Origin of the sequence: uncultured Marinobacter sp. (assembly GCF_947259545.1) — a bacterium.
GTDB lineage: Bacteria > Pseudomonadota > Gammaproteobacteria > Pseudomonadales > Oleiphilaceae > Marinobacter.
The window spans coordinates 572,203-629,873 of the sequence record NZ_CAMYMK010000008.1 but is presented as its reverse complement, the minus strand read 5'-3'; the positions used below and the strand labels follow the sequence as shown (position 1 = coordinate 629,873).

Here is a 57,671-nt window from a genome sequence, read left to right as displayed (position 1 = left end):
TCGTTTTCAGCCTCTTGTATTTTCTACTAATTTTTTTCTCGCACACTTATGTAATAGAGCAGCTTTCGAACGAGTCCAGAAAACATCGCCTTGACAAGGAGGTGGAGAGTTTTCAAACCATCATTGAAAACGAAGTTCCGACGCCCGACGAGATTGGCAGCATGATTGATCGATTCCAATTGCTACTGGAGCACGCCCTCGTCGTCGAAATGAAAGATGGAAGCATCATTGCCAGTAGCAACATAGATCAAACAACGTTGCGCATGGTTTCAAGAAAGCCGGCGGGCTTTGTAGAAATATCCCAAGGTGCAGATGGCCTTCTTGGATTGAAACGAGGTGTCGGAATTGATAGTCCGCTTTCGTCAGTCACCATCCTGGAAATGGAAAGCGGACTAGCTGAGCGATCCAGTGGGGCTCACCTGACCTTGCTGGCTGCCTCCGCATTATTACTTTTTGTTCTCTTGGCTCTGGTAGGCACCACTACTTACCTCGCTTTGAAACCGATCGAACACATCAAGGAAGACATGAGGAGACTGCAATCTGGCAAACAACCTCGTTTGAATCCTGACGCACCAGAGGAGTTCAGTCCGCTGATCAAACAGTTCAATAACCTACTTGAACTAGCAAGTCGTCGCCTTGACCGCCATCGCCGCCTCAATTCCGATCTTTCTCACATGGTCAAGACCTCGATCTCTGCCAATCTCGCAATCTTGTCAGACACTGGTTCATTACCTCCGTCCCGCGACGACATAGAGTTCATGACCTCCAACCTAAAGGATCTAAGCCGGTCCTTGAACTACCGCATGAGCAAGGCAGATATCTCCGGCAGGCAGATGGGGCAAACATGTTTGCCGATTGAAATAGCGAACAACGTCATTTCTGTCATGGAAAAAATCTTTCCCGATAAGAGTTTCCGTATTAATACATCCTTGCCGAATAACTTCAGTTGGCCCATGGAGCGTCAGGACCTATCAGAGTTATTCGGTAACCTGCTCGAAAACGGCGGGAAGTGGAGTCAGGCTGAGATTGACGTTTCAATAAGCCAGACCGATTCCGGGCTAACGATAGAAGTTGCAGACGACGGCCCTGGGATTACTCCAGAAGCGGCCTCAAAAGTGATGGATAGAGGTTCCCGGCTTGACGAAACCGTTTCTGGATTTGGATTGGGACTGTCCATCGTGTCCGAAATACTAGAAGACAATTTCGGACGGATGAACATTGGCCCCTCAGAAACAGGGGGCGCCAGGATTACAGTTGTGCTTCCTTTCCCAGAGTAGAGCACAACCATAATTCCTCCGCCCCGCTATGACGGAGGGATTACCCTCCCCTGCTGGCGATCAAAACTGTGTATTTCCACCTCTCTTCTACCGTTGCATATCATCGAGTTTAGCCCTTGAGAAGCGCGTGAATAGAGCCGGTAAAACAAAAAGCGTTAGGAAAGTCGCAGTCACGAGACCACCTACAATCACGCTGGCCAGTGGCTTCTGGATTTCCGCACCCACGCCCGTCGACAATAGCATCGGTATCAAACCGAGTGCCGAGGTTATTGCTGTCATCAAGACAGGGCGCAAACGGGAGACGGCACCTTCAAACACCGCGGCATCCACGCTTAACCCATCCTGTATTCGCTGATTGATGCTTTCGACCATAACGACCCCGTTAAGCACCGCCACACCGAACAGCGTGATAAATCCAACGGAACTGGGCACTGAAAGATACTGACCGGAGATCCAGAGTGAAAAGACGCCACCAATAACGGCAAGCGGCACGTTGACCAGAATCAACAATGCTTGACCGACCGAACTGAAAGCAAAGTACAGCAACAGCGCGATCAGGCCCAGAGATACAGGAACCACAATGGTCAATCGCTTCTGAGCTCGCTGCTGGTTTTCAAACTGACCACCAATATCAACCGAGTAGCCGGGGGGAAGGTTCACTTCTGACGCGATGGTATCCTGAATATCGGCAACCACACTGCCCATGTCACGACCCTGCACATTAGACTGAATGACCACACGGCGCTGAACGTCATCGCGGCGCACCTGAGGCGGGCCAGACTCAATAGACACATCGGCCACATCGCCGAGTCTCACCCAGGCTCCGGACGGCGCCTGTAACCTGAGATCGGCAATGGCATCCCGGTCTTCCCGGAAACGTTTGGCCAGACGCACATAGATATCATACCGCTCATTTCCGTTGATGATCTGGCCAGCGGCGGCACCACCCAGTCCATCCCGGACGACACTCATCACATCAGACACGGCGAGTCCGTACCGGGAGAGTGCCTGACGGTCAGGCTGAACCACCAACTGCGCTTCACCAGCAATCTGCTCCATGGCCACGTCTCGTGTTCCCTGAACTGTTCGGACCGCCGCTTCGATCTGCTGGCCTTTCTCCGCCAATACATCGAGATCCGGGCCAAAGAGTTTGATGGCCAACTGCGCACGAACACCAGACAACAATTCATCAACCCGAGTCGCAATAGGCTGAGAAAAGTTAAACAGTAGCCCCGGGTGCTGTTCGAGCTTCTCCTCAAACAGGGCCTGCAATTCATAGCGATTGCTGGCGCTGGTCCATTCCGAAGTTGGTTTCAAGCCAATATAGATCTCTATATTGTTAACGGGCTCTGGGTCGCCGCCTATTTCTGCTCGACCAGCCCGGGACAGAGCATAAGTCACTTCTGGAAATTCCATCAACATGGCTTCCAGTTTTGGCGCAACTTCAAGCGCCGTATCAAGGCTTGATGAAGGGGCGAGCGTCACCCGGAGGTTGATCGTTCCTTCTTCCAGCTCAGGGACAAACTCAGTGCCGAGTCGAGGCACGACCAGGGCCGCCAGCACCACAAGAACAGCGGCAGCACCGACAACAGATCTGGTGTGTTTCAGCGACCAGTCAAGGCCCTTGCGATAGAGCTTCTCAAGAGGTTTTAGAACGAAGCTTTCCCTCTCCCGAATACCCTTGCGAAACACAAAAGAAGCCAACGCAGGCACAACGATGAGAGCGACGATCACAGCGGACACAATGGCCAGCATGATGCTGATCGCCATTGGCTGGAAAAGCTTGGCTTCCACACCTTCAAAACTGAACAGAGGCATGAAAACGACCAGAATAATCGCCGTCGCAAAAAAGATGGGGCGCGCCACTTCCCGGCCGGCTTCCTGGAGTCTAAGCGCAATGCCATGATCATCGTGTGACGCGTCCAACGGATCGGGGTCGTTTTCAACCAATTCATCCCGATGGGCGTCATGCTCAGCATCGGGATGCGTCAGATGTTTGAACATGTTCTCGACCATAACAACAGAGCCGTCCACCAGCATGCCAATTGCCACAGCAATGCCACCCAGAGACATCAAGTTGGCCGAGAGGCCGAACCAGGCCATGATCATCAGCGCAATACCGATTGAAATTGGTATAGAAAGCAGCACGAGCGTTGTTGCCCGAAGATTCATCAGACACAGGGCAAGCACGATCGCAATAAACACAAAAGCCAACAGAAGCGCATTGGTCACCGTCTCTACGGCCTTGGTCACCAGATCCGCCTGGTTGTAATAGGGCTCAAAACGAACCCCACTCGGAAGCGCCTGATTTATGCGATCAATGCGGGCCTCGATGCCGTCGATGGTGGCTTTTGTATTGGCCCCCATTCGTTTGAGTACAATGCCAGAAACCACTTCACCCAGTTGTTCAACTTGACCGTCTTCATCCTTCCGGGTCATGGTCACCGCACCCTGGCGAATTTCAGTGCCCAGCGCTACTTGGGCGACATCGCTCACCGTCACTGTAATGCCATCACTGGTTTTAACGGGCACTTGACGGATCTGCTCCAGCCCCTGCTCGCCATTACCCAGCCAGCCCATACCGCGAATAACCAACTGCTCCTGTCCGCGGCCCATATACCAGCCCCCAACATTGGAGTTGTTGTTCTCCAGGGCGTCCATGACGTCGTTCTGTGATAAGTCATAGGACAGCATTCGCGCCGGGTTCAGGTTGACCTGGTATTGACGGACCTCCCCGCCAAACGACAGAATCTCTGTTACCCCTTCGGCGGGTATCAGCAACAGCTTGACCAGCCAGTCGTGCAAGCTGCGTAATTCCATTGCGTCGTACCCAGAATCCGGGTCAGCTATTAGCAAGTACTGGTAGACCTGGCCGAGACCGGACGTATTCGGGCCCATTTCAGGCACCCCGACCCCGTCCGGAATCAGCTCCCGCGCGGCCTGCAACCGCTCGAACACCAGTTGGCGCGCGAAATAGATATCCGTGCCCTCTTTAAAGACCACGGTGACACCAGACAACCCGGTTTTGGAGATGGACCGAACCTCCTCAACATCCGGCAACGCATACATCACCGCTTCAATGGGATAGGTGATCAGTTGCTCGACTTCCTCGGCCGCAAGTCCGGGCGCCTCTGTATTAACAGCGACCTGGACGTTTGTAACGTCAGGGAAAGCATCAAGATTCAGTTTTGGGATCTGAAACGCGGCCGTGGCGATAAGCACTGCAAGCGCAATAAGAACCAACAGGCGGTTCTGAACCGCCCAGTCGACAACTCGGTTGAACATAATGGCTCCCGGAATCAGTGGTTGTGTGGGTCAAAGCCGCCTTTGGCAATTTCAGAGGCCACAAAAAATGCGCCCCGCGAAACGATCCGTTGGCCTGCAGTCAGGCCCGAAATTTCACGGAGTCCGCCAATTGCGCGACCCAGTTCCACTTCCACAGGCTCGTACTCCCCTTCAGCCTCTTCCACATAGACCGTCCAGTCGCCATCGGCGCCTCGCATCAACGCACTCTCCGGCACCGCAAGCACCGGCTCCGTGGTTTTAAAAAGGAAATACACATCTGCAAACATTCCGGGATGAAAACGATCTTCCGGATTGTCCAGCTCCAACCGAACAATTCGCGTGCGGGTCACAGCGTCAATGGTATGAGCTTCCTGGGATACCGTTGCCACAGCTACTCGGCCTGCAACTCTTACTTCCGCTTCGGCCCCTTGCTTAAGGACAATGTCGGAGTTTGCTGGCAGGTGAGCCTCTACCCAAAGTTCGCTTTCATTAGCCAGAGTCACCAGCGGTTGGCCTGCCTCAACTCTTTGTCCTTGCTCAAACTCATCGGTCAGCACTGCGCCATCCACGCGAGCTCTGAGCGTGTATTCACCGAGACTACCTACGCCGCTGGCCTTCAACGCACCAATGTCATCATCGTTTAGCCCATAAGCAAGCAGAGTCGCCCTCGCCGCTTCAATATTCGCTTTCGCCGTATTGAACCGCTGATCACCAACCACGGAACGACCCAGCCCGCTGATTCGCTCCCATTCAGGAAAAGCCTTCCTGTAATCAGCCTGCGCCTGTGCCACCGTCTCACTGAACAGGGTTACCAGTTGCTGACCTTTGGTTACGTGCTCACCCAATTCCACGTGACGTCTCAACACCACCGAGGCAACCCGGGGGGACACGTGATAGCTGGTATAGCCGTTGGTCAGCAGCTCACCGGGAGCGTAGATTTCATAGTCAACGCGCTTGCTCTCGAGGGTTGCTACCTCAATGCCGGCGAGCTCTTTCTGTTTGGCATTGATGCTTGCGGTAGTTGATTCTTCATGACCACCATCGCTCTCCTCTTCGTGGCCATGACCTTCTTCCTCTTCATGCTCACGTTCTTCAGCATGCCCGCCCTCATGCTCATCCTCTTCACCGGTACCTTCTCGATGATCGTCGCCACCGGCGGCATGATCATGGCCCGCCTCGTTATGCGCATCTTCCTCGGCCTGCACCAATGAAGGGGGAGCTATAAACAGCGTCAATACAAATACTGAAATCAGAGTTTTTTTCATGATGACTATCCAGTTTCCAGAATATTATTGGAAGGGGGTGATCAGTTCGCCAGACTGGCTCAAGAGTTCAATCAGGCCCAGCTGCGCCAGCTTTTCCAGTTCAATACCGGTTTTCAGGCTCTCCGCGCGCTGGCCTAACGCCTGGAGATACTCAGAGGTGGAGAGGTCGCCGACCTGCCACTGCTTCTCAAGCAAATCGGCACTTCGCTGTACACGCCCCTGGGATAGTTCTTTCCATCGACGAAGTTGCTTGTCGTATCGCTTCCAGGAAGCGCGAGCGCCTGCCAGGTCATATTGTTGTTTCCGGTAGAGCGCCTGAAACCGCGCTTCGGCCTCCAGAGCCCGTCGATTCGCGGCCCGGATTTCAGCGCTGTAGTTATTACGGACGTTCAGAGGGATCGAGAATGTCAGGCCAACCACGTTCTCGCCGCCGTCACGCCCTCCGCTCAGCCCTACTGTCGGCGATGCTGTGGCTTTGCGTCTCGCAACCTCTGCCTCACTTTTCAGCACCTGCCACTCGGCTCGAGCGACTGCAATTGACGGGTGTGACAGCAGATCAGCCTCACCAATCTGGGACTCCAGCGCTGGCCATATATACTCGGGGATTCCCCCATCCTGAGGCCTCCAGTCCGGCAGACGTTCTTGAACCTGAGTTTCTGCCCGATCAACTGCGGCCTTTGCCTGGGCGACTTCGCTCAACTGACGGGATAGATTTAGAAACAGAAGCTCTGCATCGGCACGCCCCAGATCACCTGCCTGCTGGCGCTGTTCAACCTGGTCCAGCAAAGCATCCAGGCGCTGCTGTTGGGATTCAGCAATTTCCTCAAACAGCGTAGTGGCGCGCCACTCGACAAGCGCAAACAATGATTCAGACGTTTGTGTCAGAACTGCTTCGCTCAAGCCAGCTTGCGCAGACAGCCTGATCAGCTTTGCCTTCTCCTGTAATGCGCCCTGTTGATCAGACCAATCGATCGTTTGTGACAGCCCTGCCTCAAAGTTATTCTCACTGCCCGTTCTGTCTGCTCCTACGGACAACTCCGGGTTATACAGCGGTTGTTCGCTTGCCTCAGCGTCCTCTTTCCGCGCTGCCGCCTGCTCTGTCGCTGCCAGTACCTCCGGGTGCTTGCTTATCTGGCCAGTGAGCCAATTCGCCCAATTAACAGTCTCAGCTTGACCGAACAGAGGAATGGACAATAGTACTGAACACAGCAACGCCCGAGGCGAGTGCTTGCTTGCCTTCATCGACTTTCTCCCGAAGCGATTAATAGCCAAAAATCATAGGTGTAAGGCGCCTATGACGAGGCAGGAAAAGATCGAGATAATAAGTGCAAACTTTGAAATGAGTTTGAATTCGGAAAAACAGTTCAGATATGAGTCGCTAAAAACTCTTTGTAGCGCTTCTCAATGAGGCTAAGAACGGCAGCTCGCGACCAATCGCCGCGATGCCACCGTCTCATTTCAGGAAGGGGCTAGATTGAAGTGGGTTGGAGTGCGCTTTCGTCGGTCGCCCCGTCTTCAATACGAACGGCCTGAACCAGTCGGGATACCAGTACCTTGCCGTCCCCCGGGTGTCCATCCCGGGTCCTGCTCGTTCGCACAATGATGTCCACAACTTCATCGGCAACAGCATCGGTCGCTACATCTACTTCCAGCTTGACCATCTGCACTTTCTCCAGAGGCGATTCATCGCCAACCAGATGACCAAATTCGTTGAGAGACACGACAGCAATGCTTGCCACCCCCTTAACTTTGGCCAGAGCATCAACCACATGCTCTGCCATCACTTCTCTGACATACGCTTTTATTTCATACATAAACCGCCTCCTGACTATCAGACTTCAACGTCACGACGTTCGGATGCAAACCATTGATACACGCTGGGCAACACTACCAACGTCAGCAGCGTTGACGTGATCAGACCGCCAACCACAACCGTTGCCAGTGGCCGTTGGACATTAGAGCCAATGCCATCGGCCAGCAGCAGGGGAATCAGCCCCAGAATAGCCACAGAGGCTGTCATCAGAACCGGCCGCAAACGACGTTGAGCGCCCAGCTTGACTGCTTCAGTGACTTCGTAGCCTTCGTCCCGCAACTGATTGATGTAGCTCACCATTACCACACCGTTCAGTACGGCTACGCCAAACACCGCAATGAACCCCACAGCAGCGGGCACGGAGAGGTAAAGCCCCGTCACAAACAACGCGACAATGCCACCAGTAACCGCAAAGGGCACATTCATGAAGATCAGCGCCGCATAGCGAAGACTACTGAATGCAGAAAAGAGAAGCAGGAAAATAAGCGCCAGGGTAATGGGCACAACGATCGCTAGCCGCGCCATGGCCCTTTCTTGGTTCTCAAACTGACCGCCGAACTCCACGAAATACCCCGGCGGCATATCCACTTGCTCCTCGATCCGCTTGCGCAAATCCTGAACAACACCGCCCATATCGCGACCACGCACGTTCATCTGCACGTACTGACGGCGACTGGCATTGGAGCGTGAAATTTTCTTGGGGCCTGCGTACATTTCAACATCGGCCACCCGTGCAAGCGGGATAAGCTCGCCACTGTTGCCCCTGAGGGGAAGCTTTCTGATTTCATCGATGGACCCGCGATAGGACTCTTGCAGCCGGGCGAAAATCTCAAATCGACGGACACCGTCGAAGACCAGCCCGGCGCCTTTACCACCTATACCGGTTTCAACCGTACTCATCAGGTTATCGACGCTGATGCCGAACTGCGCCAGTACTTCACGGTCGGGGCGAATCACGATCTGTTTTTTACCCGCACTCTGCTGAGCGCGGACGTCCGTTGCACCCGGCACCTCTTGCGCCAGTGCCGCCACTTCCCTGCCGATCCGGCCCAACTCGTCCAGGTCGTCGCCGAAAATGCTGGCAACCAGTTGCGCCTGAACGCCTGACAGGAGTTCGTCGGTTCTGAGCTGAATCGGTTGGGACAGATTGTTGGCAAGCCCAGGAACCCGATCATCCAAAGCATCGGCAATCCTGCTTTGGAGATCCTCGTAGCTCACGTCCTCTCGCCACTGATCCAGGGGCTTCAGATTGACAAGCGTCGCGACAACGTTCACAGGTTCAGGATCACCACCGACCTCGGCACGACCGATCCTGGCATAGGTGCCGGTGACTTCTGGAAATTCGTCTACAACGGACTGAATCCGTTTGCCATATTTGATGGCGGATTCAAGACTGGCTCCAGGAGGCAGTGTCGAGCGAATCTGGAACGTGCCTTCCCTGAGCGTGGGCACGAATTCGCTCCCGAGATAGGGAAACAGCAGAAGACTGCCGGCAAAAGCAATGACGGCAACGCCCATCACAATCTTAGGGGCTTTGACGACAGTATTCACTACCGGCTTGTATAGCCGGTTCAGGAACAGAACCAGCTTCGGCTCTTTGTGACGCCCGCCCATCTTGAATGTCAGGGAGGCCAGAACAGGCACCAACGTCAACGCGAGTAACAGCGCACCGATCAACGCAAAGCTGATGGTGTAGGCCATGGGCGAAAACAGCTTGCCCTCAACGCCCTGTAGCGTAAACAACGGAAGAAAAACGATGATAATAATGCCAATCGCAAACACGATCGGACGAGCCACTTCCCGGGCTGACTCACCTACAAGCCTCAGAACGCTGATCTTTTCATCGGATCGCTCCTCAAGGTGTCGGAAGATGTTCTCTATCATCACGACAGCGCCGTCCACCATCATGCCGATGCCAATAGCCAGCCCCCCCAGACTCATCAGGTTGGCCGACAGGCCCGACATGCGCATAGCAATGAACGCAAAGAGTACAGACAACGGCAACGTCGCCACCACGATCAGTGTGGAACGAATATTACCCAGGAACAGATAGAGAAAAACCAGCACCAGAACCGAGCCTTCAAGCAGCGCTTTCTCGACAGTGCCTATAGCCTTGCCCACCAAGTCTGCCTGAGAGTAATACGCTTCTATTTTCAGCCCTTCAGGAAGTGACTTGTTCAGATCATCGATTTTTGAGTTGACATCCTCTAGAACCTGACTGGTGTTGGTACCAATCAATTTCATCACGTAGCCGCCCACGGACTCCTCACCTGAGGACACCTCTGCGCCACGGCGAATTGCCGGTCCAAGGCCAACCTCCGCCACATCCTTGACGTAAATAGGAGATTCTCCCTCACTCTTGGACACAATGATGTTCCGGATATCTTTGATGCCTGCGGTACCGGAGTTGACCCAGCCGTAACCACGGACAATGTACTCTTCACCTCCTCGAGTAATGAATGAGGCGCCAACGTTACGATTATTCTGGGTGAGGGCACCGCGAACATCAGACACCGTCAGGTTCCTTGCCTGAAGCTTCTGCGCATCAATATTGACCTGGTACTGCTTTACCTCGCCGCCGATAGAAAGCACACCGGTTACGCCCGGCACGGTCCTGAGCTGGGGTTTGACAATCCAGTCCTGAATCGTGCGAATTTCCTGCAGGCTGTATTGATCTTTATCCTCAGCTTCCAGGGAATACATCAGGATGCGCCCAAGACCGCTTGCGATGGGCCCGAGTTCGGGTTCCCCCATCCCTTTGGGAATCTGGCGCTTGGCCTCGGATAGCCGTTCGTTTACCAGCCGCCTGGCGAAGTAGATATCGGTGCCATCTTCGAAATAGATGGTCACCCGCGAAAGTCCGAAAATCGACGTGCTCTGCACTTTTTCTAACTTGGGAATACCATACATGCTGATCTCAACGGGATAGGAAATCAGCGTTTCGATATCAACCGGCGACAATCCAGGACTGGTAGTGAATACCTGAACCATGGTCGGTGTCGCGTCCGGAAACGCATCCACCGGCAGTTTTTGAAATGAAAATACGCCGGCAACGATCACGGCGATAGCAAAGACAAGCGTCATCAGACGATTGTTCAGCGCATAATTCACAATTGCGTTGATCATGCTCCCCCCGAGTATTAGTGTCCGTGAGCGGCGCTGCGGCCACTGGCGGTAATGGCCGACATCAGATCAAAAGCGCCCACTGAGACCACTTCCGTGTTTGCGCTGATGCCGGACTTAATCTCTATCCAGTCGTTAGCCTCCTTACCAAGAGTGACTGGAACCGCCTTGTAGGCTCCCCCTTCATTACCCGGAACAAATACAACGGACTCGTCATCGATGGTTTGCACGGCATCGTGTGGAACTAGGGGCAGTGATGCCGCCGATTGAGTCATGACTCTCGCTTTGGCATAGGTATTTGGACGAAGGTCGCCGTTGGGGGATTCGAGTACAACGCGAACCGTAATGGTGCGGGTTTCCTCATCAAGCTCATTTGAGATCCAGGACACTTCCCCGGTGTGAAAGCGGTCTGCAACCGACTTTGAGAAGACCTGAACTTCATCTCCGACGGATACCCTGCCAATGTCAGTTTCGGCAACTTGCAACATCACCCACACCACAGAGGTATCAGCTACGGTAAAAGGCGTATCTGAAGAGCTTAAGGTTTGGCCCAACCGGGCATCCATGCGCTCAATGCGCCCCTGGATAGGAGAACGGAGCGCGTACTGTGCAAGACTGCTATCTGCGCCTGACGAATCACTGCCAAAAACCTCCAGTTGCTCACGAATTGAATCGTACTCCGCTGTAATCTCAAGATAAGCGGCCTTGGCGTCCAGGAACTCTTCTTCGCTGGTGAAGCTTTCACTCCGCAATTGCTTTTCTCGCTGATACTCCGCAGTCGCGGCTTCTTTCCGAGCTTTCAACGAGTTCAGGCGGGAACGAATGCGAGCCAACTCAACGCTGTTTAACGTGGCCAACAACTGGCCTTTTTCAACCTGGTCCCCCAGATCAACAGCCAGTCTCGTAAGCTTTCCCTGCAATAGCGGCCCTACCTCAGCGACGCGATCCGGAACATAATGAACTTCAGCTGGCGCAGTAACGATATTATCAGCACGACCTCGGGGCACCGTTACAGTCTGCACGGAGAGCAACTCCCTCTGCTCTGGAGTCAGATGAACTTCGCGGGCCTCACTGCCTTCAGCCGAGTGCCCAGCCTCACCCTTTTGGTGCTGCCCTCCTTCGGCTTCTTCGGCGCCGTACGCCAGTGGCTGATAGACCAGAAAACTGATCGCGACAAACAATATCTGCAGATTTCGAATCATCTAAACACCTTCGATATAAGAGAACGTTCAACCATTAATTTTCTTGTCATCAGGAACCGGATGACATTGAAAGGGCACCGCCGGTGCTCACTTCCAACGCCCGGACGGCGTCGATATAGTCGTGTTGCACTTTGACGTATTCCTTCCTCACCGACAAAAGATTGTCCTGAGCGGACAGGACATCGGAAGCATCGACTTTTCCCGCTTGAAGAGCTTTCTGCATAAGTTGCAGCGTTTCCTCCGAACGCTCGAGAATCGACTCGTTCATCTGGCGCAATCTGCGTACGGCGGATTCGTACTGAGCTACAGCAGATACGACCTGGCGTTCAGTCGCCAAACGCAGTGCCTCGGCCTCAAGCTCGGACATTTTCAACTGAGCCGAGGCCTTCCTTTTTTCACCGGAATAATCATGAAACACAGTCAGAGGCATCGACACACCCGCACCAAAAAGGTTGGATCTTTCCTCCCGCTCGTAGAACCCGAACACTTTCAGGTTCGGAATACTTAGACTCTTGGCCAGTTCCAGGCCGGACTCATTCGCAGCAATTCTGGCTGCTGCCGCCTTCAGATCCCCTCTCTGGCGCTGAGCCAGCGCGACCAGGCGATTAGTTGGTGGCAAGTTGGCACGAGCTACATTGAGTTCTCCCACGACCCCTACCGCATCGGAGGGGGACACCCCAAGAACTTCCGTCAGGTCAATTTTTGATTGCCTAAGCTTTTGCTCCGCTTCGGCCTTCTGGCTCTTAGCTCTTGCCAAGCCAATGACAGCGGTATTGAGGTCAATCCGGGTCTGTTTGCCCCGCTCAACGGACACCTCGACCAGCTCTTTGGTTCGCTGCATCAGCTCAACGGTGCGGCTTGCCGTTTCCAGTTCTTTCTGTGCAAGCAGTATTTTGAAGTAGGCTGACCGCACTCGGGCCTTGGTCGCCACCTTCAGGTATTCAAGTTCCTGCTGTTGAGAAGTGAGAGTGCTCTGAGCACGCGACTGACCGAGATCGCCCCGATTGCCCATCCAGACTTCCTGAGTAACCCGAACCTCGTAATTCAGTGACTGATCTGCCTTATCTGGATTATCACGGCCACTCAGCTCAAGCTCCGGGTTGCTGGGCGCCCAGCGGCTGGCATGATCGAGCTCGGCTTCCTGCATGGACACCGCAGCCCGCCTTAAAGCCAATATCGGGCTATTCTCAAATGCCATTACCATTGCCTCATTCAAAGAGACAGCCTGTCTGGCCTTGGCTTGCTGGTACTCCTTGAGTGAAACGCTCTCCCCGGCGGTGGCCGCCGCCGAAGGCATGACGTTCAAGACTCCGGGTACTATCAGCACCCACAACAACAGTCGTTTGTTCATTCAATATCATCCTGGCTATTTGACTGAGATACATGAATCAGCGTTTTCGCCGTAAGTGCCAGGACGACCCTACAGACAGACCTTTAAATCAGTCTGAATTCGGCGCCATCACACCTAAACTCGTACGGAGTTCAACGAAACTATGGCGGGGTATACGCCAAAAAGAGGTGAAAGAAAGAGACAAAAGAGGAGGGCATCGTCCAGCGCATGGGAGGGAGCGCAGATAAGAAACGACGGGCCTATTTCAGCCCGTCGTTGGGTCCAATTATGTGAAGCAACACTATGAACGATTAAAAATCGAACTGCGCAGCCAGTTGCAGGCGAGTGTTATCAGCAGATTCGCCATTGGCCAACTCTTTGTCTGCGAAGGAAAGCTCCAATCCCAGCGTTACCGGGTCAGCAACTTTGTAGAAGTTGCTGAAGTGAACGCTTTGCAGGGTTTCAAAGGAGTTCGGGAACAGATCTGCTGGCTGATCGCCCTCTACGCGCCCATAGGACAGACCAGAGGAGAACTTCGGCGTCCACTGCTGACTGATAGCAACGTTGGCACCGTATGCCTCAATGGTTTCAAGATCGCCGTTGGCGTCGATGTATGCTTCACCAATACCAGTGCGGCTAGCGCTGCTGTCATTATTGCTGAAGGAACTGTAGATGTAACGACCCACGCCGTCACCAAAGATCGCCCCTGCCATGACCGTGGTGGCGTCGGTCAGGCTTAGCCGACCAGCAATCAAAACGCCATAACCAAAGGCGTTATCGTCGCCCGTAGCAGCTGCAGAGTCAGTCTGAAGCGAACGTGCCAGACCGGCAACTTCAATGCCACCAGCACTGCCGGCCCACTTGTACTTGGCAGTCAGATCCGGCGCATTATCGCGGGAGCCGTCAAAACCCGTTGTTTCCGGATTCTCAGCAGAAACGGAAAAATTAGCACCGCCGCCAAGAGGCATGGTGTAGCGCAACTGTGCCTGACGAATAAAAGAAACACCTACTGGGCCGTCGAAATCAACCGTGGACGGATAGGCGGTAAATTGCATGAAGTTACTCCAGGTTTGACCGGCGAGCAGGCCGTTCAGCTCACCATAGGCGTGACGAAGACGCAGCCCTCTGGAGTTGGAGAAAACTTCATCACCGCCACCACCGTAGAAGTCACCTTCAACGGTCGTTTTGACATCACCCACTTCGGTTGGCGTGGTTGTCTTAATGCGAACCCGTGATTGTCGAGCATGGGCTCGGAATGAAGGGTCGCTATCGCTATTAGCAGTATCAAGGCCTGCTACGAACAGGCTGTCACCCATGTCCTGATCAAAATCATAGATCATGTCCAGCTTGACATAGCCACCGATTGTTACAGTGGTGTTGGTGCCAGGCACCATCCAACCTTCCGCCCCCTTACTTTCCGCCATGTCATCCAATTGGCGCTGCAAATCATTAATCTGTGTCTGAAGTTCAGTTGCAGATTGCGCATGAACAGACGGGGCCAGCAGACCCGTAACCGAAAGCGCTAGTGTTGCTCTAATCGCTAACCTGAGTTTATTAGTTTGCATTGTAAATCAGTCTCCATGGGCTTTCGTTGTATGTCATCAGACCGGTACTTGGCCCTGAACAAACAGACAGCTAATGCGCTTCAGTTGTCGGCCACTACCGGTAAGTGGTTCATTGTTCTCGCTCTTTCCGCCAGAACAACGACTTGCCATTGATAGCAGATGAACTTGAAACGAAATTGAAAAAACGCCTCCTTAACACCTTTGTATTAACGACCCCGTCGCCCCCGCTTTTCTAGCCGTGCTCTCTTTTCATCATCTAATTTTATTTTTTCAAGCTGAGTTAAAGTTCATCTGTTTCCATCGGGATGCAGACCATTCAACTTAAAGGTGACTCTATGAGAAAACATCTCTTGCTCACATCTCTAGCATTAACCTTGGCGGCAGGAAGTCTCCATGCCTCTGAGGCCAATGACGGCAGCCTGGCACAAAACATGCTCTCCGAAAGCAGCGTTCAGGACATGAAGAGACAGCATAGGGTAATGACTCAGGCAGCCTTATCTGAAGTAGGCATGGAAGCTCGCCGAAAATTGATGCAATCGAATAAAGACGACATTTATCACGAGATGATGAAGTCGGGCGATATTAATCTATCTAAATCAGACCAATTCTCAAAAGATCAGCTTACTCATTAGAAATAATGTCGCACCAATAGCTTTTTCGATTGAATAATAGAAACTTGTCGATACACGACATTCTAAAACCAGTTGCATCGTGAATGGTCTCCACCATTCCGTCTTGCCGCACTACTTTTGTAGTGCGGCTTTTTTAGGCCTAGATTTAGTCGATAACAAATTCTAACCACCTGCTTGGCAGACAACATGCCCAGAAAACAACAACGCCCTTCAATAAAACGGAAACTGCTTACTTTCCTGACGCTAACGGGTTTCGCGTGTACCGGGCTGATATTCTTCTCACACACCCTTTTAATCGACTATATCCATGACGAGCTTCACAGGCAGCAGCTAGAGGCTGCAGCTAACCGACTCTCAAAGATGCTAACAAATGATAAAGAAGAAATTACAAAATCCTCTCTCAGAAATTTTTCATTGTCTCAATATTCAGTTCACATCGAAGACAGTCAAGGTCGGAGTTTTACAAGCGAGAACATTAAACCGAAATTACAGGTGGTAGAATCGTTCAGAAAGCCTGGAATTTTTCACATATCGGATGATGATCGATCAATCCTTGGCTACTACAGAATATTTAATAACAGACAAGATAAACTAAGCGTTACTATAATTGAAAAAAGCTCCTACTCACCAAACACGCTTGACAAAATCCACGTTCTTATATGGATAATATCTTTTACAATTCTCGTTACGATATCATTGATCATATTTATTGGGGTAACTATCGCACTAAAACCCTTAAAAATGATGAGTGCCCAATTAACGTCGCTTAAAAAGGGTCAGCGTAATAGACTGGATGAGAACGTACCTGAAGAATTCAATGAACTTGTCAAACATCTTAATCGTCTATTAGAGTCGTACGACAAAAAACTTACCCGTTCACGCCACCTAGCCGCAGATATTTCTCATAGCTTAAAAACCCCCCTTGCCGTCATAAACTCCATGATCAATGACGAAGCCATTCCCACCACAATCGCGAGTCAAATTAAGTCTCAACTGTCTGAAATGCACGAGCTGATCGACACTCAAATGAGAAAAACCGAAATGTCCGGTCAGTACATTGGAAAGGCGACACCGATCATTGAGAGAACTCTGGCACTGGTGGACGTAGTCAGTCGAATCTATCCTTACAAACAGATCCATCTTCAAGAAACATTACCCAGAGAGCTTGTCTGGCCAATTGATGAGCGTGATTTTAATGAGATCTTGGGTAATGTGCTTGATAACGCAAGCAAATGGTGCTCTCAGGAAGTTCATCTACACTTGAAACTTCACGATGACACTTTGACCATTCTTGTTGAAGATGACGGCCCCGGAGTAGCGTCACACCAACTCGCCGATCTTACCAAGCGCCAGAAAAGACTGGACGAAAAAACCCCTGGCTATGGCCTTGGCCTATCAATCGTTGAGGAAATCATCAATGACTACGGTGGTGCCATGCATTTTTCTATATCACCCAAAGGTGGTCTTCGGGTTCTAATCGAGCTTCCCAGAAGCATTTGACGACTACAAGGGCAACTTATCCAGCTTTAGTCAGCGACCAGTAGGCATAGCAGCCCGATACACCAACGTCTCAACGTCAAAACTGTCACTTTGAACTGAGTTTTCATCCGGCGACATAAAGAATAACTCTGTATTGCCTGATACGGGGGACACCGGAACCGACGTTAGAAGACTTGTTGACTGCGTTTTGGGAGATTTCCCGGATCTCAGCGTCAACCAATCAACTCGAGTATCATAAACACCTATCATATCTTCGGCTGCACTGGATTCCTGTGGAATCCCGATATTAACTGCGTCCCCACCGGAGCGTACGAGCAGGTTCGGCAAAAATAGTGTTTGCCTCGGACTAAACACCAACTCAGGCGACACGTCGTAAGTCATACTCGTGCCTGCCACCCGGCTTCCAATCTCATAGTCCAGATGTGGGCCCTCGGTGCCAGCAGGGAAAAATGAAACCTTCCCTTGGGAGACGGTCACCATATTCAAAGGTCTCGGTTCGTTCTGAACAACGGCACCGATTACCCGGAACACTGGCGTGTACTGGCTTAATTCTTCATGAACGGCCTTCTCAAGATCAGGCCCGTTCGGTGAGATTGATATTTTATAGATCTCTGAACCAAACCCCTGCTCTGAGTAGAAAGACTGCCCGAGAATAGTTTCCCGGCGACCGTCAGCGTCCAAATCCTGCAATCCCAAGATTAAGGGAATGAAACCGATGGTTTCAGCCTTCCCCTCGGCCAACTGGATCAAAGAACTTGAAACACTACGGCCATTCCACTGATTCAAAATGAGGTAATATGAGTTCTCTGAAACGTACCAGTCCATTCGGATGACTTTCTCCCGACGGGGCACCTCAATGGACGCCAGGCTCTGAACAGCCCCGCTGGAATCAACAAGGAAAAAGCTGAGTTTGTTTCCATGCTCCGCCGCAAAATAGTAATCGCTGCCAGAACGAAACGCGGACAACGACTTTGCATTGATTGGCAGCTTCGCATATGGAGACGATGAAGCCTCCCCCTCAACTGAACCTACCCGATGTGCTTCAGCATCGGTCTGTACGATGCCGACCAACCAGGTGTTATTGTAGGTCGCAACGGCTTGACCTCTCCCGGTAACTTGAAAGCGCACCAATGGCACATCGTTTGACGCCTCTGGCTCGTCCCGCCACAAAAGATCAGGAAATCGGGCTTTCAACGCCGGCGTTACCGGCGTGGGATCGCCGACTCTGTCAGTAAACACCGCCGGAATACCGTAGAAGCGTTTCGATACAGCGCCAACGGAGGGCATCGTTCCAAACAGCACTTTCCCTACTGCTTGATCCTTTCCGATACTCTCGATACCGATGACTGCAAGGTTTTTCTCCGGGATGCCTGCATGATCAGGCTCCCGCAACACAACAAACAAATCACCTACCTCAACAGTGGCATCGTCGACTGTGAGGGAAAGCACTTTTTGATCACGATCTACCTGAATGACCTTTGCCTTTGCTGGATGCTCACGCTCAACCGCCTGTACCGCACCAGCTAGTAGTAGCATCAGGAACACAAATACTGCAGAACGAGTCATCATAGGAAAAAGTCACTTAATGCGGATTCATTTCGTATAACAAAAGCGGGGTGGCGCTCCCACCACCCCGTTCTTGTTAGAACTTGTACCTTACCCGACCGGCAACATGAACAATGTCCTGATCGCTTTTGCCGTCCTGTAAGGCAGTTTCCTCCAGCGCATCCATGGCATCGCCTGATGCCAGGTATGCAGCTTCTGCCGACAGCTCAAGCGAAGGGTATGGGAAGTACGAGACCTTGGAGCCAAATTCCAGTCCGAGATCTTTTGAGGACGATCCATCGGCAAGTGCAATGTCCTCAGCCAAGCGGTTGTAGACAATCATTCCGCTGACCGTAATATTGGCCGCTACTTTATGATCGAGCTGTAGCTTGTTCATGAAATACCCTTTGTCGAGGATATAGGGCGTTTCGGCGAAGTAGTCATCGCTCGTCATGTTTTCCTGAAAAATCATACTGTCGCTGAAGTCGACATCCGTGGCGATGAAGGCGTCGAAGTCCCCGTCTTTCTCATTGCCATCGCCCGATGCGTAGAGCACGGTGTACGTCAGTTGGTTTGGTCCAAATTGCAGCCCGAGCTCGCCGCGTCCCAGAACGGTCGAAAGGTCATAGTTCGTATTGGGATTCGTAGCACCATTCAATGGGACGAAATTTACACCTTCTATTGTTCCGCTTTGGCCAATCACCGTACCCTTCACGAACATGCGGCCTAGCGACGTCTCTTGACCATAATCCATCTCCACCCCAAAGCTGGAAACGGAATATTTGGAGTTATCAGCGATACTCTTCAGTTCATACTCCCTGCTATTTACCGTACCTACTCCCTCAGCAATTTGATCATTCATCTGATAGAGATAGAATAGGCCCGCGCTCAGGTTCGGTGAGTAACGCTTGTTCAGGTTGATCGCGAAGTTGTCCGCGCCATCCCAGCCTTCGTCCTGTTCTGAGTCGACGCCGCTCTCATTGGAAGAGTCACCTCGCCCCCATAACAACTGATAGTCAAATCCAGAGCCCAGTGAGCCTTTCCAAACAGCGGCTGTGGCGGTTTCAGTCCAGACATGTCGGTTCACTGACACTGGCTGCAAGCCCAGCGAGACGCGCTGGTCTAGCGTGTTGGGCACCAAGAAATCCACATAAGCCCACCGTGTTTCGATGTTCACACCATCACCGGAATAGTCGCCACCCGACCCCTCACCGTAGCGGATGCCACCAATCTCCGTCGCGAATACACCGGTAACTTTCTTGTCGTCGGAAGTTGCCTTCGCCCAGAAGCGATATTTGACCTCGCCGAAGCTCTCGGTCGGCTCGTCATCTTTCAGCGTACCGCCACCTGAGTTACCACCAGCAAACCAGTCTCTTTGATTGGTGTAGGCCTGAAAGCGGTTATCCATATCACCGTGGAATTCAACCTCCGCTGCCGTCGCGGCCCAACTTCCCGACAGTGTTGTCATCCCTGCAATCGCAGTGGCCAGAATGTTGCGTTTCAACGTATTCCCCTCCAGTTTCTTTCTTAATTGTTTGTGATATCCGATTCGTACGGATCGTGGCGCAAATCTTAAAACCAGCTAGAACAACGAACTAAAGGTCAAAAAAAAGGCGAGAATGAAGCATTCCCGCCATTAAATAACCTTAGTTAACTCACAAGTAGACTCTCACACGAACCTTAAATGAGCTTGAAATCCGGAAAAGATTTCAGATACGTCGGTCCCCCTGTATTCAGCGATCACGCTCGACTCTACATGGAAAACTTATGCTCGAAGCCCACACCAAATGTGGAGTCCTCAGAGTCGGCCAAGTCCGCCTCCACCTGAGACACATACGCATAGACCTTACTCTTGCTCGCCAGTTTATAATCGAGCCCCAAGGCCAGCAGGGTTAGCTCCTCGTTTGTTGTCTCGGCTTCGGTCAGTCCGTACTGTGCCTTGATCTTCCAACGCTCAAGATTAACGGCACCACCAACCAGATAAGACGTATCTTCTCCAGGGCCATCGCTTTCTTCTGCCAACTGGTAAACTGCGCCGATCTCGAAGTTGCTTAATCGGACCTTCCCTACGGTTCGCAGGATATTAAGACGACTATCGCCACTTGAATCGGCTTCCAGTGAATCTTCGATATCAGAATCGTAGGCAATACTTCCGTAAAAACGATCATTCTCAAACGTAAAAGAGCTGGAAACTGCATCCGCAGGTCCGTCGTTCTCTGCCCCAGCTGACTGCTCTTCACCCGGGATGACGGCAACACTAACGCCCACAGCATCAAACAGACGTGGAGAACTGTATTGAACAATGTTGCTGGTCCGATTTTCACCAGCCATGATATTTTTTATATCCGCCTGTAAGTCGTTGAACTGGTCAACCTTGCCCTGCGCTGACTTTAAAGGTGTGTCAAATTTTCCCGCAATCAGTGCACCGAGGTTCGCCTGCTTGAAGCCACCGTAAATATTACGCTGCGAGAAAGTCTGGCCATCCTTATCTCCATCATCAATCGATATTTCAAATTCTGCCTTGTAGATCGCCTCCAAGCCTTCGAGGTCGGTATTGAGCGCCCCTTTTACCCCCAGACGGGACGCATTACTCTGGAGCTTCCAGGTATCGCTATTACCGTCGTCCTGGTTTTCATACGAAACATTGGCTTTGCCGTACAGGATAGGACCTTCCCCCGCTAGTGCATTCATTGAAGTTACTGCAACCCCACCAAACACCAACATTGATAGACACTTTTTCATGGACACCTCTTCAGATTAGATAGATTCAAAATGACACTTGAAGTCTTTCAAATGCTGAGTAGATGGTGCTTTGCACTTATTGCAGAGTTGTTACATTTTTAAATTTCTTCTTTGTATTTCAACAACCTAAAACCAAAACCTTTTATTATATCCTTTGACACTGAATTGAACTTGAATATAAGCGGCTGTCTTCGTACATCGCGTCGTGGGCACGGAAGCGCTTTCCGTCTGACGCCAGGTCATTCACTAAATTCTTCTGTTCGCTCCCTGTGGTGGCCCCCGCTAAACCGGACACCACCTTGTTAATTTGATGCCAGCTCTGCCCGGTATTCCCCGGGCGATCTAATTGTTCCGCCCGTTCACGCCCTTTTTCCAGCGACCGGCCTGCCAAGACAATGTCGCTGTCGATCCGTTGCCCAAGAGTGTTGCAATAGCCGCCCCTGCAGCTCCGTAGCTACCAAGGATTAGTACGCTCTTGTTGCCCTGCCTCATCGTTGCTCAAACTCCTTTTAATGTACTCCAGTTCAACTCTTTAGTTACTACAGGGTCATACCGCAAGTCGTCGAATCGCGGTGGGTTCACCAGTGTCGTCAAAAACTAACAACTTAACGTTGACCCTGTAGTGACTACAGGGTTTTAAATAACGGATTTGTGTGAGAACCGGAGCCGCGAAAATGAGCAAACCCTGCGATGGACAGTGTGGCAGCGAAGATTCAGTCGTAAACAATGAGCTTCAGAGACCCGTCACCGCCGAAACAGACAGCCAGCTCAGCACCTACAGCGTGCCAAAAATGGATTGCCCCTCAGAAGAGCGAATGATTCGAGTGGCGCTCACGGGTTTTGACAACATTCAGTCACTCTCATTCGACCTATCGAATCGAAAGCTGGAAATTATCCATCAAGGCGAAGTCAGACCTATTACCAGCAAACTGGAAACCCTGGGTCTGGGCGCTTCCTTGCAGAAGACAGAAGACGCCAGCCCTGAGTCCGTCAGGGCGGCTGAATCGTCTCATGCCAACGAGACTGAGGAATCCGGCACTTTATGGATACTGCTGGCAATCAACGGCCTGATGTTTCTGGTCGAGATGACGATGGGCCTGATCGCGCAGTCTGCTGGCCTAATTGCAGACTCGCTAGACATGCTTGCCGACGCTGCCGTCTACGGTCTTGCTCTTTACGCCGTTGGGCACGGCATCAAAATGCAGGTCAGAGCTGCGCATGTGGCTGGCATTCTCCAGCTTATCCTTGCCGTCGGTGTACTGGTTGAGGTTGGCAGGCGTTTTCTGTTCGGCAGTGATCCCCAGTCGTCAATGATGATGACCGTCGCCTCTGTTGCTCTCGTTGCCAACATCAGCTGCCTTCTTCTGATCGCAAAACACCGTGAAGGCGGTGCTCACATGAAAGCCAGCTGGATCTTTTCGGCCAATGATGTGGTTATCAATCTGGGAGTTATCCTTGCGGGGCTTCTTGTTGCCTGGACCGGTTCAAACTATCCGGATCTGGTTATTGGCGGCGTTGTGGGAGGCATTGTATTCATTGGTGCCAAGCGCATCCTTGCACTAAAAGGATAATTCGATGTCTGAACACCGTGCTAGTTTTTCTACGTTTATCTTTCTCGGCTTTTCCACACTGGTAGCGCTGGCCGACCAGCTTATTAAATGGCTCGTCCAGCAATCCATGGCTTACGGGCAATCGGTTGAGATCACTCCTTTCTTTAATTGGGTGCACGTATGGAATAAAGGCGCTGCCTTTAGTCTCTTCGCCGATGGCGGGGGCTGGCAGCGATATTTTTTTATTGCGATAGCCGTTGTCGTCTCGGCTGTTCTGGTCAAATTGATGCGGGACAGCCATAAGCGAACAGAAGCCCTGGCCTATGCGATGGTACTTGGCGGTGCATTCGGAAATGTCATCGACCGAGTTTTCCGAGGCTACGTTGTCGATTACCTGGATTTCCATTGGCAATCTTGGCATTGGCCGGCGTTCAACCTTGCCGACGTGTTCATCCTCCTGAGCGTGGCCATGATTTTGGTCACGGGCTTCACAGCCGAGAAAGGTGCCGGGAATAACATGGAAAATCGCCAGAATGGCTAGTTTTCGCGCGGTCGCAACACTCGCTAAGCCCTCTGAGCCAGGCTTAGCGAGTGTTGCGACTACGTTTAATTGAACAGCAACGACCAAGGAGAAAACAATGGGCCACGAGCATGCTCACATGTCACCGGATACTAAGGATAAGAGAGTTGCAGTAGCTATCTGGGCGAACGGTATCCTAACCTTGGCTCAGATCGCTGGAGGGATCTTCGCTGGCAGCTTGGCGCTGATAGCCGACGCTATACACAACTTTTCGGATATGGCGTCACTATTTATCGCATTTGCGGCGCGGAAGATTGCACGCCGCCCGGCCGACTCGAAGATGACCTTTGGCTACGGGAGAATTGAGGTTGTTGCGGCACTCATAAATTACACCACTTTGATAATGATCGGGGCATATTTGATCTACGAAGGTGGCATGCGATTCATAGATCCCCCGGAAATCAAGGGGTGGTGGGTAGTTTGGCTTGGCATTATCGCATTGGTAGTGGATGGTTTGACCGCGCTGCTTACTTACTCCATGCAAAAGGACAGCGTCAACATCCGTGCGCTGTTTCTACACAACTTGTCTGATGCGTTTGCGTCAATTGCAGTCGTTGTAGGCGGCGCCCTGATTCTCCTGTACGACATGCGTTGGGTTGATCCCGCGATCACAATTGGTATCGCAAGCTATATTCTCTACCTGGGTCTAACGGAAATCGGCGGAACCATCCGGACACTCATGCTGGGTAGTCCATTGGATATCGACACAGATTCTGTCATCGAGGCTTTATCAAACGTAGAAGGCGTTTTAGACCTTCACCACGTACATTTCTGGCAGATGGGTGAGCATGATGCCTCCCTCGACGCCCATGTGGTGGTCGAAATAAGTGCCTGGAATGAACTTGAAAAAGTCAAGGGTGGGATAAAACGAACTTTGGAAAACGAGTTCGGCATCACTCATTCAACATTGGAGTTTGAACATCCTGATCACAGTCACAAAGATGCCCATACTTATGGCCATGGCTAGCAGGGCTGCTGAAAAGGGTACCGTGTGGCAGATATGCTGCGAATGGCCGACATTCCACTCGGTTACGAGCACGCCATGCGAGACGTAATTGAACGCCACCAGGTCTGGGCCTACCTCATCGCTGTTGTTTTCGGACTGTCTGTGGATTGGACATCGTCCCTCGGTGACAGTGTGCCGGATTACTTAATCTGGGGGTTGCTCGGAGTTCTGCTCTACGCCACATTTACTCAAACACCGTTGACCCACCTGTCTGATATGTTCCGGGACCGTCGGTTCATGGGTGCCTTGCTCACCGGAAATTTTCTGGTCATGCCGGCGATCACTGCCTTGCTGATATTGGCGCTGCCGGACAATGACGCGCTGAAGTTGGGAGTGCTTCTGGTATTGCTGATGCCCTGTACCGACTGGTTTGTCACCTTCACTCACCTAGGCAAGGGGGACAGCACCCGAGCCATTGCGGCAACACCGGTTCTGCTGATTGCTCAACTGGGTCTTCTTCCACTTTACCTCTGGCTTTTCATGGGTAATCAGTTCGACGTGAATCTTGAGCTTGGGCGGCACCTCCTGCCGGCCTTTGGCGGGCTGATTATTGTCCCGCTTATCCTGGCATTTCTGACTGAAAAATGGGCCGAAAACTCCAGAAAAGCCATCGGGTTCATTCGCTTCATGGGTCTGATGCCGGTCCCTCTGCTGACAGTCGTACTGTTCATCATCTCAATGACACAGGTCAGCCAGATCGACAGTACCGGCTCACTTATCTGGCCCTTGATGATTCTGTTTCCGGCCTATCTTCTAGCTGCGGCTCTGGTTGGAAAGGCTCTGCGCCGGGTCTTTCGATTACCGGTAGAAACCGGTCGCACCGTCATCTTCAGCCTAGGAACACGCAACTCCTTCGTGGTTTTACCTTTGGCACTGTCAATGCCAGAGGCCTGGGCTGTGGCCGTCGTGGTGATTGTTGTCCAGTCTTTGGTGGAACTGTTTGGAATGATGCTTTATCTGCGGTGGGTGCCCAGTCGGCTGCTACCGGACACCTGAAAAATCTGAAACCCGTAAACTCATCGAAAATAGGAACATCTCCCGTGCGAACCCGAACCCTGGTCATAAGTCTTATTCTTTTTTGTCTGGTTGTCTTTGCTGGTGCTTTTGTTATTTACGATGGCTCTCAGGGCACTAATGAGCCTGCTGTTGTTGAAAAAACGCCACTGGTGAGGGATTACTCTCCCGTTATTGGCCCTGAGGACGCGCCGGTAACCATTGTCGAGTTCTTCGACCCATCCTGCGAAGGTTGTCGCGCCATGCATCCCTATGTGAAACAGATTCAGGCTGCCTACCCGGACAACGTGCGTCTGGTACTGCGCTACGTATTGTTTCACAAAGGCTCGGAAGAGGCCGTCAGAATTCTGGAAACCGCCCGTGAACAGGGAATCTATGAACCGGTGCTTGACGCTGTTATGGAAGCACAGCCGAAATGGCACGATGATCCAAAGGTCACCGCAGCATGGGATGCGGCGGCGTCAGCCGGGCTTGACGTAGAAGCCGCCCGGGCCGGTATGAACTCACCCGAGATTGACGGCATTATTCAACAGGATGCTGCGGACGTTAAGGCGGTTGGAATTTCCGGAACCCCAACATTCTACGTTAACGGAGACATCTTGAGCCGCCTGGGGCCTCAGGAACTGTACGACCTGGTGACATCCAAGGTAGAGTCACTGGAATAACAACAAAACCGGCAACGCTATGTCACTGCTTGACTACCTTCTACCCTACGATTTCTCGCCGCTGACCGTGCTGAGCTACATGCTCGTGATGGGGTTCTATGGCGTCGGGCTAATTCGGATGCCGGATCAGGATCGGCCTGGCTCGCTACGGATTTTTGCGTTCACCCTGGGGGTGCTGATCTGTTATGCGGTGATGCAGACGCGCTTCGATTACTACGCGCAATACATGTTCTTCGTCCATCGGGGCCAGCATCTGATTCTTCATCACATCGGGCCTATCCTTATCGCCCTGTCCAATCCGTTGCCGGTCCTGCGGTTCTGGTTTGAAAAAATCCGCCCGGGCTGGAGGCGCGCGCTACGGCCTCTGGGTTGGGTTTATCAGGTTCTGCAACAGCCCTTTATCGCCCTTTTCCTATTTGTTGGGCTCATTTATTTCTGGCTGTGGCCATCGATCCATTTCGACGCCATGCTCAGCCGGGAGCTGTACTGGGTCATGAACTGGAGCATGTTGCTGGATGGTCTTCTCTTCTGGTGGTTGATCTTTGACCCAAGACCGCCGGCGATCACCTCATCGTTGGGGTATGGCAGACGCATGTTGGTTCTGGCTGCCGCGGGTGTGCTTCAGATGTTTCTTGGGGCGTGGATCGTGTTCTCACGTGACATGGTCTATGACGTTTACGAAGTCTGTGGCAGGGCCTGGCCGCTGGATCCAGAAGTCGACCAGCTTCTGGGCGGCATGCTGACCTATATTCCTCCGGCCATGATGAGCATTCTTGGCATTCTTCTGATGCTCCGGCGAGCCATGCATCAGGACGGAAAATATACCAACCAATCCAAACAACTTGAGGAAACAGCGTCATGAGAACTCGCTTCTGGCGACAGCGCACCAACATCATATCGGCGACCTTAACGCTGATAGCATCCCTATTGCTGACTGGTTGCTTTGGCAATGACGAGGAAGACTGGAACGGTAAAAACATCAGTGGCTTGATGCCTGAGCTGGAATTCGACCTGATCAATAGCCAGGGCAAGTCTGTATCTGGCGATGATTACAGTGGCCGCGTGAGAATGCTGTTTTTCGGGTTCACCTCGTGCCCCGATGTTTGCCCGACCGCCCTGCAAAAACTCAATCAGGTAACCAGTGGCCTGGACCCCGAGCTTCAGGATGAAGTACTCACTTTGTTCGTGAGTGTCGATCCGAAACGTGACACGCCCGAGCGCCTCGCAAAATACGTGGATTTCTTCGGTGACAATATTGTAGGGCTCACTGGAAAAGAACCCCAGCTTCGTGAACTGGCAAAACGATATAGGACAACCTTCGGTTATGACGAACCTGACGCTGATGGAAATTATGCGGTGTCACACAGCAGCGCGATTTATGTATTTGATCGCGAAGGTAACCCTCGCCTTTTAATGCGGCCCGATTTGAGCGGGGAAGAAATTCGGCATGACCTCGCTGCTCTTATTCAGGAGGGTTCGTGAATCCAGCCGGAGTTGGTGCCTCGGTTCACATTTCCGCGTCCATGGTCACCTTCTTTGGAAAAAATGTGAAGCACGTGCAAAGGCAGCCGATGCTACACTGCCGTGCAACCCTTAAATAGCCAGTTCTCAACTCACCGCTCTGTTCGGCCCCCTAAAGTTGCGAGATGCCAATCTAAGAACTATTCGAGTCTTAGAGCACATAGGTGGGAACCACTGCCGATTACACAAATGATTTTGGGGGTACATTTAGGGGTATATATAAGGACTGTAAAATTTTATTCGATTAAAATTCATAAACTTAATAACACATATTAGTCCTGCCGGGGGTACCACCCTTTCCTGAACATCCAAAAACCCCATTATCACGAATTCCGACACACCTATCCCGGCCACCTCGGGTGCAGCTCGTCAATGATGTAGTGGTGGGAATGCCGGGATCCCGATGTTGCTGTATGGGGGTGATCAGCCGGCAGGTCATCATGATGGTGCAGGATCTCGATCGGGTCATCAGCCGGCCACATTCGTACTGCCGGGATCAAGGACGCCAGGGCGAGAACCGCCAGGACGATCAGGGTAATCTGGATGCCCGCCACAGATCCCAGCCACCCTGCCAGCGGATAGGCAACAAGCCAGCCAGCGTGAGATAACGAAAACTGGGCAGCAAATAAGGCAGGACGGTCTTCTGCATGGGACGACCTGGTCAGCAGCCTGCCTATGGGCGTTTGGACGGTTGAAAAGCCAACACCAAGCCAGGCCCAGACCGGGAGCAACCAGGCCAGATTACTGGCAGGCAGCGCAAGGACCAAACCAGAAATAAGTACGCCCGCTCCTGTCAGCATGACCCCGCGATCCTGCCACCGCTTGAGCAACGCAGGCAATGCCAGTGCTGCCAGCATGGAACCACCACCAAATGCGGCAAAAGCCATCGCGGTGTGTTGGTCAGTCAGGCCGAACTGACCCTGAACCAGTACCACTGTGTTCACTATCACCATGGCGCCCGCCAGGCTGACAACAAGGTTCAATGCCATCAAACCACGCAAGCGGGGCGTTGCCCGAAAGATTGTGAATCCCCGCCGGGCGCGCTCGTACACACCCCGACGTTTTCCAGATGCAGTACTCGACGGCAAAGCCACCGAAACCACCAACAGCGCCGACGCTATGAATCCTATAACGGTTCCCGAAAACAGACCATGCCAACTAGTGACCAGCAACAACACAGCCGCCAGAGCCGGGCTGACAAGATTTTCCAGATCATAGGCAAGGCGGGAAAGGGACAAGGCCCGGGTATACTCCTCCTCGTCCGACAGCGTATCCGGAATGGTTGACTGAAACGTGGGGGTGAAGGCAGCGGACGCAGACTGGAGTAATGCAATCAGCACATACACCTCCCAGACTTCGTTAACAAAGGGAAGTGCTAACGCGGTTGCCGCACGCACCAGGTCCAGCGACACCAGCATCACCCGGCGAGACACACTCTCAGCCAATGCAGAGGCCAGCGGTGCGATCACCACGTAGGCGACCATCTTTATCGCCATCGCTGTACCCACAACCTGGCCGGCGTCGCTACCTGTCAGATCAAACGCCAGAAGGCTCAACGCCACGGTAGCCAATCCGGTTCCCAACAGGGCCACTACCTGGGCCAGGAACAAATGGCGATAGGTGCGGTGTTTCAGGATTTCGAGCATGGTCTATCCGGAACTGGAAGCATCGGGCAACTGCTCCATCAACAACATGCAGGGGAGGTGCGCTACCCTATGGATAGCGTACCTCCTACCGTTTTCTAGCAGTCTTAGAGATCGCCGGAGTGGTTGGCACCCACCGGGTTACCAAACTCATCCAGGAACACGAACAGCTTGCCCTTATTATCATCTTCCGCCTTGGGATTGGCGTACTCCACCACCCACAGGTTTCCTCCCGCGGTAGAGCGCTGCTCGGTGTTGCCTCCAGCGACCTCTGTCCATGTGGAGGAGATCTGCTGCGAGGTAACCAGTTGCTGCTTGATCAATGAAGCTCTCTGCACTGCCTGTTCTTTGGAAATGGGCTCGGATACTCCGTGGCTATGACCGGCACCGGCAAGAGCCTGGCCCGCGGATGAAAAAACAATGATGGCTGTGAGCGCCTGGATAAACTTTTTCATGGAATAACTCCTAAGTGATGATCGATTGATTATTTCTTGCTGATATTGTCGTAGAACCCACTGGTCTGGAGAACAATAGTGACTGTTTCGTCACCACGATTCCGCCAATACCAGCCATGGGTACCGTCAAATGGCGCCTCAAAAGCACCACTTGCATTAAGCTCATTGCGTCCCTGCCAGTAACTGGTGAAATTGTCTCCGTCATTAAAACGTTCACCGTGCATGTCAAAGTTCACCGGCCCGCCTTCTGAAGCCCAGTTAAATACCATGCGGTCACCGGCGTTCATCGTGGCTTTCACCTCCAGCCCTTCATCCGGTTTAAGGGTCACCGTCGTGCTATCGGAACTCAGCTTGCCCGAGGTTTTCCATACAGGGCCTGCAGGAAGCGCCAGCAAGTTGTTGGCAGAAGGCGCAGCAGGCTCCGGAGATGATAACTCTGCTGCATTCGCCTGGCTGAGCATGGTGAGACCCATCTTCTGGCCAAGGCCGGTCGGATCAATCCCATACTCGGCAGGTAAAATCGTTGTGACCAAAACAGCCGTGCCGATCAGGGCGGCAATGCCGGTTGCTTTGAACAAACTCTTTGAGGAAGGAAGCCCTTCGCGATCCATATCTGAAATGTCTTGCATGATCTGTCTCCTCAGGAAACGGTATACAGGCCAGTCAACTGATACCCCATCAGCATGAAACCGGCACTCATTAAAAGGACATTGGCGGCAAAGGCCTGACGAGGAAAGACATCGGTTCTGCGCCAGAAATTCATGGCAATCAGAATCACGCCCAGAGCCATCAGCTGACCAATCTCAACTCCGACATTGAACGCGAGAATGTTGGCCACCAGCCCATCCTCTGACAGCGTAAAGTCCTGAAGCTTTGTGGCCAGACCAAAGCCATGAAAGAACCCGAAGACGAGAACGGCAACTTTGGTATTGGGCTGAACCCCGAACCAGCGCCGAAAAGCGCCCAGATTATCCATGGCCTTGTAGACAACAGAAAAACCGATGATGGCGTCAACCATGTAAGCATTGACATGAGTTTCGCTGAGCACGCCATACAGGAGGGTAACGCTGTGCCCCACGGCAAACAGGGTCACATAGATACCCACATCCTTCATGCGGTACAAAAAGAAAATAACCCCCGCCAGGAACAGCAGGTGGTCATAACCGGTCACCATGTGTTTGGCACCGAGATAGATAAAGGGCAACCATTGTGCCCCGGTGACTTGCTCAATGAACAAGGCATCGCCCTCTTCGACGCCATGGGCAAAGAGCAGAGGGGAAAACAGCACGTAAGCGAAGGTTGCCACAAAAAGCAACAAACCACGCACACCTGCACCTGCGTTCGAAAAACGCAATAACGACATAGAATTCATTCGGTTATCTCCGAATTATGAACTAAAACTTGTGAATGGCGTTGAAACGCCAAAATCAGGGAGCGAATTCAGGCTTTTGGAGGGCGATACACCGAGAACGCCTGCTCGGGAAGAGGTGATGGCGTGTTTTGCAACTCGGGCTGATCTTGCCCGGAAGGAGATCGCACCACGGCCAGTTTCAAAGGCACATGGTTATCAAACGCGCTGAGTGCATGTAGCAGCAAATGATCCCAGTCTGTCATCTCGGCAGTATAGACATGGAGATGATCAAGGGAGGAGGGGTGAAAGTGACCATGATTTTCAGCGAACTCGGCAAGAGAAAGGCTCTGTGACGCCTCATGAACGTTCTGGTCGAAGGCCCACGCACCACGAAAAAGAATCATCAATGACAGCACAGTGACCGTCAGGATGCCTTTGCTGGTAGTGAATTGGGCTTGGCTCAGAAACACATCATCTCTCATCTGCATCTGAATAGAGATTGGCAGATTATCCAAACTCTTCGCGTATTGCAAAAGTATGCATTTGCGACACAAGGCAAATACGTTGTTACCTCGTTCGGCACGGATCAGGCGGCCAAAGACATAACCTATGCAAGCATCCATGAGTTATGATGCACCCCCAATCCGCCAACCGGAACCGCAATGGCCCGCTTTAACGAAATCGGCACCGCCACCATTCCCGGCAAGGGAACCCAGTTGCGTCTGCTGCAACGCAACGATGAATTCTCTATCAAGATTGCCGGTACCACCGGCGAGCTGATGAACAGCCGGATACACGGCTCCGAGGATGCCCTGGCTACCCTTGCCTGTGAGCGCATCGCCGGGCAACCCGAACCCCGTGTGTTGATCGGCGGGCTCGGTATGGGATTTACACTGGCAGCGGCGCTGTCAGCTCTGGGCGACGATGCCCGGGTAACGGTAGCTGAGCTGGTGCCCGAGGTGGAGGCGTGGAACCGGGGACCGCTGGGGGCTGCGGCCGGGTATCCGTTGAACGATTCGAGGGCCAGCGTTCATATTGGCGATGTGGCGGAATTACTCAGAAGCGGCGATGGCGACTGGGACGCCATCCTGCTGGATGTGGACAACGGGCCGGAAGGACTGACCCGCAAAGAGAACAACTGGATTTATTCGCCCGCCGGCATTGCCGCCGCCCAGCAATCTCTGCGCCCGGATGGCATCCTGGCCTATTGGTCCGCCGGCCCCGAGCACGCCTTTACCGAAAGACTCCGTCGTGCCGGCTTTTCAGTGGAGCCGGTTACGGTGCGTGCCCTGCGCCCCGGAAAGGGTGCACGTCACGTAATCTGGCTGGCCTGGTAAACCTGTGTATCGGTGGTGCCACATTGCCATACCGTCATTCGAAATACAGGTTTATAAGTTGTAGATTGGTATGTGTGGGGCAAAGCTCCAAAGTGCCCCGTCAATCCGCTGAGATACTCAGGAGGTATTCCGATGAAATCCTCAATGAGTCTGACCGGAGAGCACGAAGACCACAAAGTGGCCGCAGTCTTTGAGACAGAGACGGACGCCAGGGGGATGGCAAAATCCCTGTGTGACAGCACAAGTCTGGCGAAAGAACAGGTCACCGTTCTCAGGCCCTCTGATAGGCACCCGGGCGAGGGACTGGAGCCTGAAGATCAGGGCATATGGCACACACTGGTACGCTCCCATATCGGCCTGGGGATCGGCGGGGCCGCCCTGGGATTTCTCCTGTTTCTCGTTATGAGCGCCTCTGGACTGGCCCTTGTCGCACAGAACGGCGTGGTCGCCGCTTCCGTGTTTGCAGCCCTCGGCTTGATTGTTGGGCTTTTGATGGCTGGGGCGGTTACGATTCGACCAGATCACACCCCCTACCTGATCAAAGCGCAATCTGCCTTGCGCAAGGGCAAATATGTTGTGGCGGTTCACGCTTCCAGCGCACAGCAGCTTCAGGAGGCAAGATCGCTTCTCCAATCCCGGAATGTTAACTCGGTGCAAACCCTCTGATTCACGAATCGGGATTCTGACCAGTTTACCCCGGAAGTTACCAGGAAGAAGCGCGGGCGGAAGTTATCTTTTCCGCCCGCAATGCAAGTTACCTGTTAGAAAATCAGGTCATCACAGGTCTGGTAAAACACTTGATTACTGCTATTTATCTCCACCACAGCCTCATCATCGGGGCCACCGGTACCGTTCATATCGTCGCCGTAGCGGATCTCGGCAAATGTGCCACCGTCTCCCCCCAGTTTGACAATACCGCTTTGCGGGCAATTCTCACCGGAAGCCACGAAAACGGATTTTTGTGTGGAGATATTAATATATCCACCAAGGGCTGACCCTATGAGTTTGGACTCAAGCGAGATATCCACACCGGAACTATCTGCCTCCAGCGTGGTCACTGCATTGGCGATGGCGAAGTAGTCATTTCCGAGGATGAATTCCAGCGCGTCGGTCCGGTAGGTTTCAGTGCGCACGCCACCACTGTCAACGATCTCCCACTCATCCAGCCCCTTGGCGACAATGTCGTCGCCAGACGAGATGACGGTCCCGGTCAAATTAAAGACCTGAAAGCCGGCATTGCCATTGCTCATCACTTCGTTGACGTAGGAATAATCGCCGTTGAGGACAATACTCCCGAAGGTCGGCGTGCTCAACTCGCAATTATTGAACCGCCAGCGCTCATCGTCGCTGACATCGTCACTGTTCACTGTGATAACAACGGTACCATTGTTGTCACAGTCGTACGTCAGCTCATTGCCGGAGACATTGGAGGGTGACCGAGAGGAAACGGCATTGTCCACTTGCTCTGCCAGCAGATAGGCATTCTCAGCATCCTCGTACAAAACGAGGATTGCGTCAGTCTCTGTCTGGCTGCTGATGCTTACCTGTTTCTCGGCGTAACCACCCGGATCTTCCTCAATGGAGGCGCTGGAAGGTTTTTCGGTTGGCGTTTCATCATTGCTACTGCTACTGCCACCGCCTCCGCCGCCACAAGCGGTTAAGCCCCAAACGGATACGGATGCGATTGCCAGAATTCCGACAGTTGTTGTTTTGACCACAGCAAATACTCCCTTTTATTTAGGCCGGCGCGAACAGGAGAACACCCTGGTTCACCTGACTTCCTTTCGCGTCTTCCTGAACTCACTCATTAACGGGTGGACCACCGAAGCGCCACCTGTTACATATTCGATACACCTGCTCAAAGAGTAGTCTATGCAACAAATGTCCGGCAAAATTTTGCAAGATTTGACGATTATTTAATCTGCGGTCTTCAATGCCTCGAGATCCCGGGGCGCCACGCCCAGATCCTGCCAGTTTTCCGGGTGGCAGGTGAACAGCAACACCTGATGCCGGCTGGCTGCGTCGAACAGAATGCGCTTCATCTGATCCAGGCGCTGGCGATCACTGTGCACCAGAGTATCGTCGAGGATGATCAGGGTCGGGCGGCCGGCTTCCCGCAGCAAATCCGCGTAGGCCAGACGGCTGATCAGCCCCATCTGCTCCCTCGCCCCGAAGCTCAGTTCCAGGACGTCTCCGGTTTCCGGCCCCTGCTGGCCGGTGCGGGTCAACTGGCCGGGCATCAGGTTGTCGTCTACATCCAGGTCTGCCTTTGGGAACAGCACGCCCAGGTAGTGATTCAGGTGTTTTTGCAGCGGTGCCTGGAGCCGACGGGTCAGCGCCTGACGCTTTTCCTGCAGGAGAGTAAGCAGCAAATTCAGCGCCTCGGCGCGTCGATGCAACTCGGTATAGCGGCGATTCACGTGCTCCAGCCGTGCAGCCACCTCTTCCCGTTGCTCCTCCAGCCCTTCAGCCCCCTGGCTTTCCAGTTTGCTCTCGAGACTGGTCAGCTCCAGGGCTTCCTGTTGGTGGCTGCGTTCCAGCTGTTCGGCACTGGCCTTGAAGCGAGCCATATCCTGCTGCAGCAGTTCCGGGCGAGCCTCGTCAATCTGCTCCTGACGCTTGTTGACGGACTGTTGCAGCCTTGTCTCCCGCTCCCCGGTTTCGGCAATTTGGGTTTGGAGGGACCGCTCTGCAGCCTGTCGTTCCGGGTTTTCCAGTTCACCTTTCAGCTGCTGCCATTCAGCCTGCGCGTTCTCCAGTGCCTGGGTGGCGGCAAACAGTTGCTTGCTGTGCTCCTGGAGGTTGCCATCGGCCTCCCGTAATTGCTGTTCCGCCAGTTCCAGTGCTGCTTCCGTGCTGGTCAGGGACAACGGCTCCCCCGGAATCCCCGACAAGGCTTTCTGCTCCGACTGAAGCTGTTCCAGCCGTCTGATAAGCTCCTGTTTCTGGCTCTCCAATACGTCCACACCCTGGGGAGCAATGGAAGCCAGCAACGCCTCAAGGCGCTGGATGGTTTCCTTGCGTTGCGCCTGTTGCTCGGCCAGTTTTCCTGCCTGCTCGGGGGAATCGACCTTCATCGACTTGAGCTGATTGTCGTAACTCTCCTGCAATCGCTCCAGCTGGCGCTGAACCCGGGCGAGGTCGTCGCCGCCCGGGGTAATGGTCAGCTCGCCTATACCGGGTAATGCCAGGGTGGTGGCTTCCAGTAACAGCTTGTCTCCTTCTCCCTGGAGGGACTGACCATTCAGCGTCAACGCCTGGCCACTCTCCAGGACGTAGTGCAGCCGGGTCGCGATGGTCTGTGATCGAACCCGCTCCTGCTCCAGTTGGTGCTGCGTCTTCCGCAGGGCTTCCAGCGCCTCCAGGTCAAGTGGGTTGGCCTGCTGCTGGTTGCGGGTTTCCTGAAGCTCCACCTGATGGGCGCGGGCCTTCTCCAGGTTTTTACCGAGCGTTTCCAGTTGAACCTGCAACTGTTTGATATCGTTGTCCAGGCGGTTACGCTGTTCCTGCTCCTTTGCCACCCTCACCTGCTGGCGGGCCTTGTCGTAAGCCTTACGGGCCTGTTGTTGGGCAACGGTCACCTGCTCTTCCCTGGTCTTCAGGGTATTCACGGTTTCTTTGCAGTGTGCCAGCGTCTGCTCACGTTCGGTCAGCTTACGGGCCGCAACTTGCGATTGCTGCTGTTGCCGCCGCAGAAGGTCGAGCGTCTGCCGGCAATCATCCAGTGCCTGCTGTTCCCGTTTCTGTTCCTGTTGCCACTGTTCAATCTCGCGGAAGCGGTTTTCCGCCTCGCGCTGGCTCTGGCGTGCGGCTTCCCATGGCCGTTCCTGCTCATTACGCTGATAGCGCTGGCGCAACTCGCCTAACCGGTCGACCATGGACTGATAGTGCGTCACCCGCTCGTCCAGTGCCTTCAGTTCGGCGGCCAGTTGGCTTTGTTCCTCGCCCAAACGGGCGTAGTCACCCCGGGGCTTACCGGTGGCTGTCAGCAATTCGGCACGCTGGCTTTGCACCTGTTGGATAACATCGTCTCCGCCGCTGCTGGCCACTTCTCCCAGGAGGCTGTTCAGGGCCGATTTCAGGTGATCACCGGCGTAGGCAACGGCATCGTGAACATTCTGTCCGCTGCCCTGCTCCACCCATAGCAGGCCCGGAATCCCCCAGTGCTTGTCCTGGCTGGCACCCCGGGAGGCGAACTGGAAGCCCAACAGGTCCGCCAGCTTGTCCTCCGCTTCTTCCCCGGAGTAACTGTCGCCGGCTACCTGGAGATCGCATCGCTTCTGTTGCAGGAAGCGCTTCCGGAGCTGCCACTGTGCGCCCTGGCATTGAAAATCCAGTTCCACGGATGGCGCTGCCGATGAATCCCCCCAGGGTCTCAGGTCATCCACACTGCTGGATCTGTGGCGTTCAAAGAAGGCCGCACGAATGGCCCGCACCAGGGTACTTTTGCCCGACTCATTGGGGCCATGAATAAGGTTGAGGCCGGGCCCCAGCTCGTTCAACTCGAGGGGCTGCCGGAATTGTCGCAACTGTTCAATGCGAAGGCGCTGGAGTTTCATGACTGGACCTCCCCGGCATTCTCGAACGCCGGTTCGATGCGATCCCGCAACAGACTGGTCAGAATCGCCAGAGCGTCCCTCGATGTGGCGGCCTTTTCGTCATCGGCGTTTCCCTGTTGTTCCCTCAACTCACCAATAACCTCCCCCAGATAGCCATCGGCATTGAGTTCGGCAATATCTTCATCGGTAGGCTGAAGCGCCAACTGGCTGCGATCACACTGCACACTCCGATGCCGGGCCTCGGCCACCGACAGGGCGTGGAGAAGTTTCTGCTCCCCTGCCAGGTCCACTTCACCAGACAGCCGTAAATCGACCACCGCCGGCGCAGGCAGATCTTCCAGTCTCTGCAACAATTCATCCAGATCCGTGGCCACACTGAGGTGTTCGCGCCACTGGACCCACTCGAACTGGCCAACGCGATGACGGCTGACGTCCGGTTCCGCCCCCGGCCGGGCAATGTCCACCACCAACGCCACGCCAGCCTCGTTATTGCGAAATCGCTCCGGTTCCGGGGTGCCGCTGTACCAGGTGCGAGCGTTGATCTGTTTGACACCATGCCAGTCACCCAGGGCGAGATAATCCAGCTTTGCTTTTTCAGCCCGGTCGGCGGCAATCGGGTTGGCCGAATCGATATCCTCCGCCAGCAAACCCTGGACACTGCCGTGAGCCAGCCCCACACGCAGCAATTCCGGAGGCGTATCCAGATGATCAAAGTTCTCGGTCAGGTCGCTGTGGGTATGCCGCTGGGTCAGAGGGGCAGCCAGAACAGCCAGCCCCTGCGCTTTGAGCTCAACAACCCCCGGCTCCAGGGCCAGGTGGACGTTGTCGGGCACCGCATTCAGGCGCCGGGCGCGGGTCCACACACTTTCTGCCAGGGCGGCGTCGTGGTTACCGGGCAGCATCACCCAGGGACCGGAAAAACCGGACATGGCGTTAAAAACCCGGCGAATGGTCCGATCCGCCACGGTCTGGGCATCGAATACGTCCCCCGCCACCAGCACCGCATCGCATCGCTCATCGCTGGCCAGTTGGGCCAGTCGCTCAATGGCGGTATAGCGGACTTCTGCCAGCGCCACTGCGTCATCGTTATCAAAGCGGCTGTAATAGCGGCCCATCTGCCAGTCTGCGGTATGAAGAAAACGGGGCATGACATTCCTTTTCAGCGGATCAACGAACCAGGCTGCTAACTCTACGTTCAAATGGCGGGTTAGTGAACCGTTCTGCCGCTGGCCCCTATGACGCGATTGGCCCGATTTGTGCAGACACCCTCTCATACGTTCGAATTTTGTCACAGCCCACCCGTGACGATGGGAGGAAGTCAACCGTGTCGCTGCTTACATCACTGATCAAAGCCAGCACCCAATTCCAGACCGCGTTGGAAAAACGCCCTGAGGCAGCCGGTGAAAAAAGTGCGGGAAAACCCTCTGCCCCGGCGGCTCCGGAGCAACCGGCATCGCCAACGGATGACAGGTTCACCCGATCCACACTGGAAAGTCCGGATCTGGCGACTCTGAAATCAAAGAAGCTGTCAGTCACCGACTACAAACAAACCGTGGGGCAGGACCTTGCCTTTGTAAAAGAAACCCTGCGGCACAAACTTGCCGAGTACGGAATGCATCCGGCAACCGCCATCAATGTGGCCAGGGACGACAATGGAAGTATTCAGGTAGACGGCAAGCTGCCCGAGGCAAAACGCGGAAAAATTGAGCAGGATTTAAACCACAACAAGGGTTTTCGTGAAGCTTTCAATCGCCTGAGCGTGAATGAGCCAACCCTGCACTTCGTGGACAACGCCCTCAAACTGAACAGAGCCTATGGCGTCAACAACTCGCTGCTGGACACCATGGTCAGTGATAACCAGCAGTTCAACGGCCTTCAGGATCTGGTACACCGGTACGACACCCTACGTAAATCCGTTGGTGCCGAACAGATGGAAGCCGCTGGCCAGCGGAAACACTACGCATTCAGCTTCAATACCCGCGCCTGACGCGGTCGGATACAAGTAGGGCCGGTGCCTGGCCCTACTTTGAACAGGTTAAACCTGGAACGGCGCCGGATCGCCTTTACCCGTCCGGGTGACCTCAGGCACGTCATCGGTCATGTTCACCACCGTTGTCGCCTCCAGACCACAAAAACCACCATCAATAATCAGATCAAGCTCGTGTTCGAGGACTTCCCGGATCTCATTGGGATCCGTCATGGGGTCGGTTTCCCCCGGCAGGATCAGGGTGCTGCTCATGATCGGCTCACCCAGCTCGCCCAGTAACTCCTGGACAATGGCGTTATCCGGCACCCGCAGCCCGATAGTGCGACGCTTGGGATGCAGCAGCCGGCGCGGCACTTCGCTGGTGGCATCCAGAATAAAGGTGTAGGGGCCCGGCGTGAAGGTCTTGAGCAACCGGTACTGGGTGTTGCCCACTTTGGCGTATACACCAATGTCCGACAGGTCACGGCACACCAGCGTGAAATTGTGCTTGTCGTCCAGCCTGCGAATCCTCTTGATGCGGTCCGCCGCCTGCTTGTCTCCGAGGTGACAGCCAATGGCATAGGCTGAATCCGTGGGATAAACGATTACCCCACCATTGCGAAGAATGTCCCCTGCCTGCTTGATCAGACGCTTTTGCGGTGTTTCCGGGTGAATCTGGAAATACTGGCTCATTGACTCTCTCCTGACGTCATGGCCGGATCCTTTTTGGAGCCGCCCATACAATTCGGAGACTCCGGCGCCGACTGGCCGGAATCCGCCCACTCCTGGGGAGAGTATAGATGCAAGGCCAGCGCATGAACCTCACCCGCCAGCTCATCCGCCAATACCTTGTAGATCGCCTGGTGTCTTTTTACCTTCATCTGACCGTCAAAATCCGATGACACCAGGGTCACCTTGAAGTGGGTTTCGGAGTTCGGCGGCACACTATGCTTGTGGCTTTCGTTTTCCACCTGCAGGTGGCTCACATCAAAAGCCCGTGACAGTTTTTCCTCGATTGCGTTCTGAATCTTCATAACCGTTGTAACTCCTTAACTTTCCATAACCCGCAGCATACTACAGAGGGCAAGAACCTTGACACACCCATGCCAAAAGGCCATCTTCCCCTCCCAATCCGAACGCACCCGAAACCATGCAACTGTATATCGCCGAAAAACCCAGTCTGGGCCGCGCCATTGCCGCCGCCCTGCCCGCCCCGCACCAGAAAGGTCCGGGCTGGATTCGCTGTGGCCAGGGCGACGAGGCGGTCACGGTCAGCTGGTGTATCGGGCACCTGCTGGAACCGGCTGAACCGGCGCAGTACAACCCGCACTGGAAAAAGTGGCGGCAGGATGACCTGCCCCTGGTGCCCGAACGTTGGGAAGTTACCCCCAAGGACAGCGTTCGCCAGCAGCTCAAGGTGCTGGAATCCCTGATTCGCCAGGCAGATACGATCTTTCACGCCGGCGACCCCGACCGTGAAGGCCAGTTACTGGTCGACGAAGTGATCCGCTATTTCGGTGCCACCTGTCCGGTCCAGCGGATACTCATTAACGACCTGACACCCGCAGCCGTTGCCAAAGCTATCCAGTCGCCGAAAGACAATCGCGACTATCGCCGCCTGTCGCACTCGGCACTGGCCCGACAACGGGCCGACTGGTTGTACGGCATCAACCTGACCCGCTTCTATACCCTCAGTTACCAGCAGCAGGGCCAGCAGGGTGTCTATTCTGTGGGGCGGGTACAAACGCCAGTACTTGGGCTGGTGGTGGAGCGTGACAACACCATTGAGAGCTTTGAGCCCAAGCCCTACTACCGCATTGAAGCGACCTGCCACGGGCTGGAAGCGGACTGTGATCCAGCGCCATTCACTGCCCGCTGGCTGGCAGATGAAGCGTTTCGTGAACATCTGGATGAAGAAGACAGACTGCTCGACAAGGCCACCGCCGAGCAAATTGCCGCTGCCGTGGAAGGCCGACCGGGGCGCATTACAGAATCCCGCTTCCGCGACCGCAATGAAGCGCCCCCACTCCCACTGTCACTCTCCGCCCTGCAGATTGAAGCCGGCCGATTGTTCCGCATGGGCGCCAAGGACGTACTGGATACTGCCCAGAGCCTGTACGAGCGACATCAGCTGATCACCTATCCCCGGTCCGATTGCCGGTACCTGCCGGAGGGTCATTACGGGCAGCGGGAAAGCGTGGTGCGCGCGATCAGCAAGGTGGCCCCCGAACTGGCTCCAGCCAGTGAGCAGGCTGATCTCTCGCGACGCACTGCCGCCTGGAACGACAAACAGGTTGACGCCCACCACGCCATCATTCCGACCAGCCGATCGGCTGCGAATGGCAAACTGACTGCGGCGGAAGAAAAAATCTACGGGCTGATCAGCCGGTACTACCTGATGCAGTTCAGCGCCGACGCGGTTCACCGGGAAGGCCGATTGACCGTCACCATTGGCGAACATCGTTTCCGCGCCACGGAAACCGCTGTACTGACACCGGGCTGGAAGGCCCTGGAGATTCGGCTCCGGGAAGGCCGGCAGGAGCCGCAGAAGGCACCGTTGCCACGACTGGAGAACGGCGAGCCGGTTCTCTGCGACCACACCAACATCAAAGAGCGGAAAACCCAGCCGCCCCAACACTTCACGGACGCCACGCTGCTGTCCGCGATGACCAACATCGCCCGTTTTGTTACCGATGCCGAGTTACGCAAAACCCTGCGTGAAACCGATGGCCTGGGCACGGAGGCAACCCGCGCGGCGATCATCGACACCCTGTTCAAGCGCGACTACCTGTACCGCGACAGTCGCCACATCAAGGCCACAGGCAAGGGTAAGGCGCTGATTGGCGCGCTGCCGGAGACCGTCAGCAAACCGGACATGACCGCGCTCTGGGAAGCCACACTGGAAACCATCCGGCGCGGGGAAGGTGACCCGAGAAAATTCCTGGAGGATCTGAAAGAACAGATCCGGGGCTTCGTCAACGCCCCCATGGGCAAACCGGGAGAAACAGAAACCGATCTGCCAGCCTCGCCCCACTGCCCGAAATGCCGAACGCCCATGCGTGAACGGGAGGGCAAGTTCGGTCGGTTCTGGGCCTGCACCCGCTTCCCGGATTGCAACGGTACACGCCCGCTGGAGGACACGGCACCTGCCGACGGTACCAGCCAGAAACCCGTACCCTGCCCTCATTGTTTCTCACCGTTGGTTCGACGCAAAGGGAAAAAGGGCTGGTTCTGGGGCTGCAGTAATTTTCCTGCCTGCCGACAAACAGTTAACGATGACAATGGAATACCGGCCGTTCGTTTACGCAATACTACATAACGATACTGAAGACCCGTTGGTCTTCTGTGATAATGAGCCGGAAATCTAACATTGCCATTTGTTCATAACGAAAAAAACGAGAACAAACTCAACATAGTGAACAGGCTATTTCAGGAGACGCCAGATGCGTATCGCTCTGCTTGAAGACGAACATGAACAGGCACAGCACATTCAGTCCATTCTTTCAGAGCGTGGGCACTACTGTGACAGCTTTCCGTCCGGGCAGTCCTTCCTGAGCGCGGTGTTGCACCGCAGCTACGATCTGCTCATTCTCGACTGGCAGATCCCTGACATGACCGGAATCGATGTACTCGAGAACGTGCGGGCCCAGCTCAACTGGCCGATTCCCGTTGTCTTCCTGACCCAACGGGACAGCGAAACTGATATCGTTCGCGCCCTGGACGCGGGCGCAGACGACTACCTCTCCAAACCGGCACGGGAAGCGGAGCTGGTTGCGCGGATCAATGCCCTGGCCCGCCGCACCAATCCGGACAACGAGAAAGAAGTGCTTCGGTACGGCCCGTTCGAAATCAATACCCAGCAGCGCTCAATCATCCTGCACGGCGAACTGTTGACCCTCACCGACAAGGACTTTGATCTGACACTGTTCCTGTTCCAGAACCAGGGGCGCCTGCTGACCCGTGAAATGCTGCTGGAGCGTGTCTGGGGGCTGGCCCGGGACATCAACACCCGCACCGTGGACACCCACATGAGCCGGCTTCGCCGGCGACTGGGCCTTAACCCGGAGAATGGTTTCCGCATCAAGACCATTTATCAGCGTGGTTACCGGCTCGAGGCGATGACCGCCAATGCCACCGAAGACACGGCGCCGGTATCGGACCAGGCCTGACATGACGTACCGTCTCGCCCGCCTGTTGACAAGGCACACGGCTGTGTCAGCGCTGGCATGTCTGGTACTTGCTGTACCCGTGCAAGCTGAACTGCCCATCACTCGCGGCTCTCTTGCTCTGGCCGGTCAGGGCCCGGAAACCAGTGCCACGCCCGAATGGCTTTACACTCTGCGTCCGGGCGAGAGCTTTGGCGAGGTGGCCAATGCATTGCTATCCAGCACAGTCCGCGCCAATCGACTGCTTCAGTACAATAACATCAACAACGCTGCCGCGATTGGCGAAGGCGACACATTGCGAATTCCCTTGTCCTGGCTACAGCGTCAGCCCGACCCTGCGCGGGTTGTGACCGTATCCGGCCAGGTCCAGCATATCTCCGGCCAGGATGGCAGGAAGCGCTCTCTGACAGCCGACACCCTGGTTCGAGTGGGCGATGAAATCATTTCCGGCTCTGGCAGTGCCACCGTTGAGCTTGCTGATGGCTCGCAGGTACGCATCTCACCGGACTCCCGCCTGATTTTTAACCGCCTGACCCAGTATGGAAAGTCGGGAATGGTCGACACCAGGTTACGTCTCGACCACGGTGAGGTGCACACCAAGGTCAAGCCTGTCCTTGAAGGCGGGGCCCGCTTTGAAATTGAAACACCCTCTGCCGTCGCCGCCGTGCGCGGCACCGTTTTTGCCTTGCAGGCGGGACCAGGCACCACCGACCTCCAGGTTACCGAGGGGACAGTTAATTTTGGCCCCCGGGGAAAGACCCGGAATATTCCGGCAGGATACAGCGCCAGCGTTTCCACAGCGGTCGGCGGCAGTCTGAGCATCCACCGGCTGCCACCAGCGCCTGACCTGAACCCGCTGCCACCACAGATCACCAGCCTGCCAACGGAAATGAGCTGGCAACCCAGCCGTGCCAGTGGCCACCGGATTGATATTTTTGAAGCAGATTCCGGTCGCTGGGTGGAGAGTCGCAGGGTTAACGGCACCCGCTACAATCTCAGCCTGCTGGACAATGGCACTTACGAAATCCACCTTGCTGCACTGAATACTCGTGGTGTAGCGGGTATGCCCGGCGTACTTGAGGTCGAGGTGGATCTCACAGCCCGGGCTGCGGAGTTACTGGCGCCCGAAGCGGGGGCCACTGTGAACGACGACCTGCCCGAGTTCCGTTGGCAACTGACGGGCAGCAACGAAGTGGCCCGCATAGAAATTGCCGAGGACGACACATTCCGGCGCCTGGTCGCTACCAGCGAATGGGCACCGGACACCCGGGCGCTCCCCTCCAGACCTCTGACACCTGGCACCTATTATTGGCGGGTGGTCAGTGAGGCCGGGGGCAACTCGGTGGCGACCAGTGAACCGCGGGAATTCACCGTCAACGGCACCTTACCGCCGGTCAGGATTATCAGCGTAAACTACGTCGACAGCCAAGTTCGTGTATTCTGGGAGAAAGTGGATACCGCCTCCGACTATCGCCTACAGCTCTCGGAAGAGCCCGGTTTTTCCAATATTATTAAAGAGGCTACGCTGTCTGAAACAACAGCAGCCTTGCGCCTGATTCCCGGAAGGCGGTATTTTGTGCGCCTGAAAGCTCTTTCTGATGGCCCACTGGCAAGTCGCTGGGGACCAGGGAGGGAATTGTATTTGGAATAGTCCAACTTACTTATAGATCTGACAGCAGGGCTCATGACACTGGATTGGATGCCAATAAAAACGACACCCCTGACCCTGGGCCTTCCATTGCTTGCCATTCTGCTTTTTTTGCAGGCAACCTCATTCCCCCAGCGCATTGATTACTGGCTCTACGACACCCAGATCACGTCCAGCCCTGCCCCGGTGGACGACGATGTCGTTATCATTGCCATCGATGAAAAGAGCCTGGACCGCCTCGGACGGTGGCCCTGGCCCCGAGACACCCACGCCAGACTGATCGAGAAACTGGACGAGGCCGGAGCGGAAACCATCGTATTCGATATTCTGTTCCCCGAGCCCTCAACCGGGGACCCGGACCTGGCGGCCGCCATGAAGCGGCACGGCAGGGTGATACTACCACTGCACCTGTCGCCACCTTCCCATAACTATCTGATCAGCGAACAACTGCCAACCAGCTCCCTGGCAGCGGCTGCCTCTGCCCTTGGGCATGCCCACGTAGAGCTTGACGAAGACGGCGTGGCAAGGGGGCTATACCTGCTTAACGGCCTGGGTGACGAGCTTTGGCCCAGCCTTGCAGTAGCTGCCTCAGATCGCCAAAGGTATATCGACAGCCCGAGCGGCAATGTTGCGCCCCCCGCCTTCATGAATGTACGCAAACATTATCGTGCCATACCCATGGCGGGCAGAGGCGGGACATTGCCCACCTACTCCTACACGGAAGTGCTGGAAGCTCCTCCGAGCCCAGCCCTATTCAAGGGCAAGACCATTTTTGTCGGCGCAACCGCGCCGGGATTCGGCGACATACTGCCAACGCCTTTCTCGGGCCTCAATCGGCCCATGGCGGGCGTTGAATTTCATGCCAACAGCTATTCCGCCCTTACCAACGATGAACTGATCAAACGGCTCCCCCAGGAAGCATCCCTGGCCATTGCCGTCGTGGTCATCGTGCTGTTGTCACTGGTTTTACCAAGAATGCGCCCCGCAAGGAGCCTGGGCCTGTGCCTTGCCGTCGCGATCGTCCTGATCGTGAGTTACACGGCGCTGCTACATAGTGCTGAAGTGTGGCTACCTGTGTCCCACGCCTTGCTGATGCCGCTCCTGGCGTGCCCGCTCGCCAGCGCCCTGAGGCTGGCGATGACCAATCGCTTTCTCAATCGACAGCTGGACGATCTGGCCCGTGGCCCACAAATCAACCTGCCGGAGCCCTCACGGCGCCACCCCACCCAGTTGCTCGAACACCTACAGGCGCTGCTGCAACCGGAAGGCTGGTGGCTGTCCGAAGGGAGCGAGGTTTATTCGACTTGCCGACTGACCGCAGACGATGTTCCCACTCTGGAACCGGGGCAATGGATTCACGCCGGCAATCAAAGCTGGATCAGCATGCGGCGCTGCGGCAGGGATTACACTCTTGGCCTGTTACTGCCCAATGACATCAGCCGGGAAGCGATACAACGTTATTTGCGCAGACTCTCACTGGCATCAGAAGGCACCAACCTTAAACCCACGCAGCCTCGGGAGAATATTTCCGCCCGAATCGAACGGGTAAGGCTTGCTACGGACCGCATGAACAATATGCAGCAGTTCATCCGGCGCAGTTTCGAACGAATGCCTGACGGCATCATTGTGACCGATGAACTGGGCGTGATCCGCTTTGCCAACGGGCATATAGAGGAATGGTTTCAGGAACCCATGCCGAGCCTCAGCGGACTTCCCCTGACCCGGCTACTGGAGGGCCACGATCCCCGGGAGACCCCTCCCTGGCATGAGACGGTATCCGAGACGCTCACCCTGAATCAGAGCCGGACGGTGGACCTGCGTATTCGGGAAAAAGATTTCCTGATTCATTTTGCGCCATTCTCGCTGCCTGAAAGCCAGCAAAACGGCATTATCGCCAATATCTCCGACATCTCGGAACTACGGGCACAGCAACGGCAGCACCGCGAAGCCATCGACTTTATCTCCCACGATGTCAGGTCGCCATTGGTGTCCCAACTTGCTCTCATTGAACAACTGAAGCGCAACCCCGGGCATATTGAACCCGCCCAGCTTGAGCAGCTTGGTCGGCTCGCACGCCGAAGCTATCACCTGGCAGAGGAATTTGTGCAACTGGCCCGGGCAGAGCAGCTGACCGAAACCCGGTTCTACGAATGCGAATTCCTGGCCATCGTCGAAAACGCCCGTGACAGCGTCAGTGAACAGGCCGCGGAAAAGGGTATCCAGCTGGTATTGCAGGGCACGGAAGATCTCTGGCTCAGGGGCAATGCGGAGCTTCTGGAACGGGCCGTCATTAACCTGTTAACCAATGCGGTCCAGTACAGCCCCAGCGGCTCCACAGTGAACATTCAGGTATTCCTCGCCGGTCACCAGGCGTGTCTGACCGTCAGCGATGAAGGCAGCGGTATCGCACCGGACGAGCTCCCTCACCTGTTCGACAGATACCGACGGCAAAAAAGCAGCGAGCTGTCCGGAAACCGCGGTACCGGTCTGGGCCTGTCTTTCGTGAATGTGGTGGTAGAAAAACACCGGGGTGAAATCAGTGTATCTTCAGAGATCGGGGAAGGCTCGGCATTTACTATCAAACTGCCGGTGACCAACCCCCTCGGTCATTCCTGAAAAGCTCTACAGATTATCCCTGGATTGATTTGCTGACAGGCTGTGACGGCTCGCTGAGCAAACCATCTACATCCTCTACCTGAATGGCGAAGTACCACGTGCCGCTGTCCAGGTTGGTAACGGTGTACTCCATGGTGTCCGCACCGTTAATGCGTACCTTTTCGGTCAGGTTTTCGGGATCCTTACCGTAGCTGATGATGTAGCCGGACAACTCTCCCATCGACAGGGACTCGTTATTTACCCGAGTCATCGGCGCGTTCCAGCTCAAGTCTGCGGATCTGACCCCGGAATCACCAATAGCACCGGAAGCGGAAGTACCGCTGGAAGAGCCACCCCCACAGCCTGTCAGGATAACTCCGATAAACAACGCGGCAATCCATGCCTTTGACATTTTAATGACGCGTTTCACCATATTTATTCACCAGTATCTCGTCGGAATTGTGAAATTGTATAAAACGCGTGCAAGTATCCACGGAAAGGTTCCACATTTCTAATTACGAAATGGTCAAATTTTCGTCAGGTTGTGGTAATGACTTTCAGGAAGGTACTGATTTTTTGAGCAATTTTTTGCCTGATTGGCAAAAATAGAGGGGGAGAGGGCTACAAAAAGCAACAAAAAACGACAGAAAATCTGAAAAACGGTGAGAAACTTGTTACAACACGAGCAAACTGTTAGTACGGAGAAGCGGAAGCTTACCATCCCGGTCCTGGCGGGGTACTTACATTGGTTCCTCCTCAATGCTCATTCCCGCCGTAATATACTGAAGAAAGCCGTTGGCGAATTCCTCCGGGTTCAGCCGAAAACGGTCCTCCCCGGCAAGGCCGGGCAGTCGCCACAGAAGATCCTGGTCGACCATGCCATTGAGTGTGCTGTTGATCGCAAGGAAAAGGTGCAGCCTCAACATCGCAGGCTGCTTATGGGGAAGAAGGAGTTTAAGCTCCTCCTCCAATCGCCAGATCATCGGGCCAAAACAGGTGATCAGAAGGTCCTGACCAAGACTGCCTTCTTCCCGAATCATACGAGCCATAAACCAGACACTGTCCTTGTCCTGAATCAGAAAGCTGTGCAGGGACTTCACCAGCGCTTCCGAGACGTCTTTGACAGTAACAGCGCGTTCACTTTTCAGCTGCTCAAAAGCCGCAAACTGAGTGACTGTAATGGCCCCGAAACGATTCGAGATATCCCGCATACAGGCGGCGATGAAGTTCTCTCTTCGGCCAAAGTGATAACGTATGGCCCCTTCATTCAACACGCCAGCCTTACGCTGTATTTCACGGAGAGACACCTGGGAGCCTCTCTTTGCAATCAACCTGATACCGGTAGATACGAGTGAGCCTGCGACGTCTTTCTTCATGTTTCTCCCGGTACATGATAATCAGTGGGCTGCTTGCCATTTGGAATCATTCGATCAGAGAGCAGGCATTCTCCATCGCTGAATAGGCATTTTCAAGCAACCCATCTTGAATCAACTGTTCTGCGGCCCTGAGCTCAGAGCTGATATCCCTCCGAACCACCCAGCGCCTTTGGCCGGATTCCAGGTTCATCGAAAACATCGCTTAATCGCAGTTGCCAGCTATTGATCTGCCTGTTCGCTCGCAAGGACAAGACAGGATCACTATTTGCCGACTTAAATTAACCTAATTGAGTTACTTTTCATTGGGAAAGTCATGTGAGGCCAACCAAGGTCACCAATTGATCACGGCCGGTCATCAGAAGGGGCAGTCGTGATAGAGCCATCTGGCCAACAAGGCCAAAGTACCCCACCAGAATTGACTCACCTGAGTTAACGTGAAAGATTCTCAGCATTGAGCACCGAATAACAAGGAAAACCGCATGTCGATCTTTCAATACCGGTTAGCGCTGGCCGGGTTAGTCATCACGTCAATGCTGGCTGGGTGCGGGGGAGATAGTAACAATCCTCCTCAGCAATCGGACGGCGTGGTCGACTCTGAGCAAACCACCGATCTGACCGATTCCGGCCCCGGGAATAACAGCCAACCTGTCGCCTGCGAACCACCACCGCCGAATTCACTGCGTAATGCGTATTTCGGGGAACTGCATTTGCACACCGAGTACTCCCTTGACGCGGTCGCCACCCGGCTCAAGCCTGAAGACGCCTATCGCTTTGCCCTGGGAGAGCCGGTCGCCGCGCCACCCTACGATGAAGCCGGCAACTCACTGATACCGCCCCACCAGATTGATCGGCCACTGGATTTTGCCGCAATCACCGACCACGGCGAATGGCTGGGCGAGCAACAGCTGTGTACCGATCCGACAATCGACACTGTCGCTTACAACTCGCCGGAATGTGTGGTTTACCGGGAGGACAAGGAGATGGGATTCCTGTTATTCGGCGGTGGCTGGGCGGCCTTCAGCCCAGCTATTTTTCCCGAACCAGAGCCCGGCAATCTTGGTTATCTGACCGAACCGCAGGCACAAAGGCCACTCTACTGTGGTCCGCTCGGGGAGAAGTGCGAGGCAGCTGCCCGCAGCCCCTGGCAAGATATTCTGCTACAGAATGAGCGCTTCAATCAGCCGGGCTGCTTCACCACCTTCAATGCCTATGAGTACACCTTGTCGCCACAAAGTGACAACCTCCACCGTAACGTGATATTCCGAGGCAATGAGGTACCAGAAAGGCCGATCAGCGTCTACGAGGCGCCCACGCCCCCGGATCTGTGGCGGCAACTGGACGAAATCTGTAACGGTGACTGCGAGTACCTCACGATTCCGCACAACTCCAACCTGTCCAACGGCCGCATGTTTCTCTCGCCCGAAGAGGATGGCTATGACGTTGATGAAAGACGCCGGGCGGAGCCACTGATCGAGATCTTCCAGGTCAAAGGCGATTCTGAATGCAATAGGGCCCCGGGCGCCAGCGAGGATGATCCGCTGTGCGACTTCGAGAAGTTGCCGTCGACGAACTTTATGGAGTTCTTCCTTGGGGTCAATCCATTGCCGACAGCGCCGGCCCGCACCAACACCGTTCGCTACGGTCTGAAGCAGGGCCTGTTGTTCGAGCAGCAATACGGTGCCAACCCCTTCCAATACGGTTTCATTGCCAGTACGGACAGCCACTTCGGCCTGCCCGGCTCCGTGGATGAACAGAACTTCCCCGGCCATCGGGATGTGCCGCCGGTACGTGGTGTCAAAGACGATTGGTACAATAACCCCGGCGGGCTGGCCGTCGCCTGGGCCGAGGAAAACACCCGTGATGCACTTTTTGACGCCTTCAAGCGCAAGGAAACCTACGCCACCAGCGGACCGCGGATGCAACTGCGCATGTTCGGCGGCAATGCCAGCGGCCTGCCGGAAAACATGTGTGCGGGCAGCGGCGAGAGTTTCGTGCGCCGGGGTGATGCCGGTGGCGTGCCTATGGGCAGTGAACTACACGCCGGTCAGGGTCGCCCTCGCCTGGCAATCTGGGCTGCTGCCGACGCCTGGCCCCGAGAGAACGACCGGACAACTGCAGTACCCCTGGCACGCTTGCAGGTTATCAAGGGTTGGGTAGAGAAGGACGAATCCGGGAACCCGGTGACCCGGCAGCAGGTCTATGACGTGGCCGGCGCCGCGCAAAGCGATTGGCAGGTCGACACGTCCGACTGTTCCGTTTCCGGTAGCGGACCGGCACAGTTGTGCGCCGTGTGGGACGATCCGGATTTCGACGCGTCACAAAACGCGTTTTACTATTCCCGGGTTGTGGAGCAACCAACCTGTCGCTGGCAAACACGGCAGTGTCTTGCGGCGCCTGAGGATCTGGATTGCAGTGATCCGCCTGCCGAGTGGGCAGCATGCTGCGTAGCGGAAGCGCCTGCCACGGTGCAGGAACGGGCCTGGGCGTCGCCGATCTGGTACAAACAATGACCGGTACTCGACACTCCTGGTTGCGGCGCCTGGCTCAGATGCTAGCGCGCCATCCCCTGCCGGGCTTCCTGCTGTTGGGCGGACTGCTTTATGCCGCTGACGCACAGTGGTTGACGCCTTCCACTCCCCAGGCACAGATCGTCATCGAAGCGCCGCGAGTGGATCGTCTGCGCCAGCAATGGACACAGAAACTGGGGCGCGCGCCGACAGACGTCGAAATGTCAGCGGTGCTGGAAGACGTGGCACTGGAGGACATGCTGATCGCCGAGGCGATTGCCCGTGGCTGGCACCGTAATGACCAGGTCATCCTGCGACGGATGAAGCAGAACCTCGAGTTCCTCGGTATGAGCAGCGATGAGGATGCACTGGAAACCGCCTACAATCTGGATATGCATCGCCGCGATCCGGTGATGCGAAAGCGCCTGCGGTTGCTGATGGAGTCGGCACTGCTCGCCGGCGCCCCTGCAGCAACACCGACCGCCGAAACCACGCCCCCGGAACCTGTTCTGAAACTAAGCTTCAGCCATATCTTCCGCAAGGATGAGATCAAACCGGCCGAACTGGCGCTTCTGAAGCATGCCTCGCCGGAAGAGGCTGCTGAGCTGTCGGATCCGTTCCTCAAGGCCCATCACTTCCGCCAAGTCAATCAGCCGAACATTGCCCGTGAATTCGGCCCCGGTTTTGCCCGCGACGTTAATACGATGCCTACCGGGCGCTGGGAGGGTCCCCTGCGCTCCGCGTATGGTCACCACCTTGTTCGGGTAACGGAACGAAAGCATGTGGTTCCAGCTCTCGATCAGGAACGAACCCGCATTGCCCGGCAAATCGAGTCAGAAGAACAGCGCCTGGCGCTGGCACTGGCTGACTTGCGCGGACGCTATCGCTGGGGCGTAGAAAAACGCGGGGAGGAACAGCAGTGAACTTATACATCCGCGTGCTGCTGGCACTTGCTCTGATATGGTCCGGACCAGTCTTGGGACACTCGATGGCGCCGGCCTTGCTTGAACTGGAAGCGGACTCCGGCGGCAGGGTTATCGCCCGCCTGAAGCAGAACCTGACGCAGACGCTCAGCGAACCGGATTATCCACCACAGTGTCGCGTGACCCGGGAATTTCCGCCGGAGCGAGAGGACGATGCCGTCTGGAGACGCTGGCAGCTCGACTGCGAGAACGAGGGGCTCCCTGAAGGGCTGGTGGGCTGGGCAGAACTGACCGAAATCAATGTAGTGCTTCGCCTGATCCCGGCCAGCGGGAAAAGCCGCTCCGTGCTGTTGCATCGCAATCGTCCCTCCTACCACATCGCCGAACAACCCGGGGCGGGCGAGCAGTTTACGCACGCCGTCAGTTCCGGACTGAGCCACCTGTTCGCCGGGCTGGATCACCTGTTGTTCATCATTGGCCTGGTGCTGTATCTCGGCCGCACCCGCGCACTGGTAATCGCGGCCACTCTGTTCACCGTGGGGCACAGTCTGACCCTCGCCGCCGTCACGCTGGGTCTGATCCGGGTGCCAATGGCACTGGCAGAACTCGCGATAGCCGGCAGCATCCTGTACCTGGCTGTGAGCCTCCTCAAGTCCCGGGGCCTGCCGGCCAATCCGGGCTGGGCGAATGTCATGCTGATGCCCACGGGATTCGGCTTGCTACACGGCATGGGCTTTGCCGGCGTACTTGCAAACTCGGGACTGCGCTCCGGCGACTTGCTGATCAATCTGCTCGGTTTCAACGTGGGTATCGAGCTGGGGCAGCTCGTATGCATCGGCGCTATGCTGGTCTTGAGCGCATCCGTTCGGCAATTCGAGATTGCGCCGCGCTGGCGAGCGGCCGTCACACCCACGCTGGTGTGGGTGGTAGGCACTGTCGCTGCTTACTGGTGGTGGGAGCGCACGGTAGAGTTGTTGATTTGAACGCACCCGTTACGAATGTTCTCACAGTACTGGTGACCACCAAGCCGATCAGGGAACGAGCGGGCGGAATGATAATGGAAGCTCATTCGGTCCGCCCCACCCATGCGGGCGTCGTCAATCAATCGGATATCGGCGTCCTTAAAACCAATCTCCCCCGGTTGCTTTAACCAACGATCAAACCAGGCCACCGTGTAATAGGTAATAGACGGCCTCCCCCAGCCACCAGAGCAGGCGCCGGTAGAGACATCAGGACACCAGGAGCTGGCAGGAAATTGAGGTAAGAGCGAGAAATCGAAATGGGTCGTGCCCTGAAAGCCGAGGGCGTATACCGGTACATCGGCTTGCTGCCATGCCTTGAACGCGACTTTGCTTCCTTCAGGATCAGGCGGAGCCAGATAAGGCGCCGGGAGAAACCCATAATCAGCAAAGAACGACATGGCCGGTACCCGGGGCTCAAAATCCGGCAAAACGCCCTGAGTTATCGCTAGCAGCAATGCATCGTAAAGCACAGGCGGCAATTGCAGGTTTGAGGCGGTGGTCAAACCGTCTCCACTCGGCGTAATCAGGCTGTCCCAGGCAACGGCAACATCAACCGGATTCGTGTCATCCATCAACCCCGGCCAAGGATCGGCACCGGGAGCCCCATACCCCTGAACAACGGAAACACCCATCGCGCCAAGTGAGTGCCCCGCTATCCCCAGACGTTCCCGATCCAGACGGGACCACTCGGGATTATAGCTGGCAGTTACCGTAGGACTGGTTCCCTCACAGGCAGCGTCGTGGGGGTAAGGTTTCTCGGGCGTCGAGCGGAAGAAATCGATGGCATCCACCTGCCCCTCCCAGAACACTTTCGGATTGATGTTGCTGCCCTGCTCAAGCATGGGGGTTTGAAGGTCTGAACGCCCCTGCCCCCTGGGGTCATAGGTAAATACTCCATATCCGGCACGTACCAGGGCCTGAGTAGCCCATCGGTAGGCCGTCTCCGGCGCCTGAACTGATCCGTTGGTAATGACAATCGTCGGTACCGGCTTATTCTCAGATGCAGATTTCGGTATCCACAGGCTACCCGAGAGCCGAGCACACTCTCTGTCGTAGATTACAACGTTGGTGACATCTGCCTCGTTCGAGAAGAAACTGTCACCATCAGGCCCCTCAGCCTCCGGGTATCGGAAGGGATCACCCGTACAGGGCAGACCGTAAGTCGCGCATAAAGGCGTCAGCGGCGTGTTCAGTGTCAGTGACAACGCCCACGAAGGGTCTATCAGAGACCGCTCAGCCCACGCCTGGATGTTGGCGCGCGTCTGCTCAAGGTAACGTTGCTGGAACGGTATGGAGAGCTGCTCGGTCGGCGCTTCGAGGGTTTTCGCGTAATTTGATGCCTCACAATCCGCCCACACTGGGCCCGGAAAATCGGCATTGTCGCATTGAAGACTGATCGAATCGGAACGGGTAGGTACAAGCTTTGGCCCGGTAATCTGATCTCCTGCCACAGAACCGCCGTTACCTTCGGAGCCCTCTGAGTCAGGCGGCGCACCGTCGCTTGAAGAATCCGAGCCTCCGCAGCCTGAAAGCGATAATAGAAGAGCCAACAGAAGAAAATTCTTACTCACGGTGCGCATCCTGATTGTTATTGTCGTGCGGCAGAATTGACTGGGGAACGCCCAGGAATTGATCAGTGATTATCAAGCCTTGTCGGGGATTATGGATGGGCTTAAGGGGCCAGGATTCTGGGGCGGTAGCTTCTAACCCTGCTCATACTCCCTAACGAGCTCCTGCAGAAAATAAAGACCTGCGGAACTCAGGAAGCAGCGACCCGCACCTGAACGAAACAGCAGATTGCGTTTATCGAGATAATCCAACGCTTCGGGAAAGCCTTTTTCAAAGCGCGCGGCTCTGAGAATTTCCTGATACTCCTCATCACTGGCCAAAGCGGCAAGGTCTCGCTCATTCAATCCGGCATCGGGGCGGCCAAGGTAATCCAGATCCCGGCCACTGCGCGCAAAATAACGCCCGATCAGCAGCAGTATTACCTGCACACGGAAGGCGTTTTCGTCGTGCTCTTCGCTCTCGTCATCACTGCTTTCCTTAAGAAAGAAAAACGCGCCGATTTCGTTGAACACCAGCTCGCTGCCGAGATGCTCATAAAAGGTCCGAAAGTGGGAAAGGTGGTTGTACAGCAGGTTGTACAGCGGATTGGCTCGCAGTTCGGAGCGGTTGCTGTCCCAGATATCGCGCACAATTACCCGGCCGGCCTGGAATTCCCGGTAAATAGCGGCACTTTGGGCGGGCAAGATCTGGTCGAAAGTGCTCGAAGCTTGTGAATTGTCCACGGTATTGGTGGCTTCCATAGCGTCAGAAAATTCAGGCATGGTAATGCTCTTCTTGGTGAACCGGCTCATCTGTTTCCAGACGACGTTTGCGGTAGACAAACTGCTCGTTGGCAGGTGACTGCTCCAGGATCCGGAATCGGTTGGTGGTGACAACCTGCATGCCCTCCGGAGGCGAGTTCACTAGCCGGTTCAGAGCCGCCAGCAAATCCGGAAAGCGGTAGCCGGGGATAAAGCCATCCAGCCGGCCGTGCAGCTCCCGCACCAGGTCCGTGGTAGGTCGTAGCTCCAGGCTTTCCAGCCATTGATAGAGCTGATTGATGCGCTGAACATCAATGCGGGTGCCCCGGCCGCTTCCGTCCACTTCCTGCAATACCGGCACCTCGGCCTTTCGGCGAAGATCGTTCAGCCGCAGCTCCAGTTCACTGAACAGCAACTGATAGTAGCTGGACGAATTACCGAAGGCATAGTGTTTCGGGCGTTGCTGGGCCCTCAAACCCACCAGGAAACCGGTACCGCGAGCAAAGTCGCCACCTTCCAGCCATTTTCGTTTAAGGCTGAGGGTCTCGGTTTCGCCTTTGAGTTCCTGCAGTTTGCCGTAGAAATGCTCCAAGGCGTTGTACTGGACCATCCCCTGGCGAGTCTTGCGCAGAAAGTGCTCCACTTCCTGGGCTACCGCCTGAATGGGCTTGTAAAGGGCATTCAAGCTAATGGAGGAACGGAACAACTGGTCCGCCAGGTGATGATCACCATGGCTTTCCAGCAGCCGAACCATCGCTTCCAGGGTCTCGAACAGGTTGCTGCCATCGGGCAGGCGGGTGTCCGGGTTCAGAAACACCAGGGTCGGCTTGATGTGGCGCTCGTACAGAGTCACGATCTGCTCAAACAGGTTCTGGCGAAACTCCAGGAATTTCTCAGGCGCCCGACTGGCGTCGCCGGACAGGTCCGCGAGCTGGGCACTGATGGTCTGCATGCGCAGGACGTTCTGGCGCAGCAAGCCGATGAGCTGACTGACCCGCTCATTCAGGTCATCCCGCAGCTCAGTGTAGTCCGGGTCCGCGTCGCTGAAGCTGCTGGTTTCCAGCCGATTGCGCACATCCCGCAGGGTCACCAGATGGCCGCGCAGGCGGGCATCGGTCAGTTCCTGATAAAGCGAGGCATTGCAGGCACGCATCAGGTTGATCAGGGCATCCTGGAACACCAGGCGACGCTCGCCCTCGGCCTTGACGATGTCGATCACCAGGCCGCTGCGGAACAGGTTGTCGGTATTCAAGGCAAGCCGCACCCGGTCCCGATCAGCATTGCCAAGGGTCCGGGTATAGTCCATCACCTCGGCCACCAGATCACTCTCGCGAATATACCGGGCTTCGTTCCGGTCCATCCGTTCGATCATCCTGAACAGGATCTTTGGGTGCTCAAACAGAAGCCGGGTGGTGTCCAGGGTGCTGAAGCGTTTACTCATCCACCGGCTCCAGCAGACTATTTTGGGTCTGATCGCCCCAATGGCTCACGGCTTCACCATTGGTAAAACCTTCGGCGCCACCCCAGAACACCAGGGTGCGCTGCGGGCTGTAGGGGCGTGCCGTGCGCATCTGCCCCACTTCCAGGTGACGGCCGATCAGATAGATCACTTCCGCGCTGGCACTGTGGGTGGCGGCGGAGAACAGATTGAAGCCCTGCTTGCGCAGACGTTCCAGCAGCGATGGCATCTGGCTGATGTCCACGCTTGCCAGCTCGTCCAGCACCATAGGGAACGACAGATGCACGCCCGGATACAACACTCGTTTTAGCAGCCGGTATACCAGTTCCAGATTAATGAGCGCCGTGGTGGAGGTGGACTGACCCTTCTTATCCAGGTTAGCGGCGTTGTCCTTGCGGGTGCGGTAGGAAATACCGGTGATTACCTTGTCCATAGTCAGGTGCTTGCTACCGCCCTGCTCCCCGAAAAAGTCCGCCACAAACACCCGCAAACGGTCATAGAACGCGTCCGACTGTAGCTGGTTGCCGTAAGGGTCGATGTTGTTGGCTTCTTCCACCAGATTGCGAAATTTCGGATCGGTATGGATATCCACGCGGATTTCCACCAGATCGTTGATGCGCACGCCATCCAGCTCTCGGTTGAGCTGAGCTTCAAATCGGGCAATGTGCTCGTGGTTGGATTTCAGGGCCTGTCGGTAGCTGGCAACTGTCTCGTTATGGATCCCAACCTGCTGCTCCAGC

Annotated in this window: 47 protein-coding genes (2 of these 47 only partly in view); 20 read left to right on the top strand and 27 right to left on the bottom strand. The window is 54.9% G+C overall.

Annotation, left to right across the window (positions count from 1 at the left end; translation table 11 throughout):
• Window positions 1–1,277 carry the 3' portion of an ATP-binding protein gene (locus Q0Y21_RS14525; RefSeq protein WP_085681212.1) on the top strand. Its footprint begins 46 nt before the window's first position, so only the last 1,277 of its 1,323 coding nucleotides appear in the window; its start codon lies beyond the left edge, outside the window; its stop codon occupies window positions 1,275–1,277.
• An 87-nt stretch (window positions 1,278–1,364) separates the two neighbouring features.
• Here Q0Y21_RS14525 and Q0Y21_RS14520 read toward each other — a convergent pair whose 3' ends face one another.
• The 8 genes from Q0Y21_RS14520 to Q0Y21_RS14485 form a co-directional block, all read right to left on the bottom strand.
• A complete protein-coding gene (locus tag Q0Y21_RS14520; protein WP_297796961.1) occupies window positions 1,365–4,562 on the bottom strand; it encodes a CusA/CzcA family heavy metal efflux RND transporter in 3,198 nt (1,065 codons plus the stop codon).
• 14 nt (window positions 4,563–4,576) lie between these two features.
• Window positions 4,577–5,827, bottom strand: coding sequence for an efflux RND transporter periplasmic adaptor subunit (locus Q0Y21_RS14515; protein WP_004581709.1), 1,251 nt, complete (start codon window positions 5,825–5,827; stop codon window positions 4,577–4,579).
• Between the two features lie 24 nt (window positions 5,828–5,851).
• Entirely contained in the window at window positions 5,852–7,069 is a 1,218-nt protein-coding gene (locus tag Q0Y21_RS14510) for a TolC family protein (protein WP_058092801.1), read from the bottom strand.
• 227 nt (window positions 7,070–7,296) lie between these two features.
• Window positions 7,297–7,641, bottom strand: coding sequence for a P-II family nitrogen regulator (locus Q0Y21_RS14505; protein ID WP_007151691.1), 345 nt, complete (start codon window positions 7,639–7,641; stop codon window positions 7,297–7,299).
• A 17-nt stretch (window positions 7,642–7,658) separates the two neighbouring features.
• Window positions 7,659–10,766, bottom strand: a complete 3,108-nt coding sequence (locus tag Q0Y21_RS14500; protein ID WP_113880236.1) for a CusA/CzcA family heavy metal efflux RND transporter — start codon at window positions 10,764–10,766, stop codon at window positions 7,659–7,661.
• Window positions 10,767–10,780: 14 nt separating this feature from the next.
• Window positions 10,781–11,965 (bottom strand): efflux RND transporter periplasmic adaptor subunit, encoded by a 1,185-nt coding sequence (locus tag Q0Y21_RS14495; protein WP_058341916.1) that lies wholly within the window; start codon window positions 11,963–11,965, stop codon window positions 10,781–10,783.
• Window positions 11,966–12,014: 49 nt separating this feature from the next.
• Entirely contained in the window at window positions 12,015–13,316 is a 1,302-nt protein-coding gene (locus Q0Y21_RS14490; protein WP_094625955.1) for a TolC family protein, read from the bottom strand.
• A 290-nt stretch (window positions 13,317–13,606) separates the two neighbouring features.
• A complete protein-coding gene (locus Q0Y21_RS14485; protein WP_226595803.1) occupies window positions 13,607–14,860 on the bottom strand; it encodes a DcaP family trimeric outer membrane transporter in 1,254 nt (417 codons plus the stop codon).
• 335 nt (window positions 14,861–15,195) lie between these two features.
• On the opposite strand from Q0Y21_RS14485, the gene Q0Y21_RS14480 reads away from it, so the two are divergent.
• Window positions 15,196–15,492 (top strand): hypothetical protein, encoded by a 297-nt coding sequence (locus Q0Y21_RS14480; RefSeq protein ID WP_094625953.1) that lies wholly within the window; start codon window positions 15,196–15,198, stop codon window positions 15,490–15,492.
• A 186-nt stretch (window positions 15,493–15,678) separates the two neighbouring features.
• A complete protein-coding gene (locus tag Q0Y21_RS14475) occupies window positions 15,679–16,992 on the top strand; it encodes an ATP-binding protein (RefSeq protein WP_113880235.1) in 1,314 nt (437 codons plus the stop codon).
• Between the two features lie 30 nt (window positions 16,993–17,022).
• Here the strand turns inward: Q0Y21_RS14475 and Q0Y21_RS14470 are convergent, their stop codons facing one another.
• The 3 genes from Q0Y21_RS14470 to Q0Y21_RS14460 all read right to left on the bottom strand — a co-directional run bounded on the left by Q0Y21_RS14470 (window position 17,023) and on the right by Q0Y21_RS14460 (window position 21,279).
• Complete coding sequence (locus tag Q0Y21_RS14470) at window positions 17,023–18,561, bottom strand: hypothetical protein (RefSeq protein ID WP_058341920.1); 1,539 nt, start codon at window positions 18,559–18,561, stop codon at window positions 17,023–17,025.
• Window positions 18,562–18,634: 73 nt separating this feature from the next.
• Window positions 18,635–20,041, bottom strand: coding sequence for a hypothetical protein (locus Q0Y21_RS14465; protein ID WP_226595804.1), 1,407 nt, complete (start codon window positions 20,039–20,041; stop codon window positions 18,635–18,637).
• Between the two features lie 248 nt (window positions 20,042–20,289).
• On the bottom strand, window positions 20,290–21,279 hold the full coding sequence (locus tag Q0Y21_RS14460; RefSeq protein WP_226595805.1) for a porin: 990 nt from the start codon (window positions 21,277–21,279) through the stop codon (window positions 20,290–20,292).
• 674 nt (window positions 21,280–21,953) lie between these two features.
• On the opposite strand from Q0Y21_RS14460, the gene Q0Y21_RS14455 reads away from it, so the two are divergent.
• The 7 genes from Q0Y21_RS14455 to Q0Y21_RS14425 all read left to right on the top strand — a co-directional run bounded on the left by Q0Y21_RS14455 (window position 21,954) and on the right by Q0Y21_RS14425 (window position 27,576).
• Entirely contained in the window at window positions 21,954–22,850 is an 897-nt protein-coding gene (locus Q0Y21_RS14455; protein ID WP_041343110.1) for a cation transporter, read from the top strand.
• A gap of 4 nt (window positions 22,851–22,854) precedes the next feature.
• A complete protein-coding gene (gene lspA, locus Q0Y21_RS14450) occupies window positions 22,855–23,370 on the top strand; it encodes a signal peptidase II (protein WP_011786687.1) in 516 nt (171 codons plus the stop codon).
• A gap of 97 nt (window positions 23,371–23,467) precedes the next feature.
• Window positions 23,468–24,376 carry a cation diffusion facilitator family transporter gene (locus tag Q0Y21_RS14445; protein ID WP_008169406.1) on the top strand — a complete coding sequence of 303 codons (909 nt, stop codon included), beginning with the start codon at window positions 23,468–23,470 and terminating at the stop codon, window positions 24,374–24,376.
• A gap of 42 nt (window positions 24,377–24,418) precedes the next feature.
• Window positions 24,419–25,411 (top strand): arsenic resistance protein, encoded by a 993-nt coding sequence (locus Q0Y21_RS14440; protein ID WP_225316747.1) that lies wholly within the window; start codon window positions 24,419–24,421, stop codon window positions 25,409–25,411.
• A 44-nt stretch (window positions 25,412–25,455) separates the two neighbouring features.
• Window positions 25,456–26,094, top strand: coding sequence for a thioredoxin domain-containing protein (locus tag Q0Y21_RS14435; protein ID WP_150994145.1), 639 nt, complete (start codon window positions 25,456–25,458; stop codon window positions 26,092–26,094).
• A gap of 19 nt (window positions 26,095–26,113) precedes the next feature.
• Window positions 26,114–26,956: a cytochrome c oxidase assembly protein gene (locus tag Q0Y21_RS14430; RefSeq protein ID WP_138435657.1), complete on the top strand. Its 843-nt coding sequence runs from the start codon at window positions 26,114–26,116 to the stop codon at window positions 26,954–26,956.
• The gene (locus tag Q0Y21_RS14425; RefSeq protein WP_297796902.1) at window positions 26,953–27,576 is read left to right on the top strand and encodes an SCO family protein; all 624 of its coding nucleotides are present in this window, start codon (window positions 26,953–26,955) and stop codon (window positions 27,574–27,576) included. The genes Q0Y21_RS14430 and Q0Y21_RS14425 overlap by 4 nt, the downstream gene beginning before the upstream one ends.
• A 380-nt stretch (window positions 27,577–27,956) precedes the next feature.
• Here the strand turns inward: Q0Y21_RS14425 and Q0Y21_RS14420 are convergent, their stop codons facing one another.
• From Q0Y21_RS14420 to Q0Y21_RS14400, 5 genes are all read right to left on the bottom strand, one after another.
• Window positions 27,957–29,261: an MFS transporter gene (locus tag Q0Y21_RS14420; RefSeq protein ID WP_297796900.1), complete on the bottom strand. Its 1,305-nt coding sequence runs from the start codon at window positions 29,259–29,261 to the stop codon at window positions 27,957–27,959.
• A gap of 104 nt (window positions 29,262–29,365) precedes the next feature.
• Window positions 29,366–29,713 carry a DUF6488 family protein gene (locus Q0Y21_RS14415; RefSeq protein WP_297796897.1) on the bottom strand — a complete coding sequence of 116 codons (348 nt, stop codon included), beginning with the start codon at window positions 29,711–29,713 and terminating at the stop codon, window positions 29,366–29,368.
• Between the two features lie 29 nt (window positions 29,714–29,742).
• Window positions 29,743–30,342 carry a hypothetical protein gene (locus Q0Y21_RS14410; protein ID WP_297796894.1) on the bottom strand — a complete coding sequence of 200 codons (600 nt, stop codon included), beginning with the start codon at window positions 30,340–30,342 and terminating at the stop codon, window positions 29,743–29,745.
• Window positions 30,343–30,353: 11 nt separating this feature from the next.
• Window positions 30,354–31,085: a HupE/UreJ family protein gene (locus Q0Y21_RS14405; protein WP_297796892.1), complete on the bottom strand. Its 732-nt coding sequence runs from the start codon at window positions 31,083–31,085 to the stop codon at window positions 30,354–30,356.
• A gap of 68 nt (window positions 31,086–31,153) precedes the next feature.
• Window positions 31,154–31,687 carry a hypothetical protein gene (locus tag Q0Y21_RS14400; RefSeq protein WP_297796889.1) on the bottom strand — a complete coding sequence of 178 codons (534 nt, stop codon included), beginning with the start codon at window positions 31,685–31,687 and terminating at the stop codon, window positions 31,154–31,156.
• Between the two features lie 39 nt (window positions 31,688–31,726).
• On the opposite strand from Q0Y21_RS14400, the gene Q0Y21_RS14395 reads away from it, so the two are divergent.
• On the top strand, window positions 31,727–32,401 hold the full coding sequence (locus Q0Y21_RS14395) for a hypothetical protein (protein ID WP_297796886.1): 675 nt from the start codon (window positions 31,727–31,729) through the stop codon (window positions 32,399–32,401).
• 132 nt (window positions 32,402–32,533) lie between these two features.
• On the top strand, window positions 32,534–33,067 hold the full coding sequence (locus tag Q0Y21_RS14390; RefSeq protein ID WP_297796883.1) for a hypothetical protein: 534 nt from the start codon (window positions 32,534–32,536) through the stop codon (window positions 33,065–33,067).
• A 95-nt stretch (window positions 33,068–33,162) separates the two neighbouring features.
• Here Q0Y21_RS14390 and Q0Y21_RS14385 read toward each other — a convergent pair whose 3' ends face one another.
• The 3 genes from Q0Y21_RS14385 to Q0Y21_RS14375 form a co-directional block, all read right to left on the bottom strand.
• Entirely contained in the window at window positions 33,163–34,119 is a 957-nt protein-coding gene (locus Q0Y21_RS14385; protein ID WP_297796880.1) for a hypothetical protein, read from the bottom strand.
• 198 nt (window positions 34,120–34,317) lie between these two features.
• Window positions 34,318–36,960 (bottom strand): AAA family ATPase, encoded by a 2,643-nt coding sequence (locus tag Q0Y21_RS14380; RefSeq protein WP_297796877.1) that lies wholly within the window; start codon window positions 36,958–36,960, stop codon window positions 34,318–34,320.
• On the bottom strand, window positions 36,957–38,108 hold the full coding sequence (locus Q0Y21_RS14375; RefSeq protein ID WP_297796874.1) for a DNA repair exonuclease: 1,152 nt from the start codon (window positions 38,106–38,108) through the stop codon (window positions 36,957–36,959). Before Q0Y21_RS14375 ends, Q0Y21_RS14380 begins: the two co-directional genes overlap by 4 nt.
• Before the next feature lie 176 nt (window positions 38,109–38,284).
• Here Q0Y21_RS14375 and Q0Y21_RS14370 point away from each other — a divergent pair, with 176 nt between their 5' ends.
• Window positions 38,285–38,947, top strand: a complete 663-nt coding sequence (locus Q0Y21_RS14370; protein WP_297796871.1) for a hypothetical protein — start codon at window positions 38,285–38,287, stop codon at window positions 38,945–38,947.
• A 48-nt stretch (window positions 38,948–38,995) separates the two neighbouring features.
• Here Q0Y21_RS14370 and Q0Y21_RS14365 read toward each other — a convergent pair whose 3' ends face one another.
• Window positions 38,996–39,619, bottom strand: coding sequence for an L-threonylcarbamoyladenylate synthase (locus tag Q0Y21_RS14365; RefSeq protein ID WP_297796868.1), 624 nt, complete (start codon window positions 39,617–39,619; stop codon window positions 38,996–38,998).
• Window positions 39,616–39,960, bottom strand: coding sequence for a BolA/IbaG family iron-sulfur metabolism protein (locus tag Q0Y21_RS14360; RefSeq protein ID WP_297796865.1), 345 nt, complete (start codon window positions 39,958–39,960; stop codon window positions 39,616–39,618). Before Q0Y21_RS14360 ends, Q0Y21_RS14365 begins: the two co-directional genes overlap by 4 nt.
• 116 nt (window positions 39,961–40,076) lie before the next feature.
• Between Q0Y21_RS14360 and Q0Y21_RS14355 the strand changes: the two genes are divergently transcribed.
• From Q0Y21_RS14355 to Q0Y21_RS14340, 4 genes are all read left to right on the top strand, one after another.
• Window positions 40,077–42,245, top strand: coding sequence for a DNA topoisomerase III (locus Q0Y21_RS14355; RefSeq protein ID WP_297796862.1), 2,169 nt, complete (start codon window positions 40,077–40,079; stop codon window positions 42,243–42,245).
• Window positions 42,246–42,369: 124 nt separating this feature from the next.
• Window positions 42,370–43,095 (top strand): response regulator transcription factor, encoded by a 726-nt coding sequence (locus Q0Y21_RS14350; protein ID WP_297796859.1) that lies wholly within the window; start codon window positions 42,370–42,372, stop codon window positions 43,093–43,095.
• Between the two features lies 1 nt (window position 43,096).
• Window positions 43,097–44,743 carry a FecR domain-containing protein gene (locus Q0Y21_RS14345; RefSeq protein WP_297796856.1) on the top strand — a complete coding sequence of 549 codons (1,647 nt, stop codon included), beginning with the start codon at window positions 43,097–43,099 and terminating at the stop codon, window positions 44,741–44,743.
• Window positions 44,744–44,776: 33 nt separating this feature from the next.
• Entirely contained in the window at window positions 44,777–47,356 is a 2,580-nt protein-coding gene (locus tag Q0Y21_RS14340; RefSeq protein WP_297796853.1) for a CHASE2 domain-containing protein, read from the top strand.
• Between the two features lie 13 nt (window positions 47,357–47,369).
• Here Q0Y21_RS14340 and Q0Y21_RS14335 read toward each other — a convergent pair whose 3' ends face one another.
• Window positions 47,370–47,768, bottom strand: coding sequence for a fibronectin type III domain-containing protein (locus Q0Y21_RS14335; protein ID WP_297796850.1), 399 nt, complete (start codon window positions 47,766–47,768; stop codon window positions 47,370–47,372).
• Between the two features lie 307 nt (window positions 47,769–48,075).
• Complete coding sequence (locus Q0Y21_RS14330) at window positions 48,076–48,711, bottom strand: hypothetical protein (protein ID WP_297796847.1); 636 nt, start codon at window positions 48,709–48,711, stop codon at window positions 48,076–48,078.
• Between the two features lie 479 nt (window positions 48,712–49,190).
• Here Q0Y21_RS14330 and Q0Y21_RS14325 point away from each other — a divergent pair, with 479 nt between their 5' ends.
• From Q0Y21_RS14325 to Q0Y21_RS14315, 3 genes are read left to right on the top strand one after another with little or no spacing between them, the layout of a single operon-like run.
• The gene (locus Q0Y21_RS14325; RefSeq protein ID WP_297796844.1) at window positions 49,191–51,221 is read left to right on the top strand and encodes a DUF3604 domain-containing protein; all 2,031 of its coding nucleotides are present in this window, start codon (window positions 49,191–49,193) and stop codon (window positions 51,219–51,221) included.
• Window positions 51,218–52,141 (top strand): peptidyl-prolyl cis-trans isomerase, encoded by a 924-nt coding sequence (locus Q0Y21_RS14320; protein WP_297796841.1) that lies wholly within the window; start codon window positions 51,218–51,220, stop codon window positions 52,139–52,141. The genes Q0Y21_RS14325 and Q0Y21_RS14320 overlap by 4 nt, the downstream gene beginning before the upstream one ends.
• Complete coding sequence (locus tag Q0Y21_RS14315; protein ID WP_297796838.1) at window positions 52,138–53,124, top strand: HupE/UreJ family protein; 987 nt, start codon at window positions 52,138–52,140, stop codon at window positions 53,122–53,124. Before Q0Y21_RS14320 ends, Q0Y21_RS14315 begins: the two co-directional genes overlap by 4 nt.
• Here the strand turns inward: Q0Y21_RS14315 and Q0Y21_RS14310 are convergent.
• From Q0Y21_RS14310 to Q0Y21_RS14295, 4 genes are all read right to left on the bottom strand, one after another.
• On the bottom strand, window positions 53,085–54,734 hold the full coding sequence (locus Q0Y21_RS14310; protein WP_297796835.1) for a hypothetical protein: 1,650 nt from the start codon (window positions 54,732–54,734) through the stop codon (window positions 53,085–53,087). The two genes, Q0Y21_RS14315 and Q0Y21_RS14310, sit on opposite strands and share 40 nt — an antisense overlap.
• 132 nt (window positions 54,735–54,866) lie before the next feature.
• On the bottom strand, window positions 54,867–55,493 hold the full coding sequence (locus Q0Y21_RS14305; RefSeq protein WP_297796831.1) for a hypothetical protein: 627 nt from the start codon (window positions 55,491–55,493) through the stop codon (window positions 54,867–54,869).
• Window positions 55,486–56,913, bottom strand: coding sequence for a hypothetical protein (locus tag Q0Y21_RS14300; RefSeq protein WP_297796828.1), 1,428 nt, complete (start codon window positions 56,911–56,913; stop codon window positions 55,486–55,488). The genes Q0Y21_RS14305 and Q0Y21_RS14300 overlap by 8 nt, the downstream gene beginning before the upstream one ends.
• A protein-coding gene (locus Q0Y21_RS14295; RefSeq protein ID WP_297796826.1) for a hypothetical protein crosses the window boundary here: on the bottom strand, window positions 56,906–57,671 show its 3' end. 2,177 nt of this gene lie beyond the right edge of the window; only the last 766 of its 2,943 coding nucleotides appear in the window; the start codon falls outside the window, past its right edge; the stop codon is at window positions 56,906–56,908. Before Q0Y21_RS14295 ends, Q0Y21_RS14300 begins: the two co-directional genes overlap by 8 nt.

Bases quoted from the DNA above. Each gene is read 5' to 3' on its own strand.
- Q0Y21_RS14300 (WP_297796828.1), bottom strand. From the start codon at position 56,913: ATGAGTAAACGCTTCAGCACCCTGGACACCACCCGGCTTCTGTTTGAG.
- Q0Y21_RS14410 (WP_297796894.1), bottom strand. From the start codon at position 30,342: ATGCAAGACATTTCAGATATGGATCGCGAAGGGCTTCCTTCCTCAAAG.
- Q0Y21_RS14330 (WP_297796847.1), bottom strand. From the start codon at position 48,711: ATGAAGAAAGACGTCGCAGGCTCACTCGTATCTACCGGTATCAGGTTG.
- Q0Y21_RS14470 (WP_058341920.1), bottom strand. From the start codon at position 18,561: ATGATGACTCGTTCTGCAGTATTTGTGTTCCTGATGCTACTACTAGCT.
- Q0Y21_RS14405 (WP_297796892.1), bottom strand. From the start codon at position 31,085: ATGAATTCTATGTCGTTATTGCGTTTTTCGAACGCAGGTGCAGGTGTG.
- Q0Y21_RS14480 (WP_094625953.1), top strand. From the start codon at position 15,196: ATGAGAAAACATCTCTTGCTCACATCTCTAGCATTAACCTTGGCGGCA.
- Q0Y21_RS14305 (WP_297796831.1), bottom strand. From the start codon at position 55,493: ATGCCTGAATTTTCTGACGCTATGGAAGCCACCAATACCGTGGACAAT.
- Q0Y21_RS14345 (WP_297796856.1), top strand. From the start codon at position 43,097: ATGACGTACCGTCTCGCCCGCCTGTTGACAAGGCACACGGCTGTGTCA.
- Q0Y21_RS14340 (WP_297796853.1), top strand. From the start codon at position 44,777: ATGACACTGGATTGGATGCCAATAAAAACGACACCCCTGACCCTGGGC.
- Q0Y21_RS14335 (WP_297796850.1), bottom strand. From the start codon at position 47,768: ATGGTGAAACGCGTCATTAAAATGTCAAAGGCATGGATTGCCGCGTTG.
- lspA (WP_011786687.1), top strand. From the start codon at position 22,855: ATGTCTGAACACCGTGCTAGTTTTTCTACGTTTATCTTTCTCGGCTTT.
- Q0Y21_RS14520 (WP_297796961.1), bottom strand. From the start codon at position 4,562: ATGTTCAACCGAGTTGTCGACTGGGCGGTTCAGAACCGCCTGTTGGTT.
- Q0Y21_RS14380 (WP_297796877.1), bottom strand. From the start codon at position 36,960: ATGAAACTCCAGCGCCTTCGCATTGAACAGTTGCGACAATTCCGGCAG.
- Q0Y21_RS14365 (WP_297796868.1), bottom strand. From the start codon at position 39,619: ATGAGCCAGTATTTCCAGATTCACCCGGAAACACCGCAAAAGCGTCTG.
- Q0Y21_RS14500 (WP_113880236.1), bottom strand. From the start codon at position 10,766: ATGATCAACGCAATTGTGAATTATGCGCTGAACAATCGTCTGATGACG.
- Q0Y21_RS14425 (WP_297796902.1), top strand. From the start codon at position 26,953: ATGAGAACTCGCTTCTGGCGACAGCGCACCAACATCATATCGGCGACC.
- Q0Y21_RS14375 (WP_297796874.1), bottom strand. From the start codon at position 38,108: ATGCCCCGTTTTCTTCATACCGCAGACTGGCAGATGGGCCGCTATTAC.
- Q0Y21_RS14455 (WP_041343110.1), top strand. From the start codon at position 21,954: ATGAGCAAACCCTGCGATGGACAGTGTGGCAGCGAAGATTCAGTCGTA.
- Q0Y21_RS14355 (WP_297796862.1), top strand. From the start codon at position 40,077: ATGCAACTGTATATCGCCGAAAAACCCAGTCTGGGCCGCGCCATTGCC.
- Q0Y21_RS14325 (WP_297796844.1), top strand. From the start codon at position 49,191: ATGTCGATCTTTCAATACCGGTTAGCGCTGGCCGGGTTAGTCATCACG.
- Q0Y21_RS14430 (WP_138435657.1), top strand. From the start codon at position 26,114: ATGTCACTGCTTGACTACCTTCTACCCTACGATTTCTCGCCGCTGACC.
- Q0Y21_RS14460 (WP_226595805.1), bottom strand. From the start codon at position 21,279: ATGAAAAAGTGTCTATCAATGTTGGTGTTTGGTGGGGTTGCAGTAACT.
- Q0Y21_RS14350 (WP_297796859.1), top strand. From the start codon at position 42,370: ATGCGTATCGCTCTGCTTGAAGACGAACATGAACAGGCACAGCACATT.
- Q0Y21_RS14505 (WP_007151691.1), bottom strand. From the start codon at position 7,641: ATGTATGAAATAAAAGCGTATGTCAGAGAAGTGATGGCAGAGCATGTG.
- Q0Y21_RS14475 (WP_113880235.1), top strand. From the start codon at position 15,679: ATGCCCAGAAAACAACAACGCCCTTCAATAAAACGGAAACTGCTTACT.
- Q0Y21_RS14495 (WP_058341916.1), bottom strand. From the start codon at position 11,965: ATGATTCGAAATCTGCAGATATTGTTTGTCGCGATCAGTTTTCTGGTC.
- Q0Y21_RS14490 (WP_094625955.1), bottom strand. From the start codon at position 13,316: ATGAACAAACGACTGTTGTTGTGGGTGCTGATAGTACCCGGAGTCTTG.
- Q0Y21_RS14395 (WP_297796886.1), top strand. From the start codon at position 31,727: ATGGCCCGCTTTAACGAAATCGGCACCGCCACCATTCCCGGCAAGGGA.
- Q0Y21_RS14360 (WP_297796865.1), bottom strand. From the start codon at position 39,960: ATGAAGATTCAGAACGCAATCGAGGAAAAACTGTCACGGGCTTTTGAT.
- Q0Y21_RS14510 (WP_058092801.1), bottom strand. From the start codon at position 7,069: ATGAAGGCAAGCAAGCACTCGCCTCGGGCGTTGCTGTGTTCAGTACTA.
- Q0Y21_RS14415 (WP_297796897.1), bottom strand. From the start codon at position 29,713: ATGAAAAAGTTTATCCAGGCGCTCACAGCCATCATTGTTTTTTCATCC.
- Q0Y21_RS14390 (WP_297796883.1), top strand. From the start codon at position 32,534: ATGAAATCCTCAATGAGTCTGACCGGAGAGCACGAAGACCACAAAGTG.
- Q0Y21_RS14420 (WP_297796900.1), bottom strand. From the start codon at position 29,261: ATGCTCGAAATCCTGAAACACCGCACCTATCGCCATTTGTTCCTGGCC.
- Q0Y21_RS14515 (WP_004581709.1), bottom strand. From the start codon at position 5,827: ATGAAAAAAACTCTGATTTCAGTATTTGTATTGACGCTGTTTATAGCT.
- Q0Y21_RS14485 (WP_226595803.1), bottom strand. From the start codon at position 14,860: ATGCAAACTAATAAACTCAGGTTAGCGATTAGAGCAACACTAGCGCTT.
- Q0Y21_RS14400 (WP_297796889.1), bottom strand. From the start codon at position 31,687: ATGGATGCTTGCATAGGTTATGTCTTTGGCCGCCTGATCCGTGCCGAA.
- Q0Y21_RS14320 (WP_297796841.1), top strand. From the start codon at position 51,218: ATGACCGGTACTCGACACTCCTGGTTGCGGCGCCTGGCTCAGATGCTA.
- Q0Y21_RS14440 (WP_225316747.1), top strand. From the start codon at position 24,419: ATGGCCGACATTCCACTCGGTTACGAGCACGCCATGCGAGACGTAATT.
- Q0Y21_RS14445 (WP_008169406.1), top strand. From the start codon at position 23,468: ATGGGCCACGAGCATGCTCACATGTCACCGGATACTAAGGATAAGAGA.